This window comes from Streptomyces sp. SID14515 (assembly GCF_010548505.1).
Classification (GTDB): domain Bacteria; phylum Actinomycetota; class Actinomycetes; order Streptomycetales; family Streptomycetaceae; genus Streptomyces; species Streptomyces caviscabies.
Genome location: NZ_JAAGMH010000055.1, coordinates 1 through 56623 on the forward strand (window position 1 = coordinate 1; position 56623 = coordinate 56623).

Annotated in this window: 44 protein-coding genes and 2 pseudogenes; 31 read left to right on the forward strand and 15 right to left on the reverse strand. The window is 71.1% G+C overall.

What is annotated here, in order from left to right; translation table 11 throughout:
- On the reverse strand, positions 1-6431 hold a 6431-nt coding region (locus tag G3I54_RS39395; RefSeq protein WP_164613435.1), incomplete at its 3' end, for a type I polyketide synthase.
- Positions 6432-6671: 240 nt separating this feature from the next.
- Between G3I54_RS39395 and G3I54_RS10655 the strand changes: the two genes are divergently transcribed.
- From G3I54_RS10655 to G3I54_RS10670, 4 genes and pseudogenes are all read left to right on the forward strand, one after another.
- Positions 6672-7073 (forward strand): VOC family protein, encoded by a 402-nt coding sequence (locus G3I54_RS10655; RefSeq protein WP_164613437.1) that lies wholly within the window; start codon positions 6672-6674, stop codon positions 7071-7073.
- Positions 7074-7862 carry an alpha/beta fold hydrolase gene (locus tag G3I54_RS10660; protein WP_164613439.1) on the forward strand — a complete coding sequence of 263 codons (789 nt, stop codon included), beginning with the start codon at positions 7074-7076 and terminating at the stop codon, positions 7860-7862.
- The gene (locus G3I54_RS10665) at positions 7855-8292 is read left to right on the forward strand and encodes an SRPBCC family protein (RefSeq protein WP_164613442.1); all 438 of its coding nucleotides are present in this window, start codon (positions 7855-7857) and stop codon (positions 8290-8292) included. The genes G3I54_RS10660 and G3I54_RS10665 overlap by 8 nt, the downstream gene beginning before the upstream one ends.
- 215 nt (positions 8293-8507) lie before the next feature.
- Positions 8508-9275, forward strand: a pseudogene (locus G3I54_RS10670) (transposase family protein).
- Between the two features lie 345 nt (positions 9276-9620).
- On the opposite strand, the gene G3I54_RS10675 reads toward G3I54_RS10670, so the two are convergent.
- Positions 9621-10043 (reverse strand): secondary thiamine-phosphate synthase enzyme YjbQ, encoded by a 423-nt coding sequence (locus tag G3I54_RS10675; protein WP_164613444.1) that lies wholly within the window; start codon positions 10041-10043, stop codon positions 9621-9623.
- A 500-nt stretch (positions 10044-10543) separates the two neighbouring features.
- Here G3I54_RS10675 and G3I54_RS10680 point away from each other — a divergent pair, with 500 nt between their 5' ends.
- The 5 genes from G3I54_RS10680 (at position 10544) to G3I54_RS10700 (ending at position 15843) form a co-directional block, all read left to right on the forward strand.
- A complete protein-coding gene (locus G3I54_RS10680) occupies positions 10544-11434 on the forward strand; it encodes an ABC transporter permease (RefSeq protein ID WP_203685923.1) in 891 nt (296 codons plus the stop codon).
- Positions 11407-12351 (forward strand): ABC transporter ATP-binding protein, encoded by a 945-nt coding sequence (locus G3I54_RS10685; protein ID WP_164613446.1) that lies wholly within the window; start codon positions 11407-11409, stop codon positions 12349-12351. Before G3I54_RS10680 ends, G3I54_RS10685 begins: the two co-directional genes overlap by 28 nt.
- The gene (locus G3I54_RS10690) at positions 12348-13376 is read left to right on the forward strand and encodes an ABC transporter substrate-binding protein (RefSeq protein WP_164613448.1); all 1029 of its coding nucleotides are present in this window, start codon (positions 12348-12350) and stop codon (positions 13374-13376) included. The genes G3I54_RS10685 and G3I54_RS10690 overlap by 4 nt, the downstream gene beginning before the upstream one ends.
- Complete coding sequence (locus G3I54_RS10695) at positions 13373-14581, forward strand: LLM class flavin-dependent oxidoreductase (RefSeq protein WP_164613450.1); 1209 nt, start codon at positions 13373-13375, stop codon at positions 14579-14581. Before G3I54_RS10690 ends, G3I54_RS10695 begins: the two co-directional genes overlap by 4 nt.
- 146 nt (positions 14582-14727) lie before the next feature.
- Positions 14728-15843, forward strand: coding sequence for an NAD(P)/FAD-dependent oxidoreductase (locus G3I54_RS10700; RefSeq protein WP_164613452.1), 1116 nt, complete (start codon positions 14728-14730; stop codon positions 15841-15843).
- Positions 15844-15865: 22 nt separating this feature from the next.
- Here the strand turns inward: G3I54_RS10700 and mltG are convergent, their stop codons facing one another.
- The 3 genes from mltG to G3I54_RS10715 all read right to left on the reverse strand — a co-directional run bounded on the left by mltG (position 15866) and on the right by G3I54_RS10715 (position 19687).
- Positions 15866-16729, reverse strand: coding sequence for an endolytic transglycosylase MltG (gene mltG / locus G3I54_RS10705; protein WP_164613454.1), 864 nt, complete (start codon positions 16727-16729; stop codon positions 15866-15868).
- A 401-nt stretch (positions 16730-17130) separates the two neighbouring features.
- A complete protein-coding gene (locus G3I54_RS10710; protein ID WP_164613456.1) occupies positions 17131-17742 on the reverse strand; it encodes a hypothetical protein in 612 nt (203 codons plus the stop codon).
- 127 nt (positions 17743-17869) lie between these two features.
- Positions 17870-19687: an ABC transporter ATP-binding protein gene (locus G3I54_RS10715; protein WP_164613459.1), complete on the reverse strand. Its 1818-nt coding sequence runs from the start codon at positions 19685-19687 to the stop codon at positions 17870-17872.
- A 113-nt stretch (positions 19688-19800) separates the two neighbouring features.
- On the opposite strand from G3I54_RS10715, the gene G3I54_RS10720 reads away from it, so the two are divergent.
- The 5 genes from G3I54_RS10720 (at position 19801) to G3I54_RS10740 (ending at position 28814) form a co-directional block, all read left to right on the forward strand.
- Positions 19801-20316 carry a MarR family transcriptional regulator gene (locus G3I54_RS10720; protein ID WP_203685925.1) on the forward strand — a complete coding sequence of 172 codons (516 nt, stop codon included), beginning with the start codon at positions 19801-19803 and terminating at the stop codon, positions 20314-20316.
- A 33-nt stretch (positions 20317-20349) separates the two neighbouring features.
- Positions 20350-23295 carry an FAD-binding and (Fe-S)-binding domain-containing protein gene (locus G3I54_RS10725; RefSeq protein ID WP_164613460.1) on the forward strand — a complete coding sequence of 982 codons (2946 nt, stop codon included), beginning with the start codon at positions 20350-20352 and terminating at the stop codon, positions 23293-23295.
- Positions 23296-23556: 261 nt separating this feature from the next.
- Positions 23557-25032, forward strand: a complete 1476-nt coding sequence (locus tag G3I54_RS10730; RefSeq protein WP_164613462.1) for a Gfo/Idh/MocA family oxidoreductase — start codon at positions 23557-23559, stop codon at positions 25030-25032.
- 156 nt (positions 25033-25188) lie between these two features.
- Positions 25189-27036, forward strand: a complete 1848-nt coding sequence (locus tag G3I54_RS10735; RefSeq protein ID WP_164613464.1) for an ABC transporter ATP-binding protein — start codon at positions 25189-25191, stop codon at positions 27034-27036.
- Complete coding sequence (locus G3I54_RS10740) at positions 27033-28814, forward strand: ABC transporter ATP-binding protein (RefSeq protein WP_164613466.1); 1782 nt, start codon at positions 27033-27035, stop codon at positions 28812-28814. Before G3I54_RS10735 ends, G3I54_RS10740 begins: the two co-directional genes overlap by 4 nt.
- A 57-nt stretch (positions 28815-28871) precedes the next feature.
- Here G3I54_RS10740 and G3I54_RS10745 read toward each other — a convergent pair whose 3' ends face one another.
- Positions 28872-30431 carry a fused MFS/spermidine synthase gene (locus tag G3I54_RS10745; RefSeq protein WP_164613468.1) on the reverse strand — a complete coding sequence of 520 codons (1560 nt, stop codon included), beginning with the start codon at positions 30429-30431 and terminating at the stop codon, positions 28872-28874.
- A 178-nt stretch (positions 30432-30609) separates the two neighbouring features.
- Here G3I54_RS10745 and G3I54_RS10750 point away from each other — a divergent pair, with 178 nt between their 5' ends.
- Both G3I54_RS10750 and G3I54_RS10755 read left to right on the forward strand, forming a co-directional pair.
- On the forward strand, positions 30610-31626 hold the full coding sequence (locus G3I54_RS10750) for a phosphotransferase (protein ID WP_343240307.1): 1017 nt from the start codon (positions 30610-30612) through the stop codon (positions 31624-31626).
- 125 nt (positions 31627-31751) lie between these two features.
- Positions 31752-33113 carry an NAD(P)/FAD-dependent oxidoreductase gene (locus tag G3I54_RS10755; RefSeq protein WP_164613470.1) on the forward strand — a complete coding sequence of 454 codons (1362 nt, stop codon included), beginning with the start codon at positions 31752-31754 and terminating at the stop codon, positions 33111-33113.
- 46 nt (positions 33114-33159) lie between these two features.
- Here G3I54_RS10755 and G3I54_RS10760 read toward each other — a convergent pair whose 3' ends face one another.
- Together G3I54_RS10760 and G3I54_RS10765 are read right to left on the reverse strand one after the other, a co-directional pair.
- Complete coding sequence (locus G3I54_RS10760) at positions 33160-34695, reverse strand: ATP-dependent DNA ligase (protein ID WP_164613472.1); 1536 nt, start codon at positions 34693-34695, stop codon at positions 33160-33162.
- 56 nt (positions 34696-34751) lie between these two features.
- Positions 34752-35543 carry a metal-dependent hydrolase gene (locus tag G3I54_RS10765; protein ID WP_164613474.1) on the reverse strand — a complete coding sequence of 264 codons (792 nt, stop codon included), beginning with the start codon at positions 35541-35543 and terminating at the stop codon, positions 34752-34754.
- Positions 35544-35703: 160 nt separating this feature from the next.
- Between G3I54_RS10765 and G3I54_RS10770 the strand changes: the two genes are divergently transcribed.
- Complete coding sequence (locus G3I54_RS10770) at positions 35704-38217, forward strand: DEAD/DEAH box helicase (protein WP_164613476.1); 2514 nt, start codon at positions 35704-35706, stop codon at positions 38215-38217.
- A gap of 34 nt (positions 38218-38251) precedes the next feature.
- Positions 38252-39124 (forward strand): acyl-CoA thioesterase II, encoded by an 873-nt coding sequence (locus G3I54_RS10775; RefSeq protein WP_164613478.1) that lies wholly within the window; start codon positions 38252-38254, stop codon positions 39122-39124.
- Between the two features lie 12 nt (positions 39125-39136).
- Here G3I54_RS10775 and G3I54_RS10780 read toward each other — a convergent pair whose 3' ends face one another.
- Positions 39137-39391: a DUF6011 domain-containing protein gene (locus tag G3I54_RS10780; protein WP_164613480.1), complete on the reverse strand. Its 255-nt coding sequence runs from the start codon at positions 39389-39391 to the stop codon at positions 39137-39139.
- A 167-nt stretch (positions 39392-39558) separates the two neighbouring features.
- Here G3I54_RS10780 and G3I54_RS10785 point away from each other — a divergent pair, with 167 nt between their 5' ends.
- The 5 genes and pseudogenes from G3I54_RS10785 to G3I54_RS10800 all read left to right on the forward strand — a co-directional run bounded on the left by G3I54_RS10785 (position 39559) and on the right by G3I54_RS10800 (position 43393).
- Entirely contained in the window at positions 39559-40524 is a 966-nt protein-coding gene (locus G3I54_RS10785) for a DUF389 domain-containing protein (RefSeq protein ID WP_164613482.1), read from the forward strand.
- A gap of 22 nt (positions 40525-40546) precedes the next feature.
- The gene (locus G3I54_RS10790) at positions 40547-42016 is read left to right on the forward strand and encodes a DUF2252 domain-containing protein (protein ID WP_164613484.1); all 1470 of its coding nucleotides are present in this window, start codon (positions 40547-40549) and stop codon (positions 42014-42016) included.
- 89 nt (positions 42017-42105) lie between these two features.
- Positions 42106-42273: pseudogene (locus tag G3I54_RS39400) on the forward strand (chloride channel protein); the annotation flags it as partial.
- 56 nt (positions 42274-42329) lie between these two features.
- Positions 42330-42854 (forward strand): GNAT family N-acetyltransferase, encoded by a 525-nt coding sequence (locus G3I54_RS10795; protein ID WP_164613486.1) that lies wholly within the window; start codon positions 42330-42332, stop codon positions 42852-42854.
- A gap of 50 nt (positions 42855-42904) precedes the next feature.
- Positions 42905-43393, forward strand: a complete 489-nt coding sequence (locus tag G3I54_RS10800) for a glutathione peroxidase (protein WP_164613488.1) — start codon at positions 42905-42907, stop codon at positions 43391-43393.
- Between the two features lie 81 nt (positions 43394-43474).
- On the opposite strand, the gene G3I54_RS10805 is transcribed toward G3I54_RS10800, so the two are convergent.
- Positions 43475-44740, reverse strand: coding sequence for an acyl-CoA dehydrogenase family protein (locus tag G3I54_RS10805; RefSeq protein WP_164613490.1), 1266 nt, complete (start codon positions 44738-44740; stop codon positions 43475-43477).
- A 185-nt stretch (positions 44741-44925) separates the two neighbouring features.
- Here G3I54_RS10805 and G3I54_RS10810 point away from each other — a divergent pair, with 185 nt between their 5' ends.
- The gene (locus tag G3I54_RS10810) at positions 44926-45582 is read left to right on the forward strand and encodes a TetR family transcriptional regulator (protein WP_164613491.1); all 657 of its coding nucleotides are present in this window, start codon (positions 44926-44928) and stop codon (positions 45580-45582) included.
- A gap of 48 nt (positions 45583-45630) precedes the next feature.
- Here G3I54_RS10810 and def read toward each other — a convergent pair whose 3' ends face one another.
- Positions 45631-46176 (reverse strand): peptide deformylase, encoded by a 546-nt coding sequence (gene def, locus G3I54_RS10815; RefSeq protein WP_164613493.1) that lies wholly within the window; start codon positions 46174-46176, stop codon positions 45631-45633.
- Between the two features lie 114 nt (positions 46177-46290).
- On the opposite strand from def, the gene G3I54_RS10820 reads away from it, so the two are divergent.
- The 7 genes from G3I54_RS10820 to G3I54_RS10845 all read left to right on the forward strand — a co-directional run bounded on the left by G3I54_RS10820 (position 46291) and on the right by G3I54_RS10845 (position 52828).
- The gene (locus G3I54_RS10820; protein ID WP_164613495.1) at positions 46291-47529 is read left to right on the forward strand and encodes a MurT ligase domain-containing protein; all 1239 of its coding nucleotides are present in this window, start codon (positions 46291-46293) and stop codon (positions 47527-47529) included.
- Positions 47530-47563: 34 nt separating this feature from the next.
- Complete coding sequence (locus tag G3I54_RS10825; RefSeq protein ID WP_164613497.1) at positions 47564-48292, forward strand: glutamine amidotransferase; 729 nt, start codon at positions 47564-47566, stop codon at positions 48290-48292.
- Between the two features lie 174 nt (positions 48293-48466).
- On the forward strand, positions 48467-49492 hold the full coding sequence (locus G3I54_RS10830; RefSeq protein ID WP_164613499.1) for a 6-phosphofructokinase: 1026 nt from the start codon (positions 48467-48469) through the stop codon (positions 49490-49492).
- 122 nt (positions 49493-49614) lie between these two features.
- Complete coding sequence (locus G3I54_RS10835) at positions 49615-50565, forward strand: cytochrome c oxidase assembly protein (protein WP_164613501.1); 951 nt, start codon at positions 49615-49617, stop codon at positions 50563-50565.
- A gap of 66 nt (positions 50566-50631) precedes the next feature.
- The gene (locus G3I54_RS38950) at positions 50632-50790 is read left to right on the forward strand and encodes a hypothetical protein (protein ID WP_032785887.1); all 159 of its coding nucleotides are present in this window, start codon (positions 50632-50634) and stop codon (positions 50788-50790) included.
- 203 nt (positions 50791-50993) lie between these two features.
- Positions 50994-51710, forward strand: coding sequence for a lysophospholipid acyltransferase family protein (locus tag G3I54_RS10840; RefSeq protein ID WP_164613502.1), 717 nt, complete (start codon positions 50994-50996; stop codon positions 51708-51710).
- Between the two features lie 65 nt (positions 51711-51775).
- Positions 51776-52828, forward strand: a complete 1053-nt coding sequence (locus G3I54_RS10845; protein WP_164613504.1) for an NAD-dependent epimerase/dehydratase family protein — start codon at positions 51776-51778, stop codon at positions 52826-52828.
- A 31-nt stretch (positions 52829-52859) separates the two neighbouring features.
- Here the strand turns inward: G3I54_RS10845 and G3I54_RS10850 are convergent, their stop codons facing one another.
- The 4 genes from G3I54_RS10850 to G3I54_RS10865 all read right to left on the reverse strand — a co-directional run.
- A complete protein-coding gene (locus G3I54_RS10850) occupies positions 52860-54443 on the reverse strand; it encodes an alpha/beta hydrolase (RefSeq protein WP_343240308.1) in 1584 nt (527 codons plus the stop codon).
- 153 nt (positions 54444-54596) lie between these two features.
- Entirely contained in the window at positions 54597-55391 is a 795-nt protein-coding gene (locus G3I54_RS10855; RefSeq protein ID WP_164613506.1) for an urease accessory protein UreD, read from the reverse strand.
- Positions 55388-56065 (reverse strand): urease accessory protein UreG, encoded by a 678-nt coding sequence (gene ureG / locus G3I54_RS10860; RefSeq protein ID WP_164613508.1) that lies wholly within the window; start codon positions 56063-56065, stop codon positions 55388-55390. The genes G3I54_RS10855 and ureG overlap by 4 nt, the downstream gene beginning before the upstream one ends.
- Positions 56066-56124: 59 nt before the next feature.
- Positions 56125-56623, reverse strand: a 499-nt coding sequence (locus G3I54_RS10865; RefSeq protein WP_164613510.1) for an urease accessory UreF family protein, incomplete at its 5' end; no start/stop codon positions are given.

A 56623-nucleotide genomic window follows, 5' to 3' on the forward strand; every position in this document is an offset into this window, starting at 1 on the left:
CCCCACCCCGTACCATCAGCCGCATCAGCAAACGCCTTACACCGACCATCCACCGCCAGACCGCCCTGCCGCGCGAATTCCTCAAATGCCTCTGGAGTGATCATCGCGGCCACGCCGCCGGCCAGGGCGAGGGTGCACTCACCATTGCGCAGCGACTGCGCGGCCAGATGCAGCGCCACCAACGACGACGAACACGCCGTATCCACCGTCATCGCCGGACCCTCAAGACCCAGTGTGTAAGCGATTCGGCCGGAGGCCACGCTGCTCGCGTTGCCGGTCAGCACATGCCCCGCGACATCACTCCGGACCTGCGAAGAATCAGCAACCTGGGCCAACGAGTGATAATCACTGCCCGCAAGCCCAGCAAACACACCCGTCCCACTGCCCGACAACGACGCCGGATCAATCCCCGCCCGCTCGAACGCCTCCCACGCAACCTCCAGCAACAACCGCTGCTGCGGATCCATCGCCAACGCCTCACGCGGCGACACACCAAAAAACCCCGCGTCAAAACCAGCGACATCACTCAAAAAACCGCCCACACGAGCACAAGACCCCGGAAGCCCCCCGACATCCCAACCACGATCATCAGGAAACTCCGACAAACCCTCCCGCCCCGCAACAACCACATCCCACAAATCCTCCGGAGAACCCACACCCCCCGGAAAACGACATGCCATACCCACAACCGCAATCGGATCGGAAGCCAATACGGTCCCGGCAGCCGACAGGCGCGGCACATCGGCGGCGGGTTCGGGTGCTGCCGCGGTCAGGTGTTCGCCCAGCGCGGCAGGTGTGGGGTAGTCGAAGATCAGGGTTGAGGGAAGTGACCGGCCAAGGGTTTTCCGGAGGCGATTTCGCAATTCCACCGCCGCGAGTGAGTCGAATCCCAGCTCTTTGAATGTCTTCCGGAAGTTGAGCGCACTCGTGTCTGCGTGGCCGAGTACTGCGGCCACTTCGCGCTTGACGACGTCGGCAATCGGTGCCGGCGGCTCGATGGCGGTGTCTTTCATCGCAGCAGGTTCGGCAGTACGCAGCGCCTGGACTGCTGCCGGGATACCGGACAGCAACGGGCTGTGCCTACTGGTGGTGAACAGCGGGGCGAATCGCTCCCACTCCACGTCCGCCACCGTCAGCGTGGCCTCGTCCCGCTGTACCGCTTTGTCGAGCTCGGTGAGAGCCACATCCGGCGGCATAGCCCGCAGTCCGGCTCGCGCCAAGGCTTCCCCTGTCGCCCCCTCACCCATGCCCCCACCGGCCCAAACCCCCCAGGCCACCGAGGTGGCCGGCAGCCCGCGCTGACGTCGCTGCCGGGCCAGCGCGTCGAGATAGGCGTTGCCTGCGGCGTAGGCGCCGTTGGTGGCACTGCCCCAGGTGGCCGCGATCGAGGAAAACATGATGAACGCGTCAAGCGGGTGGTCCGCCAGCAGCGAATCCAGATGAGTGACGCCGTCCACTTTTGCCGCCAGCACCCCCTCCACCTCGGCCACGGTGGTGGTGGCCAGTTCGGCGAAGTCACTGACACCGGCAGCATGCACCACCGCTGTCAGCGGATATCGCTCAGGAATTTCCGCCAACAACCGGGCTACTGCGGTCCGGTCGCTGACGTCGCACGGGGCAACCGTGACCTGGCACCCGTATGCCCTCAAGTCGGTCACCAGGTCGCTGACGCCGGGCGTGTCCGCCCCGCGCCGCCCGGCCAGGAGCAGATGCTCCGCTCCGCGGGCCGCGAGCCGGCGGGCAACGTGGCCCCCGAGCGCCCCGGTGCCGCCCGTGATCAGAACGGTTCCGGTGCGGCCCCACTCATGAGTCGTCGGCCGGGACGTCCGTCGTTCAGCCGGCACCAGGCGCCGGGCCCATAGACCCGGCACCCGCACCGCTAGCTGGTCTTCGCCGCGGGGGTTGGCGAGCAGGCTCACCAGCCTGTCCACCGTGCCACCGTCCACGGTCTGCGGCAGGTCCACCAGACCGCCCCAGGAACGCGGCTGTTCCAGTGCGATCACCCGGCCAAGGCCCCAGATCTGTGCCTGCCCGGGCTCTTCCAGCCGGTCGGACGCGCCGACGCTCACGGCACCTTGGGTGACGCACCACAGCGGCGCCCTCACTTCGGCGTCCAGCAGTGCCTGCAGCAGGAGCACGGTCCTGCCCACCTCATCGCCAAGCAGGGAGAGAATTCCCGCGACGGCCGACTCGTCGAGGATCGAGCGGATCAAGTCGCCCAGTTCCGAACGATCGGTGCCGCACGGCACCTCCACCAGTCGAACGTGCGCGCCTCTGCGGCGCATGCCTTCGACGCAGGTCCGGACTGTCTCCTGTTCGACATCGGACTGCGGTACGGCCACCAGCCAGACACCGGATATTCCGGTATCAGCGGCATCGGGCACAGGACTCCACGTCTCCTGGTATCGCCACTGATCGGCCACCGGAACGGCGCGCTCGGCGCCGCTCTGCAGCCAGTAGTGCGCGCGTTGGAAGGGGTACGTGGGCAGGCCCACCAGCCGATTGGCCCCCTGGAAAGACGGGATCCAGGAAATTGCCGCGCCGCGGACGTAGGCCCGTGCCATGGCATCGACGAACGTCGCCACCTCGTCGTGACCGCGACGGGCCGTGGCCAAGAACGCGGGGGGAGCGTCGACTTCACCGGTCAGACAGTCCTCGCCGAGCGCGGTAAGCACACTGTCAGGACCCATTTCCACGAAGGTGCGGACGCCCACGTCGTAGAGATCACGCACACCGTCGGCGAAGCGCACGGTGTCGTGGACGTGCCGGACCCAGTATTCGGATGTGTGCAGATCGGCAACGGTCCCGCACTGGGGCGGGTGCAGGGTGAGCTCCTCGACAACCGTGCGGAACTCGTCCAGCATCGGCTCCATCAGGGGGGAGTGGAAGGCGTGGCTCACCTGAAGGCGCGTAACCTTGCGTCCGCGGTCACGCCACAGGGCTGCGATCCGTTCGACCTCCTCCACCGCACCGGAAACCACTGTCGAGGTGGGCCCGTTGACGGCGGCGATGGCCGTATCCGGGCCGAGAGAGTCGGCCACCTCCGCCTCGGATGCTGCGATGGCCGCCATCGCTCCACCGGATGGCAGCTGCCGCATCAACGCACCTCGAGTGGCAACGAGCCGGCAGGCGTCGCCCAGCGAGAAGATCCCTGCGACATGCGCGGCTGCTATCTCGCCGACCGAGTGTCCGGCAACGAAATCGGGAACCAGGCCCCAGCTCTCCGCCAGCCGGAACAGCGCCACCTCCAAAGCGAAGAGACCCGCCTGAGCGAAATCGGTCCGGTGTACCAGGTCCTCTTCGTTGAACAGCACGTCCTTCAGAGGGTGCGGCAGAAGGGGGTCCAGCTCCTCGCATACCTCGTCCAGGGCCGCCGCGAAGGCGGGCAGCGCGTGGTAGAGCTCGCGGCCCATGCCCGGCCGCTGTGAGCCTTGGCCGGAGAAGACCACGGCAAGCCGGCCGTCGTCGGTAACCCCCTGGATGACATCGGACCGGCCTTCGGCCACGTCTTTCAGGCCCTTGAGCAGCTCCGCCCGGTCGTGGCCGGTTACGACAGCGCGGTGCTCCAGCGCCGCACGTGCCGTCGCCAGCGTGTAGCCGACCTCCGCGACCGGCTCAGCGTATTCGGACAGATATGCGCTCAGCTGTGCGGCCTGCGCCCGCAAAGCGTCGGCGGTCTGTCCGGACAGCGCCCACGGCAGCGGTCCGGACGCGGTTGCCGACACCTTCTCGGGCACCGACGGTGAGGCCTGCTCGAGGATCAAGTGTGCGTTGGTGCCGCTGATACCGAAGGAGGACACCCCTGCGCGCCTGGGCTCCCCGGTCTCCGGCCAGGGCCGGCTCTCTGTCAGTACCTGGACGTCCCCCGACGTCCAGTCCACGTACGACGACAACTCATCGACATGAAGCGTCCGCGGCAATGTGCCTGAGTGCATCGCCTGAACCATCTTGATGACGCCGAGCACCCCGGCGGCGGCCTGAGTATGACCGATATGAGACTTCAGTGAGCCGAGCCAAAGGGGCCGCTCCCTGTGCTGCCCGTAAGTCGCCAGCAATGCCTGCGCCTCGATCGGGTCTCCCAGGGTGGTTCCCGTCCCATGGGCCTCGACAGCGTCCACCTCATCGGCGGCGAGACGGGCGTTGGCCAGCGCCTGCCGGATCACCCGTTGCTGCGCCGGTCCGTTCGGCGCGGCCAACCCGTTGGACGCGCCGTCGGAGTTGATCGCGCTGCCTCGAATCACAGCGAGGACCGGGTGACCGTTTCGCTCGGCATCGGAGAGACGCTCCACCAGGAGGAGACCCGCTCCCTCGCCCCAGGAGGTGCCGTCCGCGTCCGCACTGAACGGCTTGCACCTGCCGTCAGGCGCAAGACCGCCCTGCCGGCTGAACTCGACGAACAGCCCCGGATTGGCCATCACCGTCGCCCCTCCGGCCACGGCCAGTGAGCAATCTCCCTGACGCAGTGCGTGGCAGGCCTGGTGCAGTGCGACGAGGGATGACGAGCACGCCGTGTCCACGGTGACGGCTGGGCCCCCCAGCCCGAAAGCGTAGGCCAATCGCCCTGAAGAGATGCTGCCAAGAGTGCCGGTGAGCAGGTAACCCTGAGCCTTCTCCGGAGCGGCGTACAGGCGGGGCCCATAGTCCTGGGTCATGGCACCCAGGAACACGCCAGTCCCCTGGGCGTCGTCCAGCGCCTTCGGATTCATGCCCGCACGCTCGAACAATTCCCAGCATGCTTCCAGGAGCACCCGCTGCTGCGGATCCATGGCCTCCGCTTCTCGGGGGCCGATTCCGAAGAGTCCGTTGTCGAAGTACCCTGCGTCATGCAGGAATCCGCCCCGCCGGACGTACGTAGTGCCAGGTTTTCCGGGCTCCGGGTCATACAGCGACCGGACGTCCCATCCCCGGTCGGTCGGGAAATCGGATATGGCGTCGCGGCCTTCGATCACCAAACGCCAGAGCTGTTCCGGGGTTTGCACGCCCCCGGCGGTCCGACAGCTCATGCCGATGATGGCGATGGGCTCCTCGTCCGCAAGACGACCCGTCAGCACCTCATTCACGGCACTGTCGCCACGCAGCTCCGCGAGCAGCCGTTCCGTGACTGCTGCGGGGGTGGGATGGTCGAAGACCAGCGTCACCGGCAAACTCAGCCCGGATGCCGCCGTGAGTCGCTGGTGGAACTCGACCGCCCTCACCGAGTCGAAGCCAAGCTCACGGAAGGTGGATCCGGCCTGTACCGACTCCGACTGGCCGAGGGCCGCGGTCACCTCACAGACCAGGTCCAGTACGATCTGCCGCTGTTCGAGTTCGGGACGACCGGCGGTGCGCTCAGCCAGAACGGCCGGTCCGGGCCCGGGCCCTGCGACGCGCCGGTGCACGTCGGCGACCGATTCCAGGAAGCGGCTCATGCCACCCTCGCCGCGTCGCAACGTGCCGCCCAGGGCGGCCCCTCTCCCTCCCATCGCGTCAAGGGTCTCCCGGACCGGCATCACCAGGACCGGGTGCGGGCTGACCTCCACGAACACCGGGTCGGCCGCCTTGGCGGCCGCCGCTCGTACGGCGGCCTCGAACTGGACCGTGCTCCGCCCGTTCCTGCACCAGTAGTCCGCATCCAGCAGTGTGTCGGGAGGCAAGAGGCCACCGACCGTCGAGGCATAGAACGGGATGCGAGCAGGGCGAGGGCTGATTCCCTGCAACTCATGCAGCAAAGTTGCTCGAATTGCATCGAACTGCGGTGAGTGTGCCGCCAGACCGACCGGAATCCTCTGCGCCCGTATGCCCTCCGCGGTGAGCCGCCGCAGCAGTGCGTCGACGGAGCTCGGGGATCCGGAAACGACGGTAGAGGTTGGGCCGTTGATCGCCGCGATCACGGTCTCCTCGGAGAGGTACTCCTGCACTCGCTCCGGGGGCAGAAGAACCGATGCCATGTCGCCCCGACCGATCAGGACCCGCTGGGCACGACTCCACAACGCAGCCACCTGTGCCCCGTCGGCCAAAGACAGCGCACCCGACACACAAGCAGCGGTGACCTCACCCATGCTGTGCCCGACGACGAAGTCCGGGACGACGCCGTACCACTCCCATGCTTCGGACAAGGCGTACATGACGGCGAACAGAGCCGGCTGGACCACATCCACATCATCGAGCGTCGGCGCGCCGGGCGAGCCACGGAGAACGTCGACCAGAGACCAGTCAACGTGTGGAGACAGCGCCTCGTCGCACTCGGACAGCGCATTCCGGAAAACGGACAGCGAGTCGAACAGCTCCGTGGCCATTCCAGCCCACTGCGAGCCCTGACCGGGGAAGACGAAACCGACCCTGGTGTCTTGTCGGCCCGTCACCAAGGGTGCGCCAGCACTCCCCTCGGCAAGACTCTCCAAGTGCTCACGCAACTGGCGGTCCCGCTCGGTCATCGTGTTGATGTCATCCACCGATTGCCCCATTGTTTCGGGATGCGCAGCTCCCCGTATTACGGACTGCACCGGAACGCTAATCCGCAGACCCCCCTACACCCAACCCCTAAACGCCCCTTACCTGGAAGATAAAGGGACACATAGGGGATGAAAAGTAGGGACTCTAGGGGTTGGCCGGAGGGAACTGCCCGCCTACCGTCGGGGGTATGGCGCTGATATTCGGTTCAGCGCGACAAAAAGAAGGGCCATACTGCCGCAATGGGGAACGAAGTCGCTTTCTTCGAGATCGGATCCGATGACCCGGAGGCCCTTGAGCGCTTCTACGGCGATGTCTTCGGCTGGACATTCACTGCAGGGCACGGCAATCCGTACAGCATCATCCAAACCAAGGGGGAAAACGGCCTCGCCCTGGGTGGACTGTGGGACAGCAAGGTAGAAGAGAACAACCCACTGCCTGCCAACTACGCGGTTTGCGTCATCCGGGTCGAGGACGTCGCAAAAACTTGCGAAAACGTGAGTGCGGCGGGCGGCACCGTGATCGTTCCGCCCATGCCCAGCGACGATGGTGCTGCCATCTTCGCGCACCTGCGAGACCCCTCCGGCAACCATATCGCCGTCTTCCACTCGGAGTTCACCTATGAAAAGGGCGAGCTGTTCTAAATGGGAAACGTCCTGGAGAGTCGCTGGATTCAGCGGCTCCAGCCCATATCCACCGCAGATGTCCGGCTGATCGCCTTTCCTCACGCCGGCGGGGCGGCCAGCTACTTCTTTCCGCTCGCGCACGCCTTGCGGCAGGCTGAGCACCCCTCGGCCCTGGACATCATGGCCGTCCAGTATCCAGGCAGGCAGGACCGGCGACGCGAACCGTGCATCGACGATCTTCAGGCTCTGGCTGACGCGGCGTGCCGGGAGCTCCTTCCGTTTGCCGACCGACCGCTGCTTCTCTTCGGTCACAGCATGGGCGCGCTGCTGGCCTACGAAGTGACTCGCCGCCTGGAACAGGAACACGGCATCGTCCCGCTCACGCTGTTCGCGTCCGGTCGTCGCGCGCCGTCCATTTCCCGCCCGGAGAGCGTCCATCGACTCCCCGACAGCGACGTCGTCAAAGAAATCGGCTTGCTTGACGGCACCGACTCCGCACTGCTTTCCGATCCGGAACTGCTACAGATGGTCCTGCCGGCGATCCGGGGCGACTACAAAGCGGTGGAGACTTACGCGTTCCGTCCCGGACCGCGGCTTCAGTGCCCCATACACGCCATCCTGGGAGACGCCGACCCCAGGGTCTCGGTCGAGGACGCAGAAGCCTGGGCAGAGCAGACCTCGGGCAGCTTCGAGTTGAGCGTGGTCAAGGGCGGCCATTTCTACCTCAAGGACCAGCAGGATTTCCTGGTTGCCAAGATCATGGACCGCCTGACAAAAATATCCGAAGGAAGGACCCGTCATGGCTAAAGGGGTCAGCACGATCGAACTGGCCGCGTCCACCGAGGACGTATGGACGCTGCTGTCCGATCGCACCCGGTACGACGAGTGGCTCAGCGTGCATTATGCCTGGCCCGACGGGAGCCCTGCGGACCTGAAGGTCGGCGATGTCTTCGCTCAGCAGCTCAAGCTCATGGGACCGCCCTCCACCGTCCGCTGGACCGTCGAAACCCACAAGTCCGGCACTCTTCTGGAGCTCACGGGTCAAGGCCCCACAGAAGTAGGTGCCCGCTTCTCCTATGCTGTGGTGCCTACCGAGTCCGGCAGCTCCGTCGAACTCGTCCTGGAGCTCTTCGGCGGCCCGATCGACGGCACCCTGGGGAAGATGATCGAACCGGGCCTGTGCACCGAAATGGAGAAGAGCCTCAAGAACCTGGCCGAACTGAAGAGCCGGCACTGATCGTTCCGCCCTTCCTGTCTGTGCTCTGACGGAGACCGCGTGCCTGCGAAGCGCGGCGGATTCGCCTGCCTCGAGCGACTCGTTGTGCGCATTCATCGGGCCGAGCCGACGGTTCGGTGCCCATGCGTGCAATGAGGCACGCAACGGGAACCATCGGAGTCAGACCTATGTGAGTCCGCCTCCGGAGGGACAGCGCATGTTCAGCATCAGACGCGATGGCTCCCCCGGGCCGCGGGCACAGCAGATCCTCGCCGCTCACCGCACTCGACCTCCCGCACGCACTGGTCGAGTGGGTCATCATGCTCATGGTCACGAGCCAGGGTGACCGGCGTTGCAAGCTGCTGCCGCATCGGCGTGCGCTGGTCGCCCAGGTGTACCTGCGCAAGCACGGCCCCTCGCCCAGATTGCCGCCGGTTTCGGGATCTCTGTCGGCACTGCCCATGCCTACACCTCCGCCGTGGTCGCTCTCCTCGCCGACCGGGCTCCGGGCCTGCTCAAAGTCCTGCGCGAAGGAAACCCGGACTGCGTACTGCTCGACGGGCATCCTCGCGGACTGCGACCGGGTCGGCGACGAACGGGCTGACTACTCTCACAAGCACCGTCGGCACAGCGTGAACGTGCAGGTCGTCACCGACCCGACGGGCTAAACGCTGTGGATCTCGCCCGCCCTGCCCGGCCGTGCCCACGACCTCACAGCGGCGCGCACCGAATCACCCGGATCCGCGAACGCCAGCGCGTCCCCGCCCTGGCCGACCGCGCCTACCAGGGAGCCGGACTACGGGTGACCACCGGACACGAACGGCCTCCAGGCGGTGAACTGCGCCCGACCCAGCGCACAGTCAACCGAGCCTGCCCCAGGCCCAGGCACCCGCCGAACGGGAGATGGCACGACTGAAGTCCTGGCGCGTCTTCCGTCAGTCCCGCATAAGCCCCAACCCACAACGCCAATCGCCTCAGCCTCCGCCCTGGAGAGGCGACGCTGAAAACGCTCAATCGCCGTCTCCCCTTGTTTCCCACAACAGCCTACGGCTGACGTCCGAGCGGGATCGGTGGATTCCCGCCCTCTTCTCGGATCACAGCGCTTGGCCGTCAGCCGCTACACATCGGACCTTGTTGCAACGGCCCGGCTTCATCGCACCCTCGTAGCCGCAGACATGCCGTCACCTCGTCTGCACTCACCCCTGCAGCCCCGCCGGATGCCGCGGCAGACGGGTGCCCTGCCAGTCGGCCGTCGGAGGCCGTCCAGCCCGAATTCGTGGGCGAGGTCGATGCGCTCCGGGCGTCGGGGTCGGCTGCCGTGCGCATGGAGTTGACACCGCGGCAACCGATCAGCCCAGGAAACTCAACCGCACCCGACGCTCCGGATTATCCCTGTTCGTGTCGACCAGGCAGACCGACTGCCAGGTGCCCAGCTCCAGTCGGCCGCCGATCACCGGCAGCGTGGCGTGGGGCGGGACCAGGGCGGGGAGTACGTGGTCGCGGCCGTGGCCGGGGCTGCCGTGGCGGTGCTGCCAGCGGTCGTCGGCGGGGAGCAGGTGGTGGAGGGCGGCCAGCAGGTCGTCGTCGCTGCCCGCGCCGGTCTCCAGTACGGCGATGCCGGCCGTGGCGTGGGGGACGAAGACGTTGAGGAGGCCGTCGCGGCCGGGCGCGGTGCGGGTGAGGAACTCCTCGCAGGCGCGTGTCAGGTCCGTGACGCTCTCGTCCGTACCCGTGGTGATGTTCAGGACCGTGGTGGTGAAGGAATCGGACATGCCTCCATCTTCGCCCCACGGGCGTGAGATGACGCGTCCACGCTCCGAGACGCCATTGACCGTGTCCCAACCGGATGACTACGTTCAGCGCCATGTTCCGATCAGCTCTGCTCACTTCGCGCGGTCACATCGACCTGCTGCGAGTGGCGTCCGCCGCGTGTTGTCGCGGCTGCTGACGTTCTTTCGGCGCCTCTTCCTCCAGCGACTTCCGGATCGTTTCCGGTCGTACGGCTGCGCCTGCGGTATTCCGTCGCTCGCCCTGCCCTAGTCGCGTCCGGCACCGTGCCGGGCGCCGACCGCTGAGCGCTCCGCCCTTACCCGCTCTCCGTCTTCCCGCCGGTCTCCGGTCGGGCATGGCGCGTGCGTACGGGGGCGCCTCGGCGCGCCAGCGATAGCCCGCCCGCCCCTCGCTTCGCCTCCCCTCCTGCCCTCCTCCCCCGTTCACCCTTCGCCCTTTCGCCCGTTCGCCCCGCATTCGTGCGGCCTTCCGTGGAGCCCCCATGACCGTCAGCCATGCGCCACCCCCAACCGCAGCGCCCGTTGCTCCGGAGAAGGCCTCCGCGCCGACGCGTACCCCGCCCGATCTGGAGGCGGTCGTTCCGGCGTCCGTCCGCCGGTCGTGGCTGCGGGCCGCTCCGCGGTGGGTGCGGCGGGCGGTGGGGCCGTTGCTGTTGCTCACGTTGTGGCAGGTGCTCAGCGCCACCGGGGTGCTGCATCCCGATGTGCTCGCCTCGCCCGGGACCATCGCCCGCGCCGGCGCCGATCTGGTGGCCGACGGGACGCTGCCCGCCGCGATGGGGGTCTCGCTCCAGCGGGTGGTCGTGGGGCTTCTGCTCGGCGGGGTCATCGGGACGGCGCTCGCACTCGCGTCGGGGCTGTCCCGGCTCGGGGAGGATCTGGTCGACGCGACCGTGCAGATGCTGCGCACCGTGCCGTGGGTGGGGCTGATCCCGCTGTTCATCATCTGGCTCGGGATCGGCGAGGCGCCGAAGGTGGCGCTCATCGCGCTCGGGGTGGCCTTCCATCTGTATCTCAACGTGTACGCGGGGATCCGCGGTGTCGACGCCCAACTCATCGAGGCCGGTGAGTCGTTGGGGCTCGGGCGGTGGGGCCTGGTGCGGCATGTGGTGCTTCCGGGGGCCCTGCCCGGGGCCATGACCGGTCTGCGCTACTCACTGGCGACGGCCTGGCTCGCGCTCGTCTTCGGTGAGTCGATCAACGCCGACGCCGGGATCGGATTCCTGATGAACCAGGCCCGCGAGTTCTTCCGGACCGATGTGATCGTCGTCTGTCTCGTCGTGTACGCCTTCCTCGGCCTCACCGCCGACGTCATCGTCCGGATCCTCGAAAGGCTGCTGCTGCAATGGCGACCGACCTTCACCGGCCAGTGAAAGACCTCTTCGAACCCGAGCTCGGGGCCGCGGCGTCGGCCGATGCCCCGGAGGCGGCCGTACGGGTCGAAGGGCTCACCCGCGCCTTCGACGGGCGTGCGGTCATCGACGACCTCGATCTCACCCTGAGAGCAGGCGAGTTCACCGCGCTACTCGGGCGCAGCGGCTGCGGCAAGTCGACCCTGCTGCGGGTGCTGGCCGGGCTGGACCGCGAGATTTCGGGCACCGTGCTGGTGCCCCGCCGGCGCGCGGTCGCGTTCCAGGCGCCGCGGCTGATGCCCTGGAAGCGGGTCTGGCGCAATGTGCTGCTCGGGCTGCCGGGCAAGCCCGAACGCGCCGTCGCCGAGCAGGCGTTGGCGGAGGTCGGGCTGGCGGAGCGGGCCGGGGCATGGCCCAAGACGCTGTCCGGCGGCGAGGCCCAGCGCGCCTCGCTGGCCAGGGCCCTGGTGCGCGAGCCCGATCTGCTGCTGCTCGACGAGCCCTTCGGCGCGCTGGACGCGCTGACCCGGATCAAGGCCCAGCAGCTGGTGGCCGAGCTCTGGCAGCGGCGCGGCTGCGCGGTGCTGCTGGTCACCCACGACGTGGACGAGGCCCTGCTGCTGGCCGACCGGGCGCTGGTGATGCGGGAGGGGCGGATCGCGTACGACACACCCGTCGCGCTGGACCGGCCGCGCGGGGTCGGCTCCCCCGGGTTCACCGAACTGCGCTCCCGGCTGCTGGCCGAACTGGGCGTCGAGGCCGAGGGCGGCGTGGAGGGCGGGGGCCGCGCCGACGGCGAGTCGGGCACCGCTGCCCAGGGTGAGCCTGGCGCCGCCGCCGACGAGCCCCCGTCCGAAGCCGCCGCACCGCCCGGCCCGGTCACCACGAAGAACCCCGCCGCATCGTCCGCACACCCCCGTCACGGAGACGCATCATGAAACGCCGCACCCTGCCCGCCCTGCTCCTGCCCCTCGCCCTGCTCCTCTCCGCGTGCGGCGGCGCCTCGTCCGCGAACTCGGGCGGCAGCACGGACGGGAAGGGCAGTCTGACGCTCAACGTCGGTGACCAGAAGGGCGGTTACGAGGCGATCCTGCGGGCCTCCGGTGAGCTCGACGACCTCGACTACCGCATCAAGTGGTCCACCTTCACCTCGGGACCGCCCATGCTGGAGGCCGTCAGCGCGGGGGCGGTGGACATCGGGGGCGTGGGCAACACGCCGCCCGTCTTCGCCGCCGGGGCGGACTCGAACATCGTCGTCGTCGGCGCCAACCACGGCTCGTCCGCCGGTGAGGCCATCGTCGTGCCGAAGGACTCGCCGCTGAAGAAGCCGGCCCAGCTCAAGGGCAAGTCCATCGCCGTGGCGCAGGGCAGTTCGGCCCACTTCCAGCTGGTCGCCTCGCTCAAGGAGGCCGGGCTCGGGATCAAGGACGTGAAGCTGAACTACCTCCAGCCCGCCGACGCGCTCGCCGCATTCAGCCGGGGCAAGGTCGACGCCTGGGCGATCTGGGACCCGTACACCTCGCAGGTCCTGCGCACGGCGGACGCCCGGGTGCTCACGACCGGCGAAGGGGTCGTCAACGGCCTCGGGTTCCAGGTCGCCTCACCCGTGTCGCTCAAGGACGGGAAGAAGTCGAAGGCCATCGGCGATCTGCTCGTCCGGCTGGAGCGGGCCCAGAAGTGGGTCTTCGAGCACCCGGAGGAGTGGGCGAAGGTCTGGGCGAAGGAGACCGGGCTCCCCTACGAAGTGGCGCTGGACGCCGTGAAGCTCACCTACGGCACCCGTGTCCCGGTCGCGATCGACGCCGCGGCCATCGCCTCCGAACAGGACATCGCCGACACCTTCGCCGAACTGAAGCTGATTCCCCGGAAGTTCGACTTCGAGGACTACGTCGACACCCGCTTCAACCGTGACCTCCCCGCATCCTCCACCGCACCGCGCTCGTACGGAAAGGCCTCGTCGTGAACGTCCATCTGCACTGGTTCCTGCCCACCGGAGGCGACGGCCGGACGCTCGTCGACCGGCACGCCTACACCGACGGCGGCATCAAGCGCGACCGGATCACCCCGGTGAGCGGGGTGCGCGCCCCGGACATCGAGTATCTGGCCCAGATCGCCAAGGCGGCCGAACAGCTCGGCTTCGAGGCGGTGTTGACGCCCACGGGCACCTGGTGCGAGGACGCCTGGCTGACCACGGTGGCGCTCGCCCAGCACACCGAGCGGCTGAAGTTCCTGGTGGCGTTCCGGCCGGGGGTCATCTCGCCCGTGCTGGCCGCGCAGATGGCCGCCACCTATCAGCGGATCACCCGGGGGCGGCTGCTGCTCAACGTGGTGACCGGGGGCGACTCCACGGAGCAGCGGCGGTTCGGGGATCACTTGGACCACGACCGCCGCTATGCGCGGACCGCGGAGTTCCTGTCCGTGGTGCGGGGCGCCTGGAGCGGGCAGCCGTACGACTTCGACGGTGAGCACTACCAGGTGGAGGGCGGGCTGACCGCGCTGCCGCCGGACCCGCTGCCGGAGATCTTCTTCGGCGGGTCGTCGGCGGCGGCCGGGCCGGTCGCCGCCGCCCACGCCGATGTCTATCTGACCTGGGGCGAGCCGCCGGCCGCCGTGAAGGAGAAGATCGACTGGATTCGGGGCCTGGCCGAGGAGCAGGGGCGCACGGTCCGGTTCGGCATCCGGCTGCACACCATTTCGCGGGACTCCTCGCGGGAGGCGTGGGCCACCGCCGACCGGCTGCTGGGCGACCTCGACCCGGACACGATCGCGGCGGCGCAGCAGGCCTTGGGGAAGAGCGAGTCGGTCGGGCAGCAGCGGATGCTGACGCTGCACGGCGGTTCGCGGGACAAGCTGGAGATCGCGCCGAACCTCTGGGCGGGGGTCGGTCTGGTGCGCGGCGGGGCCGGAACCGCGCTGGTGGGCAGCCATGCGGAGGTCGCGGACCGGATCGAGGAGTATCACGCGCTGGGCGTGGAGCACTTCGTGCTCTCCGGCTATCCGCATCTGGAGGAGGCGTACTGGTTCGGCGAGGGGGTCACGCCCGAGCTGGCCCGGCGCGGGCTGCTGTCGACCGTGCCCGCGTCGCCGCTGCTGGGCGGGCCCGGCGCCGAGAGCCGGACCACCCCGGCTCCGGGCGGTGCGCCCCTGCTGCTCGCCGGGGGGCGCTGAGACCGCCGCCGGGGCCGTCATCGGGGCCTGTCACCGGCGGTGCACCACGTCGGGGGCCCCGGGGTCCTTCCTCCGTACGGGAAGGTCCCACGTACGGGAAGATCCCGGAGCCCCGAACAGTTAGTAGAAGCGTGAACATTTCTGGGGTGCGTGAGCTGGACGTGGTCGTGATCGGCGCGGGCCAGGCGGGGCTGTCCGCCGCCCACCACCTGCGCCGCGTCGGACTGGAGCCGGACGACGACTTCGTCGTGCTGGACCACGCACCCCGGCCGGGCGGCGCATGGCAGTTCCGCTGGCCTTCGCTGACGTACGGCAAGGTCCACGGGATGCACGCGCTGCCGGGCATGGAGCTGACCGGCGCCGACCCCGACCGGCCCTCGTCGGAGGTGATCGGCGCGTATTTCGCCGCGTACGAGGAGCGCTTCGACCTGCGGGTCCACCGCCCGGTCGAGGTGAGCGCCGTACGCGAGGGAAGCGACGGGCGGCTGCTGGTGGAGACGTCCGAGGGGACGTACGCGACGCGGGCCCTGATCAACGCGACCGGCACCTGGGACCGGCCGTTCTGGCCGCGCTACCCGGGCCAGGAGACGTTCCGGGGGCGGCAGTTGCACACGGCGAACTACCCGGGGCCCGAGGAGTTCGCCGGGCAACGCGTCATCGTGGTCGGAGGTGGCGCCTCCGGTACGCAGCATCTGATGGAGATCGCCGAGTACGCGGCCGACACCTTCTGGGTGACCCGCACCGAACCGATCTTCCGCGAAGGGCCGTTCACCGAGGAGTGGGGGCGGGCGGCCGTGGCGATGGTGGAGGAGCGGGTACGCAACGGGCTGCCGCCGCGCAGTGTGGTCAGCGTGACCGGGCTCCCGATGACCGATGCGGTGCGGCGGGCCCGGGCGGAAGGGGTGCTGGACCGGCTGCCGATGTTCGACCGGATCACGCCGACCGGCGTGGCCTGGGACGACGGCCGCGCTGTCGAGGCCGATGTGATCCTGTGGGCGACCGGGTTCCGGCCCGCCGTGGACCATCTGGCGCCGCTGAAGCTGCGCGAGCCGGGCGGCGGCATCCGGGCCGAGGACACCCGGGCCGTCCGCGACGGGCGCGTCCATCTCGTCGGGTACGGACCGTCCGCCAGCACCATCGGCGCCAACCGCGCGGGCCGCGCGGCGGTCCGCTCGGTCATGCGGCTGCTGAAGGAGACCGGCGGCGGGCGGGCGGACCGGGAAGTCGGGGCGTCCGTCGCCGTGCCGGTCCCGGGGGCCTGAGTTCCTCCGTCGGCGGACCCGGTCAGCCCGTGGTCGCGGAGCCGCGGCTGCGGTTGAACTCCTCGACGTTCTTCTGCTGCTCGTCGTAGTCGTCGGTGAACCGGGTGTCGCCCGGGCCGACCGTGACGAAGTACAGCCAGGGTCCGGGTGTCGGGCTGACGGCCGCGCGCAGCGCCTCCTCCCCCGGGTTGCCGATGGGCGTCGGCGGCAGGCCCTTGATCCGGTAACTGTTGTACGGGCTGTCCAGCTGGGTGTCGGAGGTCGTCGTGTCCAAGGTGGAGCGCTTGAGGGCGTAGTTGATGGTGGAGTCCATCTGCAACGGCATGTCCTTGAGCAGCCGGTTGTAGACGACCCGGGCCACCTTGCCCATGTCGGAGGCGGTGTCCGCCTCGGCCTGGACGATGCTGGCGATGGTGATCGTGTCGTAGACCGAGACGTTGTTGCGCTGCGCGCCCGCTGTGACGTGGTCCGCGCCGAAGTGCTTGCGGGCGGTGTCGGCCATGTAGCGCAGCAGCCCGGCGGGCTCGGTCCCGGCGTCGACCGGATACGTGGCCGGGAAGAGGTATCCCTCGGGGTTTCCGGCGGCCTGGGCCGGCAGCTCCAGGTCCACCGTGGAGGCGGCCTTCGCGGTACTGCCGGGCTTCAGGTCGAGCGCCTTGTCGACGGCCTCGTACACCTGCGAGGCACGACGGCCCTCGGGGATCATCAGGGTGTTCCGCTGCGGGCTCTCCTTCTCCCGCCCGCCCCCGTCCGATCGGGTCAGGGCCAGCGGGATCAGGACGGCGGCCGACACGACGAGCAGTGCGCCGACGGCCAGGACGACCTTCCCCCGGCGGGTCGGGCGGAGTCTGCGGCGGGGTCGGGCGTCCGGGGACTCGTTCACCATGCGGGCACGTTAACCCGGGGTACGGGCCGTGGCCGGTAGCCCGGCCACGGCGTCGGTTCCGGCGGCACGAACGCGACACGAACGCCGTACCGCACGAACAAGGGATCGGGTGTTCGGGTGTTCGCTGGAACGCGTGATCGTCACTGGATTCGTTGCTCTTCACTCGTCCGGGGCGTGATGATTGCAGAGCGCAGTCAACGGGCTGCAGACCGCTACTGCGCAGTCCCACAGATGCACCACGTACAAGGAGAAAGACCAGATGAACTTCCTGACCAACCTGCTTGCCGGCGTCGTCCACTTCGTGGGTTGGCTCGTCTGACCATTGCTCCACCCGGCGCCGTCGCTCCCCGTCCCACGGGAGCGGCGGCGCCGCCGCGTTGGCGTGTACGGAGCCGGGCGGCTCAGCCGCTCGTCGCGGCCGGTCCGGTGAAGGGCGGCAGTGCGGTGAACCCGGGGTCGACCGTCACCGCCTCGGCGAGCACGTCGAGCGTCCGGCGGACCCGGGTGAGCGGGTGGTCCGGGAACTCCGCGTCCCACTGGGCGTGGTCCGCCGCGTGGAAGGGCAGCCCGCCCTGGACCTCGGGGGCGTAGGGGTGCGGCCGGAAGTACTGGTCGGGGCCGAGCTTGGCCATCACCACGGCTTCCCGCATGCCCGTCATACCGCGCTCCGCCGCCTGGATCTTCACCACGGTGCTGCACCCGGCGCGCGGCACGGTGTAGCTGCCGATGAACGCCTGGCCGCTGGGCTGTCCGGGCAGCGGCAGCTTGAGTATCTGCCGCAGGGCGGGCAGCTCGCCCAGTCGCTTCACCGATGCCTCGATGAGTCCGCCGCCCGCGCGTGCGGTGAAGTGGGTCAGGCCGTGACGCAGGGCCGGACCATCGTCCAGGGCGGCCGGCAGATCCGGCGGCAGATCGAAGAAGTGCAACGACAGCACATCGCCGTGGTCGTTCAGCCAGGTGTCGGTGTCGACGGTTCGGTAGCCGGGGAGTTCCACCCCGAGGAGAGCTCTCATGCGCGGCGATCATGCCGTACGCCCGCCGCTCCGATGACGTCAGGGGCCGGTCACATCAGGGGCCGGTCACATCAGGGGCCGGTCACATCGGGGGCCGTTGCCGTCAGGGCCGGGTCGCCCGGGACCGTCAGGACGCGGGCACCGGGACCTGGTGGGAGTCGCGGCGGATGAGAGCGGCGTAGCGGCCGTCGCGGGCGAGCAGTTCCTCGTGCGTGCCGCGTTCGGCGGCGCGGCCGTCCTCCAGGACGACGATCTGGTCCGCGTCGCGGACGGTGGAGAGGCGGTGCGCGATGGTGAGCGTGGTCCGTCCGGCGGACAGGGCGTCGATCGCCTCCTGCACGGCCTGTTCCGTACGGGTGTCGAGCGCGCTGGTCGCCTCGTCGAGGATCAGCACCGGCGGGTCGCGCAGGATCGTGCGGGCGATGGCCAGGCGCTGCTTCTCGCCGCCCGAGAAGCGGTAGCCGCGCTCGCCGACGAGGGTGTCGTATCCGTCGGGCAGGGAGGCGATGTGGTCGTGGATCTGTGCGGCGCGGGCCGCGGCCTCGATCTCCTCGTCGGTGGCGTCCGGCTTGGCGAAGCGCAGATTGTCGGCGACCGAGGCATGGAAGAGGTAGGTCTCCTGGGAGACGACGCCGACCGCTCGGGCGAGGGTGTCGAAGTCCAGGTCGCGGACGTCGACCCCGTCGAGCGTGACCCGGCCGCCGGTGACGTCGTACAGCCGGGGCACGAGGTAGCTCAGGGTGGACTTGCCGGAACCGGTGGATCCGACGACCGCGAGGCTGTTGCCCGCGGGGACGGTCACATCGATGCCGGTGAGCGTGGGGCCGCTCTTCTCGTCGTAGCTGAAGTCGACGTTCTCGAAGGCGATCTCGCCGCGGATCTTCGCCAGGCGTACCGGCTTCTCCGGCTCGGTGATGTCCACCGTGAGGTCGAGATATTCGAAGATGCGCTGGAAGAGGGCGAGGGAGGTCTGCATCTGCACACCGGTGGAGAGCAGGCTGACCGCCGGGCGGAACAGCCCCTGCTGGAGCGTGACGAAGGCGACCAGCGTGCCGAGGGAGACGGCGGTGGCACCGGACTGGAGGGTGAGTCCGGCCGCCCAGTAGATGACGGCGGGCATGGCGGCCATCACGATGCCGATCGTGGACATCCGCCAGCGGCCGGCCATGTTGGAGCGCACTTCGAGGTCGACCAGGCGCTCGGACTCCTCGGCGAAGCCCTGGGTGAGGGAGTCGGAGCGGCCCATCGTGCGGCCGAGGAGGATGCCGCTGACCGAGAGGGACTCGGTGACCGTGGCGGCCATCGCCGCCATCTGCTTCTGACGCTGAGTGGTGATCCTCTTGCGCTCCCTGCCGACGCGGCGGCTGATCGCGACGAAGACCGGCAGCAGGAGCAGCGAGACGACGGTGAGCCGCCAGTCGAGGGCGAGCATGGCGACGACGGTCGCGATGACGGCCGTGAGGTTGGAGACCAGCGAGGTCGCGGTGGAGGTGACCGTCGCCTGCATGCCGCCGATGTCGTTGGCGATGCGGGACTGGACCTCTCCCGTGCGGGTGCGGGTGAAGAAGGCGAGCGGCATCCGCTGGAGCTGGGTGTAGACGGCGGTGCGCAGGTCGTGCATGACGCGCTGGCCGACGGTGGTCGAGATCAGCGTCTGGAGCACGCCGAAGACGCTGGTCATCACGGCGGTGAGGATCATGCCGAGCGCCAGCAGGGTCAGCAGGCCGGTGCGGCCCTGCGGGATGGCGGTGTCGAGAATCTCGCGCAGCAGGAACGGGGAGGCGACCCCGACCAGGGAGGATGCGCCGACCAGCAGGCCGACGACGGCCAGGCGGCCGCGGTAGGGGCGGAAGAGGCGGAGGATGCGGCGCACCTCGGCGGGCGGCCGGTCGGCGTCGGTGCGGGCATCGGGCGGGGGCGTCCACGTGGGTTCGTCGGGTTTCATGGGCTCCTTCGTCGGGCGTGAGGCGGGGCCGGGCAGTCCCGGCCCCGCAGAGTGAGAGCCTAGCTCATTGTTACCTATACTCACAATGAACAAGGTCCTGATATTGTTCCCGTATGGACGCCCCAGATTCCCCCGGTCCGCTCGGCTCCCCCGGTCAGCCCGGCTCATCCGACGCCGGAGCCGGCTCCGGCTCATCCGACGCGGACGGCATACTCGCCGAGCAGCTGCTGCGGCTGACCCGTCGGCTGCACCGCATCCAGAGCCGCCAGCTGGAGCCGATCGACATCACTCCGGCCCAGTTCCGGCTGCTGCGGACGGTCGCGAGCTACGACGCGGCCCCCCGGATGGCGGATCTCGCCCGGCGTCTGGACGTCGTTCCACGCGCCGTGACGACGCTGGTCGACGCGCTGGAGGCGAGCGGCCGGGTGCGCCGCGCCCCGGATCCCGACAGCCGCCGGGTGGTCCGCATCGAGATCACGGACGAGGGACGCGCCACGCTGCGGTCCCTGCGCAGCGCGCGCCGGGCGGCCGCGGAGGAGATCCTGGCTCCATTGACCGCCGATCAGCGCGAGGTGCTCGGCGGGCTGCTGTCCGCTCTGGTCGACGGCATGCCGGAACGCCACTGCTGAGCACCGCGCCGAGCCGCCGAGAGGATGGCCGAGATGCCGCTGCTGGAGCCCGACCCGGATGCCCTGCGCCCCGGAACGGCCCGGGAACCCGCTCCCGACCGGGTCACCGACCGCAGCTCCGGGGGCACCCCGGAGCCGCTGCGCGGCGAGCTGACGGCCCTGCTCGGTGCGGACAAGGTGCTCTGGAAGATCTCCGACCTCGTGCGGTACGCCTCCGACGCCAGCCCCTACCGCTTCCTCCCCAAGGTCGTGCTGGTCCCCGAGGATCTCGACGACGTCTCCGCGATCCTGTCGTACGCCCACGGCAAGGGCCGTGACGTGGTCTTCCGGGCCGCGGGCACCAGCCTCAACGGCCAGGCGCAGGGCGAGGACATCCTCGTCGACGTACGCCGTCACTGGACCGGCGTCGAGGTGCTGGACGACGGGGCGCGGGCCCGGATCGGGCCGGGGACGACGGTCATGCGGGCCAACGCCACCCTCGCCCGGTACGACAGGCTGCTGGGCCCCGATCCGGCCAGCGCCATCGCCTGCACCGTCGGCGGGGTCGTCGCCAACAACGCCTCGGGCATGACGGCGGGCACCACCCGCAACTCCTACCGGACGCTCGCCTCGCTCACCTTCGTGCTGCCGAGCGGTACCGTCGTCGACACCGCCGACCCCGCCGCCGACGAGGAGCTGGCCCGCGCCGAGCCGGAGCTGTGCGCGGGGCTGATGGAGCTGAAGGCCGAGATCGAGGCGGACCAGAAGCTGACCGCCAGGATCCGCGCCAAGTACACGATCAAGAACACCAACGGCTATCGCCTGGACGCGTTCCTCGACGGGGCGACCCCGGTGGAGATCCTGCGAGGGCTGATGGTGGGCTCCGAGGGGACGTTCGGCTTCATCTCGGAGGTCGTCTTCGACACGCTGCCGCTGGACCGGCGGATCTCCAGCGCCCTGCTGTTCTTCCCCTCCCTCACCGCCGCCGCGGCCGCCGTGCCCGGGTTCAACGAGGCGGGGGCGATCGCGGTGGAGCTGATGGACGGCAACACCCTGCGCGCCTCCGTCAGCGTGCCGGGCGTTCCGGCGGACTGGGCGGCGCTGCCCCGGGAGACGACCGCGCTGCTGGTGGAGTTCCGGGCGGCCGACGAGGCCGGTCAGGAGGCGTTCGAGCGGGCGGCCGAGGCCGTGGTCGCCGGTCTCGACCTGGTCGTCCCGGCCGCGTCGGTGACCAACGCGTTCACCCGGGACGCCGGGACGATCGCCGGGTACTGGAAGGCCCGCAAGGCGTTCGTCACCGCAGTCGGCGGGTCACGGCCCTCGGGCACCACCCTCATCACGGAGGACTTCGCGGTGCCGCCCGCCCGGCTGGCCGACGCCTGCGAGGCGCTGCTGGAGCTCCAGGCGCGCCACGGCTTCGACGCCGCCGTGGCCGGTCACGCCGCCCACGGCAATCTGCACTTCCTGCTCGCGTTCGACGCGGCGAAGCCGGCCGACGTCGAGCGGTACGACGCGTTCATGCAGGAGTTCTGCGCGCTGGTCGTGGACCGCTTCGACGGGTCGCTCAAGGCGGAGCACGCCACCGGACGCAATATCGCGCCGTTCCTGGAGCGGGAGTGGGGGCCGCGCGCCACCGAGCTGATGTGGCGGACGAAGCAGGTCATCGACCCCGCCGGGGTGCTCGCTCCGCGCATCGTGCTGGACCGGGATCCGCGGGCCCATCTGCGGGGCCTGAAGACCATTCCGAAGGTGGAGGCGGTCGCCGACCCGTGCATCGAGTGCGGCTTCTGCGAACCGACCTGTCCCAGCGAGGATCTGACGACCACTCCGCGCCAGCGGATCGTGCTGCGCCGGGAGATGATGCGCCAGGCCGACGGCTCGCCGGTGGAGGCCGGTCTCCTGGACGCCTATGGATACGACGCCGTGGACACCTGTGCCGGGGACTCCACCTGCAAGCTCGCCTGCCCGGTCGGCATCGACACCGGGGCGATGATGAAGGGCTTCCGGCACCGCAGGCACACACCGCGCGAGGAGCGGATCGCCGCGCTCACCGCGAAGAACTTCCGGGTGGTGGAGGCCTCGGCGCGCCTCGCCGTGGGAGCGGCCGACACGGTCTCCGAGCGGGTGGGCGACGGTCCGCTCCAGGCCGTGACGCGGCTCGCGCGCAGGGCCGTGCGCCCCGACCTCGTACCGGAGTGGCTGCCGCAGATCCCCGGTGCGGCGGCCCGGCGGCTGCCGCCCACCACGAGGGTCGGGGCGAGCGCGGTCTACTATCCGGCGTGCGTCAACCGCATCTTCGCCGGGCCGGAGGGGACGCCGGGCCTTTCCCTGGCCGAGGCGGTCGTCGCCGTGTCCGGGCGGGCCGGAAAGCCGGTGTGGATCCCCGAGGACGTCGCGGGCACGTGCTGCGCGACGATCTGGCACTCCAAGGGGTACGACACGGGCAACAGGATCATGGCGAACCGCATCGTGGAAGCCGCCTGGGGCTGGACGGCGGGCGGGACGCTGCCGCTGGTCGTGGACGCGTCCTCCTGCACGCTCGGCATCGCCGAGGAGGTGGTGCCCTACCTCAGCGAGGACAACCGGGCACTGCACCGCGAACTGACCGTCGTGGACTCGCTGGTCTGGGCGGCCGACGAACTGCTGCCGCGGCTGACGGTGTTCCGCACCGTCGGGTCGGCCGTCGTGCATCCGACCTGCTCGATGGAACACCTGGGTGATGTCGGGCAGTTGCGGGCGCTGGCCGGGGCCTGCGCCGACGAGGTGGTGGTGCCGGACGACGCGGGGTGCTGCGCGTTCGCGGGCGACCGGGGCATGCTCCACAAGGAGTTGACCGACTCGGCGACGGCCGAGGAGGCGGCCGAGGTCGACCGCCGCCCCTACGACGCCTATCTGTCGGCGAACCGCATGTGCGAGATCGGCATGGAACGCGCCACCGGGCACCCCTACCGCTCGGCGCTGATCGAGCTGGAACACGCCACCCGGCCGACCGTCCGATGAGCCGGTGACGGCAGGCGCGAACACCCTCGCCGGCCTGCACAACTGAGCGTTTCGAAGCCCCAATTGGTTGCACCAGTTGGGGCTTCGGCGTGCCGTGAAGAAAGTCCAAGGTTTGAGGACGAGAGTCCAAATACTTCCCTTGCGCACCATCAGCCTCACCCTCCAGGGTCCTTACCGAGACCCGGTCCCCGCGCCCGTATCCGTACGGGGACCGGACGCGCTCGCGCACCGTCTGAACCCCCAACCCCACCTGGAGGCTCGATGAACGACGACGCCCGGCCCGCACCGGAAGCGCAGGACATACCCCCGCACAGCGGCGCGGCCGACGAGACGGCCCGGCAGGATCCCAGTCGCCGTTCCGTGCTGTGGACCACGGCGGGCGTGGCGGGGGCCGGACTCGGCCTCGGCGCACTGGGCGGGGGCACCGCGTCGGCGGCCGAGGCGACCGCCGTCTCCACCGCGGAGGCGGTCGCCGCCGCTCCCGCCCGGCAGGGCCGCACCATGGCGGGCGTCCGCTTCGAGGGGCGCTCCACGGTCCGGGTCGGCATCGTTGGCCTCGGCAACCGGGGCGGCAGCATGATCGACCTCTTCCTCGCCGTCCCGGGCGTCCAGGTGAAGGCGGTCTGCGACCCGGTCCGGGACAAGGCGGAGAAGGCCGCCGCGAAGGTCACCGCCGCCGGTCAGCCCGCCCCGACCGTCTACGCCAAGGGCGAGGACGACTACGAGAACCTCTGCAAGCGCGGCGACATCGACTTCGTCTATGTGGCGACGCCCTGGGAGCTGCACTTCCCGATGGCGAAGGCGGCGATGCTGAACGGGAAGCACGTCGGCGTGGAGTGCCCGATCGCCATGCGGCTGGAAGAGCTCTGGCAGCTGGTGGACCTCTCCGAGCGGACCCGGCGGCACTGCATGCAGCTGGAGAACTGTTGTTACGGCAAGAACGAGATGCGGGTGCTGCGCATGGCGCACGCCGGTCTCTTCGGCGATCTGCTGCACGGGGCGGGGGCCTACAACCACGATCTGCGCGGGCTGATGTTCGACCCCGACTACTACGAGGGCCCGTGGCGGCGGCTGTGGCACACCCGGCTGCGCGGTGACCTCTACCCCAACCACGGGTTCGGGCCGGTCGCCAACTACATGGACGTCAACCGGGGTGACCGGGCCGTGAGCATCACCAGCATCGGCACGCCCGCCCTGGGGCTCGCCGAGTACCGCAAGGAGCACATGCCGCCCGGCGACCCCAGCTGGAAGGAGTCCTACATCGGGGCCGACCGGACGATCAGCCTCGTCCAGACGGCCAAGGGGCGGGTGATCCGGCTGGAGCACGATGTGTCGACCCCGCACCCGTACTCCCGTATCAACAGCCTCGGCGGTACGCGGGGCGTGTTCGAGGACTACCCGGAGCGGATCTACCTGGAGCCCGACAACACGGACGACCAGTGGGCGGACTTCTCGAAGTACGCCGAGTGGGACCACTGGCTGTGGAAGGAGCACGCGAACCCGCCGGGCGGGCACGGCGGCATGGACTACATGATGGTCTTCCGGCTGATGCAGTGCATGCGGCTCGGTCTGGTCCCCGACTTCGACGTGTACGACGCGGCCACCTGGACGGCCCCCGTGCCGCTGAGCCATCTCTCCATCAAGGCCAAGGGCGCGCCGCTGCCGATCCCGGACTTCACCCGGGGCGAGTGGAAGAAGGCCCGGTCCGGCGTGGACTCCGAGAAGCCCGCGGAGTGACGTTCCCGGGGTCCCGGGCCGACCTGGCTCGGGACCCCGCAGGGCGGTGGCACACCGGAAAACCGGTTGCCCCGGAACGGGACGAACAGGGAACCTTGCACGTCACCCCGTTCTTGAGGTCCACCCGGATCTCCGTTTCACGAGCCCTGGGACGTCATGCAGATTCGCGACCTTCCGTATTCGGATCCCGGCGACCCCGATGTCCGTTCAGGCCCTCGATTCCTCTACTGGCTCGGGCGCAATCAGCTCGCCGGGCAGCTGAAGTCCCTCTCCTGGGGGCTGCTGCACCAGCTCGGCATCGCCGGTCTTCCGGTCACCGTGGGTCTCGCCGTCCAGGCCGTCATCGACCGCTCCGGCGGGCGGCTCGCGCTGGCAGGCGGCCTCATCCTGGCGCTCGGCGTCCTGATCGCCGTCGGCGACACCATGCTCCACCGGACGGCCGTGACCAACTGGATCACCGCCGCCGCCCGGGTCCAGCAGCTGCTCGCCCGGAAGACCGCCGAGCTGGGCTCGGCGCTGACGCGGCGGGTCGCGGCCGGTGAGGTCGTCGCCGTCTCGACCGGCGACGTGGAGAAGATCGGCTGGTTCGTCGAGGCGCTCTCCCGCTTCGCGGCGGCCGCCACCGCCCTCGTGGTGATCTGCGTGGGCCTGGCCTTCTACCTCCCGTCCCTCGGGCTGATGGTGGCGCTCGCCATGCCGGTGCTCGCGCTGGCCGTGCTGCCGTTGCTGCCGCGCGCCACCCGGCGCGCCGACGAACAGCGCGAGAAGGCGGGCAAGGCCACCGAGCTGGCCTCGGACACGGTCGCCGGACTGCGCGTACTGCGCGGCATCGGCGGCGAGGAGCTGTTCCTCGGCCGCTACCGCCGCGCCTCCCAGGAGGTCCGCAGGGCAGCGGTGCGCTCGGCCCGGATGTGGGCGCTGATCTCGGCGGTGCAGGTGCTGCTGCCGGGCATCCTGCTGATCTCGCTGGTCTGGTACGGGGCGGCGCTGGCCCGGGACGGCCGCATCGACGTCGGCCAGCTGGTCACCGTCTACAGCACGGCCACCCTGATGCTGTTCCCTCTCCGTCACTTCGAGGAGATCGCGATGGCGTACTCCTTCTCGCGGCCGTCCGCGCAGCGCGCGGTGCGCGTGCTGTCGCTGCACCGCAGTGCGCGGGAGGCCACCGTCGAGGGGGTGACGCCCTCGGGCGATCTGTACGACCCGGCGACCGGACTGATGGCCCCGCGGGGGCAGTTCACCGCCGTCGTCTGCGGCGACCCGGACGAGGCGGGCCGGCTGGCCGAACGGCTCGGCGGGCACGCGGAGACCGGCGAGGAGGACGGGGAGGAGAAGGCGACGGCTCCGTCCGTGCTGCTCGGCGCGGTCGCCCTGGACGAGGTCCCGCTGGACACCGCACGGGCGGCGGTGCTGGTCCAGGACAAGGACCCGGTGCTGCTGTCCGGCACGCTCCGGGAGCTGCTGGACGTGCCGTCCTCCGGCCTGGTCACGGCGGAGGCGGCGTTGGAGGCGGCCCAGTGCGGCGATGTGCTGAGCGCCCTGGCGCAGGCCTCCCCCGACAACGACGGGGACCCGATGCGGACCCGGATCACCGAGCGCGGCCGGTCCCTGTCCGGCGGTCAGCGCCAGCGCCTGGCGCTGGCCCGGTCGCTGGTCACCGACCCGGAGGCGCTGGTGCTGGACGAGCCGACCTCGGCGGTCGACTCGCACACCGAGGCGCGGGTCGCCGCCGGGATCGCGAAGCTGCGCCAGGGGCGTACGACGGTGGCGTTCGCCTCGTCGCCGCTGCTGCTCGACGCCGCCGACCGGGTGGTCCTCGTCCACGAGGGCACCGTCGTCGCCGTGGGCGTCCACCGCGAACTGCTGCGCACCGAACCGCGCTACCGGGCGGTCGTCACCCGGGAGACCGACGACGAAGCGTCGGCGTCCGCACCGGACGCCGTGACGGACATCGCGTCCGTGCCCGCCGCTCAGAGCATCCAGGAAATCGAGGAGAGGGCATGATCGGCGTCGCACCCCCGGCGTACGACCCCGCGGCCCCGGAGTCGGCGACGACGCTGCCCGTGGGCACGCCGACGACCGTGCGGAGTTACGTACGGAGTCTGCTGCGCCGGCACCGCAGGGCGTTCGTCGTCCTGATCGCGGTCAACGCGGTGGCGGTGATCGCCTCGATCACCGGACCGTATCTGCTGGGCGGCCTGGTCGAGGACCTCTCGAACGGCGTCACCGACCTGCATCTGGAGCGCACCGCCGCGATCTTCGCCTTCGCGCTGGTCGTCCAGACCCTGTTCACCCGCTCCATGCGGCTGCGCGGGGCGATGCTGGGCGAGGAGATGCTCGCGGACCTGCGTGAGGACTTCCTCGTACGGTCCGTCGGGCTGCCGCCCGGCGTCCTGGAGCGGGCCGGGACGGGCGATCTGCTGTCCCGGATCACCACGGACATCGACCGGCTGGCGAACGCGATGCGTGAGGCCGTGCCGCAGTTGGCGATCGGCGTCGTGTGGGCCGGGCTGCTGCTCGGCGCGATGACGGTGACCGCTCCCCCGCTGGCGCTGGCCGTGCTGGTCGCGCTGCCGGTGCTGATCGTGGGCTGCCGCTGGTACTTCCGCCGGGCCCCTTCGGCGTACCGCTCGGAGGCCGCCGGTTACGCGGCCGTCGCCGCGATGCTCGCGGAGACCGTGGACGCCGGGCGGACCGTGGAGGCGCACCGCCTCGGCGACCGCCGGGTGGCGCTGTCGGACCGGCGGATCAAGGAGTGGACGGCCTGGGAGCGGTACACGCTGTTCCTGCGCTCGGTGCTGTTCCCCGTCATCAACGCGACGTACGTGACGATCCTCGGCGCGGTCCTGCTGCTCGGCGGCTGGTTCGTGCTGGAGGGCTGGATCACGGTCGGGCAGCTGACGACGGGTGCGCTGCTGGCCCAGATGATGGTCGACCCGATCGGTCTGATCCTGCGCTGGTACGACGAGCTCCAGGTGGCCCAGGTGTCGCTGGCCCGGCTGGTCGGCGTCCGGGAGATCGAGCCGGACGCGGGCGACGCCGGGGTGGGCCCGGACGGGCGCGACGTCCGGGCGGACGAGGTCCGCTTCGGGTACCGGGAAGGCGTCGACGTCCTGCACCGGGTGTCGCTCGACGTGGCTCCGGGCACCCGGCTCGCCCTGGTCGGCCCCTCCGGCGCGGGCAAGTCGACGCTGGGCCGGCTGCTGGCGGGGATCTACGCGCCGCGCACCGGTGAGGTGACGCTCGGCGGGGCCGAGCTGTCGCGGATGACGGCGGAGCGGGTCCGTGAGCATGTGGCCCTGGTCAACCAGGAGCACCATGTCTTCGTCGGTTCGCTCCGGGACAATCTGCTGCTGGCCCGCGACGGGGCGCAGGACGCCGAGCTGTGGGCGTCGCTGGCCGCGGTCGACGCGGACGGCTGGGCGAAGGGCCTGGACAAGGGGCTGGACACCGAGGTCGGTTCGGGCGGGTTCTCGCTGACCCCGGCGCAGGCCCAGCAGATCGCGCTGGCCCGTCTGGTGCTGGCCGATCCGCACACGCTGGTCCTGGACGAGGCGACCTCGCTGCTGGACCCGCGGGCCGCCCGTCACCTGGAGCGGTCACTGGCCCGGGTGCTGGAGGGCCGTACGGTGGTGGCGATCGCGCACCGGCTGCACACCGCGCACGATGCGGATGTGATCGCGGTGGTGGAGGACGGCCGAATCAGCGAGCTGGGCAGCCATGACGAACTGGTCGCGGCGGACGGCGCGTACGCGTCGCTGTGGCGGTCCTGGCACGGGTGAGCGACCCGACACCGGTGATTGACCCGACACGGGTGAGTGACCTGAACGGCCCGGGATTCACCGGGCCGTTCGGGTGCGGTTGGGCTGGAGGAGCTGGTCGACGGGCGCGTAGTCGTCGGTGAGCACCCGGGCGTCGCCGGTCCAGGAGGCGAGGGCGTCGCCGGTGGTGATCTTCCAGCCGACGTCCCTGGCGTCCAGGGCTTCCTGGATCGCGGGGGCGTCGACCGGCCGGTCGGAGGCGACCACCACCAGGTTGCCGCCCACGGCGGACGCGGTCGGGTCCAGCCCGATGTCCGCCGGCTTCCCCACCAGCGCGACGTGCGGGAAGACCGAGGCGAGGGTGGCCACCTCGGCGCGGGCGAAGGCCAGTTCGCCGTGGTCGATGAGGTTGGCGACGTACAGTCCGTCCTCGTCGAGCGCCCGGCGTACGTCGCCCAGCGCCTGTGCCGTCGTGAGGTGCCACGGCACGCTGACGCCCCCGAAGGCGTCGCCGACGACCAGGTCGTGGCCGCCCGCCGACAGCCTCCGCAGGCCCAGCCGACCGTCCTCCACCCGTACGTCGATGCCGGTCGCGGCCGAAGGGCCGAGGCCGAACCGGTCGTGGTCGATGCGGACGACTCCGCCGTCGATCTCCGAGACGAGGCTCCGGGTTCCGGGGCGTGCGGACGCGAGGTAGCGGGGGAAGGTGAGGCCGCCGCCTCCGATGTGGTGGGCGGTCAGCGGCTCGCCGTCGGGGAAGGCGGTGTCGACCACGGACGCGATGGCGCGGACGTAGGCGAACTTCAGATGTGCCGGGTCCTCGACGTCGACGTAGGAGTGGTTCAGGCCGTCCAGGACGAGCGTGCGGCCGCTGCTCCGGTCGGGGTCCGCGACGACCTGGGCGCAGTGGTAGCGGGTCTCCGCGTCGCAGCCGCCGGGGGCGAACGCGGTGGCGAGGGAGCCCGCGACGACGGTGGCGAGGGCTGCGACCGTGGCGCGCCGCCGCCGGGCCTGCCATCCGACGACGGCGGCACCGAGTACCAGCAGCGTTCCTAGGCCGATCAGGATGGTGCTGACGGGCAGTCGGGAGACCAGGACGAACCCGGTGAGGACGGTGCCGACGATCGCTCCGAGGGTGCCCACGCCCGAGAGCCGTCCGACGACCGTTCCGGTCTCGGCGAGGCTGGTGAGCCGTAGTTTCGTCACGAACGGGGTCACCGCGGAGAGCAGTGCGCCGGGCACCAGGAGGGTCGCCGACGCGACCAGCAGAAGCAGCGCCGGCGACCACTCGGCGGTGGTGCGGAGCAGGAGCGGGGTGAGCGCGACGACCACGCCCGACACCCCGAGCGCCGGGCCGATGAGCCGGTGCGGATCGACCTGGTCCGCGACGCGTCCGCCCAGCCAGGAGCCCAGCGCGATGGCGGTGAGGGCGATGCCGATCACCATCGTGCTGGTTTCCAGGGTGAGGCCGAGATACGGGGCCAGCAGCCGCAGGGCGACGATCTCGACCACCAGGACCGCGGCCGAGGATCCGAACACGATGACGGCCGCGGTCCGGGGGCCCAGGCCCCGGTCGCGGGGCGGGTCGTCGCCCTTCGGGGAGTCGTCGGCCACGGGCGAGGAGGGCGTTGTGGTCACCGCAGCATCCTCGCACGCGGGCCGCGGCCGAACTCCCGCTGTTCCGAAGGGCGGAGGGAACGCGTACACCCGTTCCCGCATCCCGGAGGCAGGTGCCCCCGGTGACAGGCGTCCCCGGTGACAGGTGCCCCCGGAAAACGCGATGCGTCCTCGCCGGGGCCGGTGATCCAATGAGCCGGTGCGCAGCGACGAGAAGATCACGACCGTGGACCGTGGGCGTTTTCCGGATGCCGTGACCCCGTGGGAGGACCCGGCCTGGCGGGCCGAGGCGCTCGACTGGGTGGCCGGTGGCCTCGCCGCCCACGGCCTCGTGGAGTCGGGCCCGCGGCAGGTACGCCTGCGTCCCTGGTCGGTGCTGGTACGGCTGACCGTCGCGGACCGTGCGCCGGTGTGGTTCAAGGCCGTTCCGCCCGCCGCGGCCTTCGAGGCCGGGCTCGCCGATGCCCTGGCCCGCTGGGTTCCCACGCATGTGCTGACGCCGCTCGCCGTCGAGGCGGGCCGCGGCTGGACGCTCGTCCCGGACGGCGGCCCGGTGCTGTGGGAGCTGCTCGAAGGACAGCCCGCCGACCCTGATCCCCGGTATTGGGAGGAGCCGCTGCGTCAGTACGCCGCGATGCAGCGGGCGCTGACCCCGTACGCGGACGAGATCGAGGCGCTCGGGGTGCCGGCGGCCCGGCCGCGCGACCTGCCGACGCTGTTCGACCGGCTGGTCGCGGAGAACGCCGCGCTCACGCCGGAGGACCGGGTGGCGCTGGCGGCCCTGCGGCCCCGGATGGCGGACTGGTGCGAGGAGCTGGCGGCGGCGGGGGTGGCGGATTCGCTGGACCACGCCGATCTGCACGAGAAGCAGCTCTTCGCGCCCGCGCCCGGCCGGTTCGCCTTCTTCGACTGGGGCGACGCGCTGGTCGGGCATCCGTTCCACAGCCTGCTGGTGCCCGCCCGTGCCGCCCGCGAGCGGTTCGGCCCCGAGGTGCTGCCCCGGCTGCGGGACGCCTATCTGGAGCCGTGGACCGGCAGGGGCGTCACGGCGGCCGGGCTGCGGCGTGCGGTGAGCCTGGCGTGGCGGCTGGCGGCGCTCGGCCGGGCCGCCTCGTGGGGGCGGATGTTCCCCGCGCCGCCGGGTCTGCCGGCCGCGCCCGGGGACGCCGAGGCCGCCTACTGGCTGCGGGAGCTGTCGGTCGCCCCGCCGCTGTGAGCGGCCCCCGTTCACCCCTGCCAGGAGGCGGATGCCGGGACGTCCGGTGAGGATGAGGGGTGAATCACCCGGTAAACGGGGCAGGCGAGCGCAGAACCACGCAAGCCCGAGAAGGGACGCAGACCGTGGCACCACCCAGGATTCTCGTCGTCGGCGCCGGCTTCGCAGGCGTCGAGTGCGTACGCCGCCTGGAGCGCAGGCTCGCTCCGGGCGAGGCCCAGATCACGCTCGTCACACCGTTCTCCTACCAGCTGTATCTGCCGCTGCTCCCCCAGGTGGCCTCCGGGGTGCTCACGCCCCAGTCCGTCGCGGTGTCGCTGCGCCGCAGCCGCCGCCACCGGACCAGGATCGTGCCGGGCGGGGCGATCGGCGTGGACACCCAGGCGAAGGTCTGTGTGATCCGGAAGATCACGGACGAGATCGTGAACGAGCCGTACGACTACATCGTGCTGGCGGCGGGCAGCGTCACCCGGACCTTCGACATCCCCGGGCTGCTGGACCACGCCCGGGGCATGAAGACGCTGGCCGAGGCGGCGTACGTCCGGGACCACGTCATCGCCCAGCTGGATCTGGCGGACGCCAGTCACGACGAGGCCGAGCGGGCCTCGCGGCTCCAGTTCGTGGTGGTCGGCGGCGGCTACGCGGGCACCGAGACGGCGGCCTGCCTCCAGCGGCTGACCACCAACGCGGTCCGGCACTATCCACGGCTGGACGCCCGGCTGATCAAGTGGCATCTGATCGACATCGCTCCCAAGCTGATGCCGGAGCTGGGCGACAAGCTGGGGCAGGCCGCCCTGGAGGTGCTCCGCAAGCGGGACATCGAGGTGTCGCTCGGGGTCTCGATCGCCAAGGCGGGACCGGAGGAGGTCACGTTCACCGACGGCCGGGTGCTGCCCTGCCGGACCCTGATCTGGACCGCCGGAGTGGCCGCCAGCCCGCTGATCGCCACCCTCGGCGCGGAGACGGTACGCGGCCGGCTGGCCGTGACCCCGCAGCTGAGGCTGCCGGGCGCGGACGGGGTGTTCTCGCTCGGCGACGCGGCGGCGGTGCCCGACCTGGCGAAGGGCGACGGGGCGGTCTGCCCGCCCACCGCTCAGCACGCGATGCGCCAGGGCAAGGTGCTCGCCGACAATCTGATCGCCTCGCTGCGCCATCAGCCGCTCAAGGACTATGTCCACAAGGACCTCGGGCTCGTCGTGGACCTCGGCGGCAAGGACGCCGTGTCCAAGCCGCTGGGCATCGAGCTGCGCGGGCTGCCCGCGCAGGCGGTGGCGCGCGGCTACCACTGGTCGGCGCTGCGGACGAACGTCGCCAAGACCCGGGTGATGACGAACTGGATGCTGAACGCGGTCGCCGGCGACGACTTCGTACGGACCGGGTTCCAGTCCCGTAAGCCGGCGACGCTGCGGGACTTCGAGTACACGGACGTCTATCTGACGCCCGAGCAGATCAAGGAGCACACGGCGTCGACGGTCATCAAGCACTGACCGGCCGGGCAGTGCCCGAGCGCGCCCCCTCGCGACGGGGGCGCGCTCACCGCTGCCGGGACAGGACCGTCTCCACGGTGTCCGCCTCCCGCGCGGTCTTGTCCTCCCGGTAGCGCAGGACGCGGGCGAACCGCAGGGTCACGCCCGCCGGGTAGCGGGTGGAGCGCTGGAGTCCGTCGTAGGCGATCTCCACGACGAGTTCCGGGCGTACGGTGACGACATGGCCGTCGTCGTCGGTGGCCAGCTCGCCCAGCTTCTCGGTCTGCCACTCCAGCAGGGCGTCCGTGAGCCCCTTGAAGGTCTTGCCGAGCATCGCGAACGTACCGTCGGGCCGCCGCGCGCCCAGGTGCAGGTTGGAGAGCTTGCCGGTGCGCCGGCCGCTGCCCCGCTCGACGGCCAGCACCACCAGGTCCAGGGTGTGCACCGGCTTCACCTTCAGCCAGGACGCGCCCCGGCGGCCCGCGCTGTAGGCGGCGGCCAGGTCCTTGACGACGACGCCCTCGTGGCCGCGTTCCAGGGTGTCGGCGAGGAACGCTTCGGCGGCCGCGCGGGTCCCGGGGTCGTCCGGGTCGGTGACGAGGCTGCGGCCGACCCGCAGGTGCTCCGGGAGGAGCCGGGCCAGGGCCGTGTGGCGGTCGGCGTAGGGCAGGTCGAGCAGGTCCTCGTCGTCGACGAGGAGCGCGTCGAAGAAGACCGGGACGACGGGCACGTGCGCCGCCGCTCCGGCCACGTCCCGCCGTGAGCCGACCCGGGAGGCGGTCTCCTGGAAGGGCCGGGGTCTGCCGTCCTCCCCCAGGGCGATCACCTCGCCGTCCAGGATGAAGCGGCCCGCCGGGAGGGCGGCGACGGCGGCGGTGAGCTCGGGCAGCCGGTCGGTGATGTCGTCGAGGGTCCGGGTGTAGGCGTGGATCCGGTCGCCGTCGCGGTGGACCTGCACCCGGATCCCGTCGAGCTTCTCCTCGACGGCGCACGGGCCCAGCTTGTCGAGGGCGTCGCCGACCGAGGCGGCCGTGTGCGCGAGCATCGGCTGGACGGGCCGCCCGACGGTGAGACGGAAGGCGGCGAGCGCTTCGGGGCCCTCCGCGAGGAGCACCCCGGCGACCTCCTGGAGCGATCCGGCGAGCATCACGGCGCGCCGCACGTCGGCGGGCGGTGCCTCGGCGGCGCGGGCCAGGGCGTCGGCGGCGACGGCGTCCAGCGCCCCTTGGCGTACCTCGCCGGTGAGCAGGGCCCGCAGGAAGCGCTGTTCGTCCTCGGTGGCGGCGGCGAACAGGGCGCGCACGTGTTCCTTGCGCCGGGCCTGGGAGCCGGTGCCGGAGACGGCCGCGAGGGCGGTCAGCTCGGCGTCGACGCCGGCGACGGTGAGCGTGGGCTCGGAGGCGGGTTCGACCGGGTCGCCCAGGCTCCGCCAGCCCACCCCGATCCGGCCCTGGGGCAGTCGTCCGGCGAGGTAAGGGATGACGACGGGGACGTCCTCGGGTCCGGCGTCCCGGAAGAGACCGGCCAGGAGCGCCACCTTCCGGGACCGGGCGGAGGTGGCGGCGACCTCCAGCGACACCTGGGCGAGCTCGGCGAGCAGCATGCTGCCATGGTGCTACGGGCCGGGGCGCGCCGCCCGCCGATGGCCCCGGCAGGGCGTCATATGTAGTTGAGGGCGGCGGCCCCGCCCACTCCCCCGAGCACCATGAAGGCGGGCATCAGCACCTTCATCTCCACCCAGCTGCCGGCCCGGAAGCGCATGGCCTTCGGCGGGCCGATCGGATACCAGCGCTTGCGGCCGATCGGGATGGGCCACAGGATCGGGCAGCCCGAGACGGTCAGCGCGTCGCCGATGTCGTGGACCAGGGCCCCGAGCACGATGGGCAGACCGAGCCACAGGTACTCCTGGCCGGGGGCGTCGAAGAGCCAGCCGGCCCCGTTGCCCGGCTGGTCCAGGACGCCGGCGAGAATCCAGGCGCTGGTGGCCCCGAGCAGCCAGACGAGGACGTCGCTAGAGACCCGGGCGGCCCGCCACAGCAGGCCCTCGACCGCGAGCACCAGATGGATGAAGAGGATCGCGAGGACGGCCCAGCGTCCGCCGAAGACCGCCGCGGCGGAACAGCCGCCGCCGATGAGGACGGCCCAGAGCCAGGTGTGGGTCAGCGTCCGGTGGCCGCCGGTGCGGCGGGGGTCGCCGGCGCTCCTGGTGGCCTTGTAGACGGCGAAGGAGAGCTTGTCGACGATCTCGCAGAGGGCCTTGGAGACCGGTCCGAAGGCGCGCGAGATGGTCGCGGACTTGTGGTCGAGGTCGGGGGCGAGCGCGGCGCCCGCGCAGATCAGCGCCCCGACGACGAGGACGGGCCAGGGCATCGTGTGGCCCGCGGCGGTGGCCGCCGCACCCACCCCCAGCCAGGCCGCCGCCCCTGACAGAGAGTGTGCCGGTCCCATCATGGTCTGTCCCGCCCCCAGTGCTTCGTGCGCGCTTCGTGCCGTGCTTCGTGCGCCCATCACCGGTATGGCACGGGCAGGTTGAGACCGCAGCGTATCGTCCGTGATCTTCGTGCCGTCCGCCGGTTCCCTCATCCGGGCGGAAGACAGGCAAGATGGGGGCGTGACCCTCATCGACCAGCTTCCCCAGACCGCCGACCCGGACGCCCTCTTCGAGGCCTTCTCCTCATGGACCGAGAGCCAGGGCATCACGCTTTATCCGGCTCAGGAGGAGGCGCTGATCGAGGTGGTCTCCGGGGCGAACGTGATCCTGTCCACCCCGACCGGCTCCGGGAAGAGCCTGGTGGCGGCGGCCGCGCACTTCACGGCGCTGGCGCAGGACAAGGTCACCTTCTACACGGCGCCGATCAAGGCGCTGGTGTCGGAGAAGTTCTTCGACCTGTGCAAGCTCTTCGGCACCGAGAACGTCGGCATGCTCACCGGCGACGCCTCGGTCAACGCGGACGCCCCGGTGATCTGCTGTACGGCCGAGGTGCTGGCCTCCATCGCGCTGCGCGACGGCAAGTACGCCGACATCGGCCAGGTCGTGATGGACGAGTTCCACTTCTACGCCGAGCCGGACCGTGGCTGGGCCTGGCAGATCCCGCTGCTGGAGCTGCCGCAGGCCCAGTTCGTGCTGATGTCGGCGACGCTCGGCGACGTCGCGATGTTCGAGAAGGACCTGACCCGGCGCACCGGCCGCCCCACCTCCGTGGTGCGCTCGGCGACCCGCCCGGTGCCGCTGAGTTACGAGTACCGCTTCACACCGATCACCGAGACGCTGACCGAGCTGCTGGACACCCGGCAGTCGCCCGTCTACATCGTGCACTTCACGCAGGCGGCGGCCGTCGAGCGGGCGCAGTCGCTGATGAGCATCAACATGTGCACGAAGGAGGAGAAGGAGAAGATCGCCGATCTGATCGGCAGCTTCCGCTTCACCACCAAGTTCGGCCAGAACCTGTCCCGTTACGTACGCCACGGCATCGGCGTGCACCACGCGGGCATGCTGCCCAAGTACCGCCGCCTGGTGGAGAAGCTGGCCCAGGCGGGCCTGCTGAAGGTGATCTGCGGGACGGACACGCTCGGCGTCGGCGTCAACGTCCCCATCCGTACGGTGCTGTTCACGGCGCTCACCAAGTACGACGGCACCCGGGTGCGGACCCTGCGCGCACGGGAGTTCCACCAGATCGCGGGCCGCGCCGGGCGGGCCGGCTTCGACACGGCCGGCTTCGTCGTGGCACAGGCCCCCGAGCACGTCATCGAGAACGAGAAGGCCGTCAAGAAGGCGGGCGACGACCCGAAGAAGAAGCGCAAGGTCGTCCGCAAGAAGGCCCCGGAGGGCTTCGTCGCCTGGTCGGAGACCACCTTCGACAAGCTGATCCAGTCCGAGCCCGAGCCGCTGAACTCCCGTTTCCGGGTGACGCACACGATGCTACTCGCGGTCATCGCCCGCCCGGGCAACGCCTTCGAGGCGATGCGGCATCTGCTGGAGGACAACCACGAGCCGCGCCGGGCGCAGCTGCGGCACATCCGGCGGGCCATCGCGATCTACCGCTCGCTGCTGGACGGCGGCGTGGTGGAGCAGTTGGAGACCCCGGACGCCGAGGGCCGGATCGTGCGGCTGACGGTCGACCTCCAGCAGGACTTCGCGCTGAACCAGCCGCTCTCCACGTTCGCGCTGGCCGCGTTCGACCTGCTGGACGCCGAATCCCCGTCGTACGCGCTGGACATGGTCTCGGTCGTCGAGTCGACGCTGGACGATCCCCGGCAGATCCTCGCCGCCCAGCAGAACAAGGCGCGCGGCGAGGCCGTGGGGCAGATGAAGGCGGACGGGGTCGAGTACGAGGAGCGGATGGAGCGGCTCCAGGAGGTCACGTACCCGAAGCCGCTGAGCGAGCTGCTGTGGCACGCCTACGACGTGTACCGCACGAGCCACCCGTGGGTGAACGACCACCCGGTGTCGCCGAAGTCGGTGATCCGGGACATGTACGAGCGGGCCATGACGTTCACGGAGTTCACCTCGCACTACGAGCTGGCCCGGACCGAGGGCATCGTGCTGCGGTATCTGGCGAGCGCGTACAAGGCACTGGAGCACACGATCCCGGACGACGTGAAGTCGGAGGACCTCCAGGACCTGATCTCCTGGCTGGGCGAGATGGTGCGCCAGGTGGACTCCAGTCTGCTGGACGAGTGGGAGCAGCTGGCCAACCCCGAGGTGGAGACCGCCGAGCAGGCGCAGGAGAAGGCGGACGAGGTCAAGCCGGTCACGGCCAACCCCCGCGCCTTCCGGGTGCTGGTGCGCAACGCGATGTTCCGCCGGGTGGAGCTGGCCGCGCTGGACCGGGTCCGGGACCTGGGCGAGCTGGACGGCGACGCCGGGTGGGACGAGGACGCGTGGGGCGAGGCGATGGACGCGTACTGGGACGCGCACGAGGATCTCGGGACCGGTCCGGACGCGCGCGGCCCGAAGCTGCTGAAGATCGAGGAGGACCCGGCGCACGGGCTGTGGCGGGTCTGGCAGGCGTTCGCGGACCCGGCGGGCGATCACGACTGGGGCATCAAGGCCGAGGTGGACCTCGCCGCGTCCGACGAGGAGGGCCGGGCGGTCGTCCGGGTCACCGAGGTCGGCCAGCTGTGAGCAGCCCACGGGCACGGGAGTGGAGAGGTACGGCATGACGAATCCGGCCGAGCGTCTGGTCGATCTGCTCGACCTGGAGCGGATCGAGGTCAACATCTTCCGCGGCCGCAGCCCGGAGGAGTCCCTGCAACGGGTCTTCGGCGGGCAGGTCGCGGGCCAGGCGCTGGTGGCGGCGGGCCGGACGACCGACGGGGAGCGCCCGGTGCACTCGCTGCACGCCTACTTCCTGCGGCCGGGTCGCCCAGGCGTGCCGATCGTCTACCAGGTGGAGCGGGTGCGGGACGGGCGGTCCTTCACCACCCGGCGGGTGACGGCCGTGCAGGAGGGCCGGACGATCTTCAACCTGACGGCGTCCTTCCACCGCCCCGAGGAGGCGGGCTTCGAGCACCAGCTGCCGCCGGCCCGGATCGTCCCGGACCCGGAGGAGCTGCCGACGGTCGCCGAGGAGGTGCGCGAGCACCTGGGCGGGCTGCCGGAGGCGTTCGAGCGGATGGCCCGGCGGCAGCCCTTCGACATCCGATACGTCGACCGGCTGCGCTGGACGCACGACGAGATCAAGGACGCCGATCCGCGGAGCGCGGTGTGGATGCGGGCGGTGGGCCCGCTGGGCGACGACCCGTTGGTGCACACCTGTGCGCTGACGTACGCGAGCGACATGACGCTGCTGGACGCGGTGCGCATCCCGGTGGAGCCGCTGTGGGGCCCGCGCGGCTTCGACATGGCGTCCCTGGATCACGCCATGTGGTTCCACCGGCCGTTCCGGGCGGACGAGTGGTTCCTGTACGACCAGGAGTCGCCGATCGCCACGGGCGGCCGGGGGCTGGCGCGGGGCCGGATCTACGACCGCTCGGGGCAGCTGCTGGTGTCGGTGGTGCAGGAGGGGCTGTTTCGGCGGCTGGAGCCGTAGGCCCGTTACGGCTCAGGTGCCGGGCAGCGGGTCCTGGTCGACCTCGTGGCGGCGGGTGCGGATGTCCGGCGGCGCGGGGTGCAGCTTGGCGTCGCAGGACGGGCCGAGGCCGGCCCGGCGCGAGTCGGTCCCGGTGAGGGGGCGACCGCAGAGCCGGCAGCGGACCAGGCGGCGGCCCTGGGGCGTCCCCTCGTCGGCGGCCGGCTCCTCGCGGACCGCTTCGTCGGCCCCGGGCAGCGGTTCGGGAAAGGCATCGGGTGTGTGCACCCCTCGATGATCCCAGCCCGGGCGGGCCGCCGCCCGCGACCCCGGGCTTCCCGGCCGGGGCGTCCGGTTTGCCGAACCGTGCCGGGGCCGCGTTACTGGAGTGAGCCCCGGGCCGCCTGCCGGGCACAGCTCCGTGCGACGGGGCCGGGAGCCGCGGAGGTACCGGGATGGACATGATCCACATCCGCGCGGTGAGCCCGCCGGACCTGACCGACGAGGTCGTCGGCCGGCTCTCGGGCGACCCCTGCGTCCTCAATCTCATCGTCCAGCGCGACGCCGCCCGCAATCCCGACGGCGACTCCATCGCCTGCGACGTGCTGACGGGGGCGGCCAACGACGTGCTGCACCGGCTGCGCGCCGTCCACCTCGACCAGCGGGGCTCCCTCGTCATCGAGCCGGTCGACATGGCGTTCTCCGGCGCGGCCACCGAAGGCGGGCGGCGCGAGCTGGGGCCGCTGAGCCGGGCGCCGGTCTGGGAACAGGTCGAGGCACGCATCCGGTCGGGTGGACGGTACCCGCCGAGCTTCTATCTCTATCTGGTCATCGCCGGCCTGATCGGTTCGGTCGGCATCGTCACCAACTCGCAGATCCTGATCGTCGCGGCGATGGTCGTGGGGCCGGAGTACGGCGCGATCGTCAGCGTGGCGCTGGGCATCGACCGGGGCCACCGGACCATGGTGCGCAGCGGGCTGGCCGCGCTGGGCGTCGGCTTCCTCCTCACCATCGTGATCACCTTCCTCTTCGCCCTTCTCATCCGTGGTTTCGGGCTGGAGTCGGAGGCGTTCGACCGGGGGCTGCGGCCCGTCTCCAACCTCATCAACACGCCGAACTTCTTCTCGGTCGCCGTCGCCACGCTGGCCGGGATCGTCGGGATCGTGTCGCTGACCGAGGCCAGGACGAGCGCCCTGCTCGGGGTGTTCATCTCCGTGACGACGATCCCGGCCGCCGCGGACATCGCGGTGTCCACCGCGTTCACCAGCTGGTCCGACGTACGGGGCTCGGCCATCCAGCTCATGGTGAACATCCTGGTGCTGATCGTGGTGGGCACCGCCACGCTCAAGGCCCAGCGGGCGATCTGGCAGCGGGTCGGCCTCCGGCGCGACCGTGCCCGCCGGCTCGCCGAAGAGGGCTGACGAACGTCGGAAGGGGCAGCTCATGGACCGGGAAGCCGCGGCGCCGCTGCGGGCCGCACCGCACGCGACACCGGCCGAACGGGCGGCGCTGGGCAAAGCCGCGCGCCGGGCCGCTCCGCGGTCGAGCCATGCCGAGTTCGCCCCGTCGCCGCGCCGCCCCGACCCGCTGACCGTCCTCGAAGCGCAGTCCGCGGACCGGGTTCCCGAGCTGGTCCCGATCCGCTACGCCCGGATGACCGAGTCCCCGTTCCGGTTCTACCGGGGCGCGGCCGCCCTGATGGCCGCCGACCTGGCGGGCAGCCCGGACTCGGGGATCCGGGCGCAGCTGTGCGGCGACGCCCATCTGCTGAACTTCCGGCTGCTGGCCTCGCCCGAGCGGAATCTGCTCTTCGACATCAACGACTTCGACGAGACGCTGCCGGGCCCCTGGGAGTGGGACGTCAAACGGCTGGCGGCCAGCCTCGTCATCGCGGGGCGGGCGAACGGCTTCACGGACCGGGAGCGGGCCGGGATCGTACGGGCGGCGGTCGGCTCGTACCGGGAGGCGATGGCCGCGTTCGCCGGGATGCGCAATCTGGACGTGTGGTACGCGCGGACCGACGCCGAGCGGCTGCGTTCGGTGGCCGCGGAGCAGCTGGGCGGCCGGGGGCGCAGGAATGTCGACCGGGCGCTGGGCAAGGCCCGTACCAAGGACAGCCGGCAGGCCTTCGGCAAGCTCGCCGAGGTGGTCGACGGGCGGCTCCGGATCGCCCCGGACCCGCCGATGGTCGTTCCGCTCACCGATCTGATGCCCGGGGTGGGGCGCGCGGAGATCCACCGGCGGTTCGCCGGTCTGGTGGCGGGCTACGCCAGGAGTCTGGTGTCCGACCGGCGCAGTCTGCTGGAGGATTTCACGCTGGTGGACGTGGCCCGGAAGGTCGTCGGTGTGGGCAGTGTCGGCACCCGGTGCTGGATCATCCTGCTGCTCGGCAGGGACGGCGGGGATCCGCTGTTCCTCCAGGCCAAGGAGGCCGGCCCGTCGGTGCTGGCCGAGCACGCCGGGGCGAGCCGGTACGCGAACCAGGGCGAGCGGGTCGTCGCGGGCCAGCGGCTGATGCAGGCCTCCAGCGACATCTTCCTCGGCTGGGAGCGGGCCGATGGCATCGACGGCGAAAGCCGGGACTTCTATGTGCGCCAGTTGCGCGACTGGAAGGGCATCGCGGAGCCGGAGTCGATGGTGCCGAAGGGGATGCGGGCGTTCGGCGAGGTGTGCGGCGCCACGCTGGCCCGCGCCCATGCCAGGTCCGGGGACCGGATCGCCATCGCGGGCTATCTGGGGAGCGGGGACGTCTTCGACCGGGCGCTGGCCACGTTCGCGGAGTCGTACGCGGACCGCAACGAGCTCGATCACCGGGCGCTGGTGGACGCGGTGGCCGCCGGGCGGCTGCCGGCGGACGGCTCGGCGGGGCGCGCGGGCGACGGCGCGACCGGTCTTCCGGGGCCGGGCGGCTGACCTTCCGCACCGGAGGCGTGTCCCGGCGGCGGGGCGGCGCCCGGCCCGCCGGTGCGTGGTAACCCGACGTGAACCCGTGACGCGTCTTTTTCCCCGCGATGTTCGTGGGCGCGGTGGCCGGTATCGCGCTGTCCCGTCTGCCGGGGCTGGATCTCACCGCGGGGTTCGCTAAGGGCGTCGGGGCCATGTGTGTGGCGATGCTGCGGCTGCGGCTGACGCCCGTGCCGGTGGACAGGGCGGGGCCGGAAGCGGTGTGATCTTCCCGTGGGCTTCCTGCCGGCTCCTGCTCCTGTTTCGTGAAAGGACCCTCCGCATGACCGAGATCGTCCATGTGTCCGCCCCCGAGCTGGTCACGTACGCCGACGACCTGGCCGGCCTCCTGGCCGAGACCGTCGATGAGGGGTCCTCGGTGGGTTTCCTGGCCCCGCTGGACCGGGAGGCGGCCGCCATCTGGTGGCGGGAGCGGGCCGCCGCCGTGGAGGCGGGGAGCATCGGGATCTGGATCGCCCGGGAGGGCGGGCAGGTCTCCGGAACGATCGCCCTGGTCCGCGCCCCGCTGCCGAACGCCCGGCACCGCGCGGAGGTCGCCAAGCTGATGGTCCGGCCCTCCGCCCGCGGCCAGGGGCTCGGCGGGGCGCTGCTGGCCGCCGTCGAGGAGTACGCGGCGAGCGAGGGCATCACGCTGCTGATCCTGGACACCGAGAGCGGCAGCCTGGCCGAGCAGGTCTACTGCAAGGCGGGGTGGACGAAGGTCGGGAGCGTGCCGGGATACGCGGCGGATCCGGCGGGCATCCTCAAGCCGACGACCTTCTACTACAAGGAGCTCGCCGCTCCGTGAGCGGCGGGCGGCACAATGTGCACCACCACGCAATGATCAGGGAGAGCTTCATGACGCTGCACGACATTCCGCTGCGCACCCTCGCGGGCGAGCCGACCACGCTGGGCGCGTACAGCGGCCGGGCCGTCCTGTTGGTGAACGTGGCCTCCAAGTGCGGGCTCACCCCGCAGTACGAGGGCCTGGAGCGGCTGCAGCAGAACTACGGGGACCGGGGCCTGACCGTGCTCGGCGTCCCGTGCAACCAGTTCGCCGGGCAGGAGCCGGGCAGCGCGGAGGAGATCCAGACCTTCTGCTCGACGACGTACGGGGTCACCTTCCCGCTGCTGGAGAAGATCGACGTCAACGGCGCGGACCGGCACCCGCTGTACGTGGAGCTGACGAAGCTGGCGGACGCGGACGGGGAGGCCGGGGACGTCCAGTGGAACTTCGAGAAGTTCCTCATCTCGCCGGCCGGTGAGCCGGTGGCCCGGATCCGGCCGCGCTCGGAGCCCGAGGCGACGGAGGTCGTGGCGGCGATCGAGGCACAGCTGCCGGGCTGAGTATCCGCGTACGCGGAAGGGGGCCGGGGACGCGTGTCGCCCCTGGCCCCCTTCCCCGTGTCCGCTGGTTCCCTGTGTCCGCTAGCGGATCGGCATGCCCGAGAGCGTGCGGGCGATCACCAGGCGCTGGATCTCGCTGGTGCCCTCGAAGATGGTGTAGATCGCCGCGTCGCGGTGCATGCGCTCGACCGGGTATTCGCGGGTGAAGCCGTTGCCGCCGAGGATCTGGATGGCCTGCGCGGTGACGTCCCGGGCGGTCTCGCTCGCGTACAGCTTCGACATGGAGCCCTCGGCCGAGGTGAACGGCTTGCCGGTGGTGGCCATCCAGGAGGCGCGCCAGACCAGCAGCCGGGCCGCGTCGATGCGGGTGCGCATGTCGGCGAGCTGGAAGGCGATGCCCTGGTTGTCGATGATCGGGCGGCCGAACTGGCTGCGGGTCTTCGCGTAGTCGAGGGCGACCTCGTAGGCGGCGCGGGCGGTGCCGACGGCCATCGCGCCGACGGCCGGGCGGGAGGCCTCGAAGGTGGCCATGGCCGCGTTCTTGACCCTCCCCCAGCCTCCGGCCGGGGGGACCCCCACCTCACTCCGTTCGCCGCCGGCCTTGGCGCGCTCCCGGGCGCGGGCGAGGCGCTCGTCGAGCTTCTCCTTGCCGCCGAGCAGGCAGTGGCCGGGGACGCGGACGTCCTCCAGGACCACCTCGGCGGTGTGCGAGGCGCGGATGCCGTGCTTCTTGAACTTCTGGCCCTGGAAGAGGCCGGGGGTGTTCGGGGGCACGATGAAGGAGGCGTGGCCCTTGGAGCCGATGTCGGGGTCGACGACGGCGACGACGACATGGACGTTGGCTATGCCGCCGTTGGTCGCCCAGGTCTTGGTGCCGTTGAGGACCCACTCGTCCTTGGCCTCGTCGTAGACGGCCCGGGTGCGCATCGAGGCGACGTCGGATCCGGCGTCGGGCTCGGAGGAGCAGAAGGCGGCGACCTTCACGTCGTCGGCGTCGCCGTACATCTGCGGGATCCAGGTGCCGATCTGCTCCTCGGTGCCGTTGGCGAGGACGCCGACGGCCGCCAGGCCCGTACCGACGATCGACAGGGCGATGCCCGCGTCGCCCCAGAAGAGCTCTTCCATGGCCATGGGGATGCCGAGCCCCGTAGGGTCGAAGAACTGCTGGGCGTAGAAGTCGAGGGAGTAGATGCCGACCTTGGCCGCTTCCTGGATGACGGGCCAGGGCGTTTCCTCACGCTCGTCCCACTCCGAGGCGGCGGGGCGGATGACATCCGCCGCGAAGCCGTGGAGCCACTCCTTGACCTGCTTCTGGTCGTCGTTGAGCTCAAGCGTGAACTCGGCCATGTTCCCCTCCAGGCACTGCGGCGAGAATGCGTGCGTTACTTGCGGTAACCACAGTCTGTTACTGGCAAGTAGGTACTGTCAACCGCCTCGGAGCCGATCAAGCGCCCGCCCTGCGGAGTGTTACGTTGCGCGGGCGTGCAAAAGCGGTGCGACGGCATCGCGTGGCCAGGGGTGGGAGAGACGACATGGAGACCGCACGAAGCGCCGAGCGACAGCGGACCGCGGCCGAGCGCCGTCGCCGCGAGTTGCTGGAAGCGGCGGACCGGGTGGTGCTCAGGGACGGACCGCAGGCCTCGATGAACGCCATCGCCGCCGAGGCCGGGATCACCAAACCCATCCTCTACCGCCACTTCGGCGACAAGGGCGGCCTCTACCGCGCCCTCGCCAAGCGCCACACCGACGCGCTGCTCAGCGCGCTGCGGGCCGCCCTGGACGCGCCCGCCGACCGCCGCGAGCGCGTGGAGTCCACACTCGACACCTATCTCGCCGCGATCGAGGCCCGTCCGCAGGTCTACCGCTTCCTGATGCACCCCGCCGACGGCGCTGACGCCGCCCCCTCCCCCGAGCAGGGCTTCGACGTCGGCCGGCACTCCGCCCCGCTGCTGCGCCGCCTCGGCGAGGAGCTGGGCCAGGTGATCGTCGAGCGGGTCGACCTGGGCCCGGACAGCGAGCAGATGGCCCGCATCTGGGGCCACGGGATCGTCGGCATGATGCACGCGGCGGGCGACTGGTGGCTCGCCGACCGGCCCTGCTCCCGCGAACGGCTGGTGAGCAGCCTCGCCGATCTGCTGTGGGGCAGGCTCGCGGAGGCGGGCGACCTCAAGGGCGGCCCCGGGTTCTGACCGATCCGGAGCCCGCGCCCGGGGTTCCGGGAACCGGGCCGCGGGCTCTCAGCCCTGGCGCGCCCAGGGTGCGCGGCGCGCCGCCCGCAGCGCTCGGGTGCGCCGCAGCCCGGTCAGCCGGTCGGTGTAGACCCTGCCCTCCAGGTGGTCGCACTCGTGCTGGAGGCACCGGGCGAACCATCCCGTCCCGGCGATCCGGACCGGCTCACCGGTCATCGTCAGGCCCTCGACGACCGCGTGGTCGAAGCGTTCCGTGCCCGCTTCCAGACCGGGAAGTGACAGACAGCCCTCCGGTCCGCGTACGGTGAGTCCGTCCGCCTCGACGAGTTCGGGATTGACCACGTGTCCCAGATGGCGGACATCGTCGTCGTCCGGGCAGTCGTAGACGAACACCTTGAGCGGGACGCCGATCTGGTTGGCGGCGAGCCCGACACCCTGTGCGGCGTACATCGTGGCGAACATGTCCTCGACCAGCCTCGCGAGCGACGGACCAAAATCCGTGACGTCCTCGCAGGCACGGTGGAGCAACGGGTCGCCGAGCAGACTCATCTCACGGACGAGTCCGGAACTGCCGGGGATCGGGCGGTTTCGCATGGCGGCAAGCGTACGTTCCGCCGGGGCCCGGGAGTTCCCGTGGTGCCGCGGTGCGGTCGCCGCGCCGGACATCGATAGGCTGGGCGCGGACCGATGCAAGGAGGATCTAGGACGATGGCAGGCAACACGGAGCCGTTGTCGCCGCGGGCCAAACTGGCCGTGACGGCGGGCAAGGCCGCGGCGGCGGTGTCACGCGCCGCGGGGCGGGGCAGCGGATCGGTGATCGGCGGCCGGGTGGCGCTCAAACTCGACCCCGACCTGCTGGGGCGACTGGCGCAGCACCTGGACGTGATCCTCGTGTCGGCGACGAACGGCAAGACGACCACCACACGGCTGATCGCCGAGGCGCTGCGGGCCGCCGGGCCCGTCGTGTCGAACGCGCTCGGCGCGAACATGCCCGCGGGCATCACCTCGGCGCTGGCCGGCGGCTCGGACGCGAAGTTCGGCGTGATCGAGGTCGACGAGAAGTATCTGGCGGGGGTGGCCCGGGACACCACTCCCAAGGCCATCGCGCTGCTCAACCTCTCCCGCGACCAGCTGGACCGCGCGGCGGAGACCCGGATGATGGCCGAGCACTGGCGCGAGGGCCTCTCCGGCTCGAAGGCCGTGATCATCGCCAACGCGGACGACCCGCTGGTCGTCTGGGCGGCCTCCTCCTCGGCGAACGTGGTGTGGGTGGCGGCCGGCCAGGCGTGGAAGGACGACGCCTGGTCCTGCCCGTCCTGCGGCGGTGTGATGCAGCGCCCGGGCGACGACTGGTTCTGCGGGCAGTGCGGCTTCCGCCGTCCCGCCCCGAGCTGGGCGCTCAACGGCGACTACGTCCTGGACCCGCACGGTTCGGCGTGGCCGATCCACCTCCAGCTGCCGGGCCGCGCGAACAAGGCGAACGCCACCAGCTCGGCGGCCGTGGCCGCCGTCTTCGGGGTGCCGCCGCAGGTCGCGCTGGAGCGGATGTACCAGGTGCAGGCGGTGGCCGGACGCTACGACGTCGTCACCTTCCAGAACCGTGAGCTGCGCCTGCTGCTGGCGAAGAACCCGGCCGGCTGGCTGGAGACGTTCTCGCTGATCGACCCGCCGCCGAAGCCGGTGATCCTCTCGGTGAACGCGCGCGGCGCGGACGGCACGGACACCTCCTGGCTGTGGGACGTGGACTACACCCAGCTGGCGGGCCACCCGATCTTCGTGCTCGGCGACCGGAAGCTGGACCTCGCGGTCCGTCTCGAAGTGGCCGGTCTCGACTTCCGGGTCTGCGAGACGCTCGACGAGGCCGTGCAGTACGCCCCGCCCGGCCGTATCGAGGTCATCGCCAACTACACCGCCTTCCAGGATCTGCGCCGTCGTGTCGGCAACTGACCTCGGCCCCGGCCACCTCCGGAGAGGACGAAGCATGAGCAACAACGGTCTGCGTCTGGTCTGGGTCTACCCCGACCTGCTCAGCACCTACGGCGACCAGGGCAACGCCCTGGTCGTGGAGCGGCGGGCCCGGCAGCGCGGTCTGGACGTGCAGCGCGTCGACGTGCGCAGCGACCAGCCGGTGCCGACGTCCGGCGACATCTATCTGATCGGCGGCGGTGAGGACCGGCCGCAGCGCCTCGCGGCCGAGCGGCTGCGCCGCGACGGCGGGCTGAGCCGGGCCGCGTCCAACGGCGCGATCATCTTCTCGGTCTGCGCGGGCTACCAGATCCTCGGGCACGAGTTCGTGAACGACCTCGGCGAGCGCGAGCAGGGTCTCGGTCTGCTCGACGTGGTCTCCACCCGGGGCGAGGGCGCGCGGTGCGTCGGCGACGTACTGGCGGACATCGACCCGCAGCTGGCGCTGCCGCAGCTGACCGGGTTCGAGAACCACCAGGGCGTCACCCATCTCGGCCCGACGGCACGGCCGTTCGCGCGGGTGCAGTTCGGCCGGGGCAACGGCACCGGGGACGGCACGGAGGGCGCGTACAACGACACGGTCTTCGGGACGTACATGCACGGTCCGGTGATGGCCCGCAATCCGCAGATCGCCGATCTGCTGCTCAAGCTGGCCCTCGACGTGAACGCGCTGCCGCCCACCGACGACCGGTGGTACGACGCGCTGCGCGCCGAGCGGGTCGCCTCGGCGACACAGCCCGCCTGAGGCGTTTTCCGCTCGCTTGAGCGATGTCCGCCTGAGGCGTTTTCCGCTCGCCTGAGCGGAGTCCAGCTGGCGGACGGCCGGTTCGGTCCCGCCACCCTGCGCCGGTAGGGTGGCGGGGATCCAACCGGACGACGTGGTCCGGTCGTCGACCCACGTTGCAAAGGTTTTCGGGCCATGCGCATTGGCGTACTCACCTCCGGCGGCGACTGCCCCGGCCTCAACGCCGTCATCCGTTCCGTCGTGCACCGCGCGGTGGTGGACCACGGCGACGAGGTCATCGGCTTCCACGACGGCTGGAAGGGCCTGCTGGAGTGCGACTACCGCAAGCTCGACCTTGACGCGGTGGGCGGCATCCTGGCCCGCGGTGGCACGATCCTCGGCTCCTCCCGCGTCCAGCCCGCGCATCTGCGCGACGGTGTGGAGCGGGCCCGCGGCCATGTCGCGGACCTCGGCCTGGACGCCATCATCCCGATCGGCGGCGAGGGCACCCTCAAGGCCGCGAACCTCCTCTCCGAGGCCGGTCTCCCGATCGTCGGCGTCCCGAAGACGATCGACAACGACATCGCCTCCACCGACGTCACCTTCGGCTTCGACACCGCCGTCGGCGTCGCCACCGAGGCGCTGGACCGGCTGAAGACCACCGCCGAGTCGCACCAGCGGGTGCTGATCGTCGAGGTCATGGGCCGGCACACCGGCTGGATCGCCCTGCACTCCGGTATGGCCGCCGGCGCCCACGCCATCGTGGTGCCCGAGCGCCCCTTCGACATCGACGAGCTGACCGAGCTGGTCGGCAAGCGCTTCTCGGCGGGCAAGAAGTTCGCCATCGTGGTGGTCGCCGAGGGCGCCAAGCCGCGCGAGGGCTCCATGCAGTTCGAGCAGGGCGTCAAGGACATCTACGGCCACGAGCGGTTCGCCGGGGTGGCCACGCAGCTCTCCGGGGAGCTGGAGCAGCGGCTCGGCAAGGAGGCCCGCCCGGTCATCCTCGGCCATGTCCAGCGCGGCGGTACGCCGACCGCGTACGACCGGGTCCTGGCGACCAGGTTCGGCTGGCACGCGGTGGAGGCGGCGCACCGGGGCGAGTTCGGGATGCTGACCGCGCTGCGCGGCACCGACATCGTGATGGTCCCGCTGGCGGAAGCGGTCGAGACGCTGAAGACGGTCCCGGCCGAGCGGTACGCCGAGGCGGAGTGCGTGCTCTAGAACACCTCGTCAGGACACGTCGTCCAGAACTGCCCCCGGCCGCAAGCGCGGCCGGGGGCAGTTCTACGCTGTACCGGACAACCGGCACGAAACGGGGACGTGTCCCCATCGGGAGTGAACAGATGGATCACAGCGGGCACGGCATGAACATGGATCTGCCGCCGTTCACGCTGGGACGGGGGCTGGAGCTCTCCGTCGACCCGTTCTTCCTGACCGGCTGCATCCTGGCGCTCGCCCTGTACGGGTACGGCGTGGTGCGGCTGCGTCGGCGCGGGGACGGCTGGCCGGTGAACCGGATCGTGTTCTTCACGGTGGGCGTGCTGAGCATCGCGCTGGTGATGTGCACCAAGCTCAACGACTACGGCATGGTCATGTTCAGCGTGCACATGGTGCAGCACATGGTGATCAGCATGCTGTCGCCGATCCTGCTGCTGCTGGGCGCCCCGGTGACGCTGGCGCTGCGCGCGCTGCCGCCGGCCGGCCGGGGCCGGACCGGGCCGCGTGAGCTGCTGCTGAAGCTGCTGCAGAGCCGGTACATGAAGATCATCACGCATCCGGTGTTCACGATTCCGCTGTTCATCGCGAGCCTGTACGCGCTGTATTTCACGCCGATCTTCGACTTCCTGATGGGCTCGAAGCCCGGCCACATCGGGATGATGGTGCACTTCCTCGCGGTCGGCCTGGTCTTCTTCTGGCCGATCATGGGCGTGGACCCGGGTCCGCACCGGCCCGGCTATCTGATGCGGATGCTGGAGCTGTTCGCCGGGATGCCGTTCCACGCGTTCTTCGGGATCGCGCTGATGATGGCGTCGACGCCGATGGTGAAGACGTACGAGAATCCGCCCGCCTCGCTCGGCATCGACGCGCTGAGCGACCAGAACTGGGCGGGCGGCATCGCGTGGGCGTTCAGCGAGATCCCCTCCGTGCTGGTGCTGATCGCGCTGGTCTTCCAGTGGTACAACTCCGAACAGCGTGCCGCCCGGCGCTCGGACCGGGCCGCGGACCGCGACGGTGACAAGGAGCTGGCGGCGTACAACGCCTATCTCGCGTCTTTGCAGGCGCGCGGACAGTAGCGCCGGGGGCGCATCCGGGGTGACCATGGGGACAACGGCCGCGCGGCCGACGAGGAGCGTGCGCGCATGTCCGGATCGACGAAGACCATGGGATACATGACCGTCGGGGCACTGGTCGCGGTGACCGCGTACACCGTGGCGCTGGGAAGCAGCGGCTGGCTCTGGTTCGGCTGGGTGGTGCTGGGCCTGTGCACCCTCGGCATGCTGGCCACCCAGGACACCTGACCGCCACGGGCGCCCACGAGGACACCTGACCGCCGCGGCGGGTGACCACGTCTGACGGGCCCGGAGACGGGTACGAGCCGGGAGACCGGTTCGCTACGGTCGCACGGTGGTGCCGGGGCTCTACGCTGTAGGGCCTCGGCACCATCATGACCTGGTAGTACGCAGTCCTGAGTCGGCCCGGCAGAGCGAGGTGCACCCGCAAGGTGTTTTATTACGTCCTGAAGTATGTCGTGCTGGGGCCCGTGCTGCGGCTGCTGTTCCGTCCCCGTATCGAGGGCCTGGAGAACATTCCTACGGGCGGCGCGGCGATCGTCGCGGGCAATCACCTCTCCTTCTCCGACCATTTCCTGATGCCGGCCATCATCAAGCGCCGGATCACCTTCCTGGCGAAAGCGGAGTACTTCACGGGCCCGGGGATCAAGGGCCGGCTCACGGCGGCCTTCTTCCGCAGCGCGGGCCAGATCCCGGTGGACCGGTCCGGCAAGGACGCGGGGCAGGCGGCCATCCGCGAGGGGCTCGGCGTCCTGAGCAAGGGCGAGCTGCTGGGGATCTATCCGGAGGGCACCCGCTCGCACGACGGCCGGCTCTACAAGGGCAAGGTCGGGGTCGCGGTGATGGCGATCACCGCGCAGGTTCCGGTGATCCCCTGTGCCATGGTCGGCACTTTCGAGATCCAGCCGCCCGGCCAGGTCGTGCCGAAGATCAAGCGGGTCGCGATCCGCTTCGGCGAACCGCTGGACTTCTCCCGCTACGCGGGCATGGAGAACCAGAAGGCCGCGATCCGGGCGGTGACGGACGAGATCATGTACGCGATCCTCGAACTCTCCGGCCAGGAGTACGTGGACGAGTACGCGGCCAAGGTGAAGGCGGCCGAGCAGGAGGCCGCGCCGCCGAGGAAGTTCCCGAAGCTGCGACGCTGAGCGCGAATACGCCACCGGCAGAGCGGCCTCGTCCGGATGGGCCCGCTCCCCCTAGCGTCGGCCGCATGAGCAACGGACACGCATGGGTGCTGGGAGCGACGGGCCAGATCGGGCGGGCCACCGTCCGCGCGCTGGCCGCCGACGGCTGGGAGGTCACGGCGGCCTCGCGCGGCGGGGGCCGGGACGAGAGCTGGGACGCCGGGGTACGGGCGGTGGCGCTCGACCGGGACGAGGAGGGGGCGCTGGAGAAGGCGCTGGGCGAGAGCTGTGACGTGCTGGTCGACATGGTGGCGTTCGACGGCGCGCACGCCCGGCAGCTGACCGGGCTGGCCGGCCGGATCGGCTCGGCGGTCGTGATCTCCAGCGGCGCGGTGTACGAGGACGAGCGGGGCCGCAGCTTCGACACCCAGGCCGAACCGGACGGCTTCCCGCGCTATCCGGTGCCGCTGCCGGAGAGCCGGCGCACGGTGGCCCCGGGGGACGCCACGTACGGCACGCGGAAGATCCTGCTGGAGCGGGAGCTGCTGGCGGCGGGCGAGGCGCTACCGGTGACGCTGCTGCGCGCGGGCGCGGTCCACGGCCCGTACTGCCGGACACCGCGCGAACTGTACTTCGTGAAGCGGCTGCTGGACGGGCGGCGGCGACGGGTGCTCGCGTACGGCGGGGAGAGCCGCTTCCACCCGGTGCATGTGTCCAACGCGGCGGAGCTGATCCGGCTGGCCGCCCACAGGCCGGGGTCGCGGGTGCTGAACGCGGCGGACCCGCAGGCGCCGACGGTCGCGGAGATCGCGTCGGCGATCGACGCGGTGCTGGGGCGGGAGACGGAGACGGTGCTGATCGACGGCCCGGTGCCCGAGGGGCATGTCGGCGAGACGCCGTGGAGCGGCGCGCATCCCGTGGTCTACGACATGACGGCCGCCGGGGAGCAGCTCGGCTACCGGCCGGTGATCGGGTACGCGGAGTCGCTGCCGGAGACGGTCGAGTGGCTCGCCGGGGAGCTGGCGGGGCGCGACTGGCGGGAGGCGTTCCCGAAGATGCTCAAGAGTTACGGCGAAGGGCTCTTCGACTACGCGGCGGAGGACGCCTGGCTGGCGGCGTACGACCGGGGCCGCCGCTGAGCGGGCCCCGGTCGTACGGCTCCTGAGTGCGTTACGGCTTCGGTGCGGCGTGCGGGGTGCACGTCACATCGTGCCGGTCGGTCTTCCCGGTGAGCAGGTAGGCGTCCACCCGATCGTTGACGCAGGGGTTGACCAGTCCGGTGACGCCGTGGGAGCCGGCGTCCTTCTCGGTGATGAGCCGGGAGCCCTTGAACCGCTTGTGCAGTTCGACCGCGCCCGCGTACGGGGTGGCGGCGTCGCGGGTGGACTGCACGATGAGGACGGGCGGCAGGCCCTTGCGGGTCTGCACGTCCAGCGGGGTCTGCGACTTCGCCGGCCAGGTGGCGCAGGGCAGGTTCATCCAGGCGTTGGCCCACGTCATGAACGGATACTTCGCGTGCAGCCGGGTGTTGTCCCGGTCCCAGGTGCGCCAGTCGGTGGGCCACTGGGCGTCGGCGCACTCGACGGCGTTGTAGACCGCGTTGCCGTTCTCGGCGGCGGCGTTGCCCGCGAGGTCGCTCATGTCGGGGGCCGCGGCGTCGATCAGGGCCTGGGTGTCACCGGCCCGGTAGGCGCTCCAGGTCTTGGCGGTGGGGGCCCAGGCGGAGTCGTAGTACGGCGCGCTCTGGAAGAAGCCGATGAGCTCGGCGGGGCCGAGGACGCCCCCGATGGGCTCCTTCTTGGCGGCGGCCCGCAGCTCCAGCCAGGCCTTCTCGACCTTCTGCGGGGTGTCGCCGATGCCGTAGACGGAGTCGTGCTTCGCCACCCACGCCTTCCAGTCGTCCCAGCGTGACTGGAAGGCGATGTCCTGGTTCAGGTTCGCCCGGTACCAGATGTTCTTCCGCGAGGGGTCGACCACGCTGTCGACGACCATGCGCCGTACGTGGGTCGGGAAGAGCGTGCCGTAGACGGCGCCCAGGTAGGTGCCGTAGGAGACGCCGATGAAGTTGAGCTTCTTCTCCCCGAGCGCGGCCCGGATGACGTCCAGGTCGCGTGCCGTGTTCGGCGTCGTCATATGCGGCAGCATCGCGCCGCTGCGCTCGCCGCACCCTTCGGCGTACTCGCGGGCCAGCTTGCGCTGGGCGCGCTTGTCGGCCTCGCTGTCGGGGACCGGGTCGGCCTTGGGCGCCTTGACGAACTCCTGCGGGTCCACGCAGGAGATCGGGGCCGAGCGGCCGACGCCTCGCGGGTCGAAGCCGACGAAGTCGTACGCCTTCGCGGTCTTCGTCCAGAGCGGGTTCTTGGTGGTGATCCGGGTCGGGAAGCGCAGTCCGGAACCGCCGGGGCCACCCGGGTTGTAGAGCAGGGCGCCCTGCCGCTCGCGCTTCGTGCCGGTGCTGACGTGCCGGTCGACGGCGATCTTGATCTTCTTGCCGTTCGGCTTCGCGTAGTCGAGCGGCACCGTCACCCGGCCGCATTGGATGGGGGCGGTCAGGCCCCAGTCCTCCGGGCAGTCCTTCCAGTCGATCCCGGCCTTCGCCGCCCGCTGCGCCGCTACGGCGACCCCGCGCGCCTCGGCGTCGCCCCGGCCGTGGTGACGGCCGTCGGCGCTCGCCGCGGGTGCGGCCATCGCCCCGGCTATGAGCGTGCCCGCGACGAGAGCCCCGGCCGAGCCGAGCACTGTCGTACGTCTCACGTGAATCCCCCTTCATCCGATCCGCCGCCGAGGGGGCGGCGTGGTCATCGGTACGTCGCGGGGATCCTTTCGTCTGTGGGGCGCCCGGGGCCAGGGCGTACACCTGTTTCTTTACCGAACCCATAACCGGTGAAGGAAGTTCGCTGAGCGGACTCAGCCGGCTCCGTCGCCGTGATCGGCCTTCAGTCCGTCCAGCAGCTCGCTCGTCGCGTCGTCCAGGATCCCGCGCAGCAGGCGGGCGTCGGCGGCCACCGCGGTCACCAGGACGGCGGGTCCGGCGAGCGGGGTGAGGGCGGCGGTGGGGCCGAGGAGGCGTGCGGGGAGCGGGGCGTCGTCGAAGGCCGGGTCGGCGAGGAGGAGTTGGCCTACGGCCCGGTGGCCGCCGAGGACGGCGGGGCCGTCCCAGCCTCCGGGGGCGCCGGGCCCGTAGGCCAGCTGCTGGTCCAGGAGCGGGCGGCCCGCGCGGTGGACGGTGAGCCGGGTGGTGAGTCCGCCGGTGGGCTCGCCGTGCCGGCCGAGGATCTGCTCCTCGCGCAGCAGCAGGCGGCCGGTGGCGGCGAGTCGGACCCGGGTGGTCTGGCGCAGGTCGCTGCCGTGGGCGGAGACGAGCTGTTCGGGCAGCCAGTGCAGGAGCGCCCGCTCCCCCACGGTGAGGTCCACGGTGTACGTGGAGGGCCCGCCGTCCGCCCGCGCCCCGGGCAGGGCGACGGTGGCCGCCGCCGCGTCCACGGTGAGGCGTGCGCCGTCGGCGACCTCCGCCTCGATCGCCAGGCGGTCGCCGTTCAGCGGGGCGCTCATCGCGCCGACCACGGTGACCCGGGCGTACGTGGCCCGAGGCGAGCGGGTGCGGCGCAGGGCGAGCGGGCCGTCGCTCTCCAGGACGGGCAGGGCGGTGCCGCCGCGCCCGTCGGGCTCGGCGCGCAGCCGGGCCCGCGCGCGGACGCTCACGCGGTCCAGGCGGCGAGCTGTGCGCGCACCCAGTCGGCGACCGGGCCGACGCCCTCAGCGGAGGTCAGCGAGGTGAAGGCGACCGGGAGTTCGCCGCGCTGCTTCTTGGCGTCCAGGGCCATCCGCTCCAGGTCGGAGCCGACGTACGGGGCGAGGTCCGTCTTGTTGATGACCAGGAGGTCGGCGGTGGTGACGCCGGGGCCGCCCTTGCGCGGGATGTCGTCGCCGCCCGCGACGTCGATGACGAAGATCTGCGCGTCGACCAGGCCCTTGGAGAAGGTGGCGGTGAGGTTGTCGCCGCCGGACTCGACGAGGATCAGGTCGAGCGGGCCGACCGCGTCCTCCAGGTCCTCGACCGCTTCGAGGTTGGCGGAGATGTCGTCGCGGATCGCGGTGTGCGGGCAGGCGCCGGTCTCGACGGCCTGGATCCGCTCGGGCGGCAGGACGGCGTTGTTCAGGAGGAAGTCGGCGTCCTCGCGGGTGTAGATGTCGTTGGTGACGACGGCGATGGAGATCCGGTCGCGCAGTTCGCGGCAGAGGGCGGCGACGGTGGCCGTCTTGCCGGAGCCGACGGGTCCGCCGAGGCCGATGCGCAGGGCGCGCCGGGTGCCGTCGGGGCGGGTGGCGTCGGCGCTGACGGCGGCGGGGCCGTCGTGGGTGTGGCCGAGGTGCATGGGGGCTCCCTGTGATGGTCGAGCGGGTGACTACGAGGCTGTGGTGATCGGGCGGGTGGTTACGAGGCGAAGAGGCGGACCGGCCAGGCGGCGTGCGCCTCGGCGGTGATGTCGAGGAGTGGGGCGGAGGCGGCGGGCAGGGCGTCGATGCCCTGCCGGGCTGCCTCGGCGGCCTGTTCGGCGACCCGGTCCAGCTCGGGGGCGAGCCGGGCCAGGACGGCGGTGGCGTGGAAGGGGTCGAGGGAGAGGAGGCGGACGACGGCGGTGGCGGGGCCGCTGACGGTCTCGTACGCGACACAGTGCGCGGCGTCCACGGGGCCCAGGCCCGCCGCCCGCGCGGTGAGGCCGAGGACGACGGGCTGGTGGGCGCCGCGCGGCCGGGCCAGGGCGAGCGCGTCCAGTTCGGGGCTCGGCCAGGTGGCGCGGGCGGCCCGCATCATCTGGCGGCCCAGCTTGCGGGCGGTGGTCCGCAAGGCCGGCGAGGGCGTACGGGCGTCGGCGGCCTCGTCCAGGGCGAGCGGGTCGAGGCCGTGGGCCGCCGCCGCGGCGAGGGCGGCG

Excerpts from the sequence above, each read along its gene's own strand:
- G3I54_RS10655 (WP_164613437.1), top strand. The coding sequence starts at position 6,672 with ATGGGGAACGAAGTCGCTTTCTTCGAGATCGGATCCGATGACCCGGAG.
- G3I54_RS10660 (WP_164613439.1), top strand. The coding sequence starts at position 7,074 with ATGGGAAACGTCCTGGAGAGTCGCTGGATTCAGCGGCTCCAGCCCATA.
- G3I54_RS10665 (WP_164613442.1), top strand. The coding sequence starts at position 7,855 with ATGGCTAAAGGGGTCAGCACGATCGAACTGGCCGCGTCCACCGAGGAC.
- G3I54_RS10675 (WP_164613444.1), bottom strand. The coding sequence starts at position 10,043 with ATGTCCGATTCCTTCACCACCACGGTCCTGAACATCACCACGGGTACG.
- G3I54_RS10680 (WP_203685923.1), top strand. The coding sequence starts at position 10,544 with ATGACCGTCAGCCATGCGCCACCCCCAACCGCAGCGCCCGTTGCTCCG.
- G3I54_RS10685 (WP_164613446.1), top strand. The coding sequence starts at position 11,407 with ATGGCGACCGACCTTCACCGGCCAGTGAAAGACCTCTTCGAACCCGAG.
- G3I54_RS10690 (WP_164613448.1), top strand. The coding sequence starts at position 12,348 with ATGAAACGCCGCACCCTGCCCGCCCTGCTCCTGCCCCTCGCCCTGCTC.
- mltG (WP_164613454.1), bottom strand. The coding sequence starts at position 16,729 with ATGGTGAACGAGTCCCCGGACGCCCGACCCCGCCGCAGACTCCGCCCG.
- G3I54_RS10710 (WP_164613456.1), bottom strand. The coding sequence starts at position 17,742 with ATGAGAGCTCTCCTCGGGGTGGAACTCCCCGGCTACCGAACCGTCGAC.
- G3I54_RS10715 (WP_164613459.1), bottom strand. The coding sequence starts at position 19,687 with ATGAAACCCGACGAACCCACGTGGACGCCCCCGCCCGATGCCCGCACC.
- G3I54_RS10720 (WP_203685925.1), top strand. The coding sequence starts at position 19,801 with ATGGACGCCCCAGATTCCCCCGGTCCGCTCGGCTCCCCCGGTCAGCCC.
- G3I54_RS10725 (WP_164613460.1), top strand. The coding sequence starts at position 20,350 with ATGCCGCTGCTGGAGCCCGACCCGGATGCCCTGCGCCCCGGAACGGCC.
- G3I54_RS10730 (WP_164613462.1), top strand. The coding sequence starts at position 23,557 with ATGAACGACGACGCCCGGCCCGCACCGGAAGCGCAGGACATACCCCCG.
- G3I54_RS10735 (WP_164613464.1), top strand. The coding sequence starts at position 25,189 with ATGCAGATTCGCGACCTTCCGTATTCGGATCCCGGCGACCCCGATGTC.
- G3I54_RS10740 (WP_164613466.1), top strand. The coding sequence starts at position 27,033 with ATGATCGGCGTCGCACCCCCGGCGTACGACCCCGCGGCCCCGGAGTCG.
- G3I54_RS10760 (WP_164613472.1), bottom strand. The coding sequence starts at position 34,695 with ATGCTGCTCGCCGAGCTCGCCCAGGTGTCGCTGGAGGTCGCCGCCACC.
- G3I54_RS10765 (WP_164613474.1), bottom strand. The coding sequence starts at position 35,543 with ATGATGGGACCGGCACACTCTCTGTCAGGGGCGGCGGCCTGGCTGGGG.
- G3I54_RS10775 (WP_164613478.1), top strand. The coding sequence starts at position 38,252 with ATGACGAATCCGGCCGAGCGTCTGGTCGATCTGCTCGACCTGGAGCGG.
- G3I54_RS10785 (WP_164613482.1), top strand. The coding sequence starts at position 39,559 with ATGGACATGATCCACATCCGCGCGGTGAGCCCGCCGGACCTGACCGAC.
- G3I54_RS10790 (WP_164613484.1), top strand. The coding sequence starts at position 40,547 with ATGGACCGGGAAGCCGCGGCGCCGCTGCGGGCCGCACCGCACGCGACA.
- G3I54_RS10795 (WP_164613486.1), top strand. The coding sequence starts at position 42,330 with ATGACCGAGATCGTCCATGTGTCCGCCCCCGAGCTGGTCACGTACGCC.
- G3I54_RS10800 (WP_164613488.1), top strand. The coding sequence starts at position 42,905 with ATGACGCTGCACGACATTCCGCTGCGCACCCTCGCGGGCGAGCCGACC.
- G3I54_RS10805 (WP_164613490.1), bottom strand. The coding sequence starts at position 44,740 with ATGGCCGAGTTCACGCTTGAGCTCAACGACGACCAGAAGCAGGTCAAG.
- G3I54_RS10810 (WP_164613491.1), top strand. The coding sequence starts at position 44,926 with ATGGAGACCGCACGAAGCGCCGAGCGACAGCGGACCGCGGCCGAGCGC.
- def (WP_164613493.1), bottom strand. The coding sequence starts at position 46,176 with ATGCGAAACCGCCCGATCCCCGGCAGTTCCGGACTCGTCCGTGAGATG.
- G3I54_RS10820 (WP_164613495.1), top strand. The coding sequence starts at position 46,291 with ATGGCAGGCAACACGGAGCCGTTGTCGCCGCGGGCCAAACTGGCCGTG.
- G3I54_RS10825 (WP_164613497.1), top strand. The coding sequence starts at position 47,564 with ATGAGCAACAACGGTCTGCGTCTGGTCTGGGTCTACCCCGACCTGCTC.
- G3I54_RS10830 (WP_164613499.1), top strand. The coding sequence starts at position 48,467 with ATGCGCATTGGCGTACTCACCTCCGGCGGCGACTGCCCCGGCCTCAAC.
- G3I54_RS10835 (WP_164613501.1), top strand. The coding sequence starts at position 49,615 with ATGGATCACAGCGGGCACGGCATGAACATGGATCTGCCGCCGTTCACG.
- G3I54_RS38950 (WP_032785887.1), top strand. The coding sequence starts at position 50,632 with ATGTCCGGATCGACGAAGACCATGGGATACATGACCGTCGGGGCACTG.
- G3I54_RS10845 (WP_164613504.1), top strand. The coding sequence starts at position 51,776 with ATGAGCAACGGACACGCATGGGTGCTGGGAGCGACGGGCCAGATCGGG.
- ureG (WP_164613508.1), bottom strand. The coding sequence starts at position 56,065 with ATGCACCTCGGCCACACCCACGACGGCCCCGCCGCCGTCAGCGCCGAC.